General features: G+C 59.1%; 49 protein-coding genes, 3 tRNA genes and 1 riboswitch (2 of these 53 running past the window's edge). Of the genes, 23 read left to right on the top strand and 29 right to left on the bottom strand.

Annotated features, from left to right (window positions below; genetic code table 11):
- Nucleotides 1–153, bottom strand: partial view of a MarR family winged helix-turn-helix transcriptional regulator gene (locus BN3266_RS02225; RefSeq protein ID WP_021657950.1) — the 5' portion only. 357 nt of this gene lie to the left of the window's left edge; only the first 153 of its 510 coding nucleotides appear in the window; the start codon lies at nucleotides 151–153; its stop codon lies beyond the left edge, outside the window.
- Between the two features lie 8 nt (nucleotides 154–161).
- Nucleotides 162–854 carry a YjjG family noncanonical pyrimidine nucleotidase gene (locus tag BN3266_RS02220; RefSeq protein WP_059003434.1) on the bottom strand — a complete coding sequence of 231 codons (693 nt, stop codon included), beginning with the start codon at nucleotides 852–854 and terminating at the stop codon, nucleotides 162–164.
- Between the two features lie 290 nt (nucleotides 855–1144).
- Here BN3266_RS02220 and BN3266_RS02215 point away from each other — a divergent pair, with 290 nt between their 5' ends.
- Nucleotides 1145–2737 carry a ClC family H(+)/Cl(-) exchange transporter gene (locus BN3266_RS02215; protein ID WP_059003432.1) on the top strand — a complete coding sequence of 531 codons (1593 nt, stop codon included), beginning with the start codon at nucleotides 1145–1147 and terminating at the stop codon, nucleotides 2735–2737.
- Between the two features lie 168 nt (nucleotides 2738–2905).
- Here the strand turns inward: BN3266_RS02215 and BN3266_RS02210 are convergent, their stop codons facing one another.
- The 3 genes from BN3266_RS02210 to BN3266_RS02200 form a co-directional block, all read right to left on the bottom strand.
- Nucleotides 2906–6295, bottom strand: coding sequence for a YDG domain-containing protein (locus tag BN3266_RS02210; protein WP_082671589.1), 3390 nt, complete (start codon nucleotides 6293–6295; stop codon nucleotides 2906–2908).
- Nucleotides 6296–6761: 466 nt separating this feature from the next.
- Nucleotides 6762–7178 carry an NUDIX domain-containing protein gene (locus BN3266_RS02205; protein ID WP_207644002.1) on the bottom strand — a complete coding sequence of 139 codons (417 nt, stop codon included), beginning with the start codon at nucleotides 7176–7178 and terminating at the stop codon, nucleotides 6762–6764.
- 612 nt (nucleotides 7179–7790) lie between these two features.
- The gene (locus tag BN3266_RS02200) at nucleotides 7791–8750 is read right to left on the bottom strand and encodes a nucleoside hydrolase (RefSeq protein WP_195891594.1); all 960 of its coding nucleotides are present in this window, start codon (nucleotides 8748–8750) and stop codon (nucleotides 7791–7793) included.
- Nucleotides 8751–8928: 178 nt separating this feature from the next.
- Here BN3266_RS02200 and metG point away from each other — a divergent pair, with 178 nt between their 5' ends.
- Nucleotides 8929–10884 carry a methionine--tRNA ligase gene (metG, locus tag BN3266_RS02195; RefSeq protein ID WP_059003424.1) on the top strand — a complete coding sequence of 652 codons (1956 nt, stop codon included), beginning with the start codon at nucleotides 8929–8931 and terminating at the stop codon, nucleotides 10882–10884.
- A gap of 77 nt (nucleotides 10885–10961) precedes the next feature.
- Nucleotides 10962–11735, top strand: coding sequence for a TatD family hydrolase (locus BN3266_RS02190; protein WP_059003423.1), 774 nt, complete (start codon nucleotides 10962–10964; stop codon nucleotides 11733–11735).
- A gap of 95 nt (nucleotides 11736–11830) precedes the next feature.
- Here BN3266_RS02190 and BN3266_RS02185 read toward each other — a convergent pair whose 3' ends face one another.
- The 4 genes from BN3266_RS02185 to BN3266_RS02170 all read right to left on the bottom strand — a co-directional run bounded on the left by BN3266_RS02185 (nucleotide 11831) and on the right by BN3266_RS02170 (nucleotide 15771).
- Nucleotides 11831–12655 (bottom strand): hypothetical protein, encoded by an 825-nt coding sequence (locus tag BN3266_RS02185; RefSeq protein ID WP_059003422.1) that lies wholly within the window; start codon nucleotides 12653–12655, stop codon nucleotides 11831–11833.
- An 11-nt stretch (nucleotides 12656–12666) separates the two neighbouring features.
- The gene (locus tag BN3266_RS02180) at nucleotides 12667–13917 is read right to left on the bottom strand and encodes a glutamate-5-semialdehyde dehydrogenase (RefSeq protein ID WP_059003421.1); all 1251 of its coding nucleotides are present in this window, start codon (nucleotides 13915–13917) and stop codon (nucleotides 12667–12669) included.
- Nucleotides 13914–14705: a glutamate 5-kinase gene (proB, locus tag BN3266_RS02175; protein ID WP_059003420.1), complete on the bottom strand. Its 792-nt coding sequence runs from the start codon at nucleotides 14703–14705 to the stop codon at nucleotides 13914–13916. The genes BN3266_RS02180 and proB overlap by 4 nt, the downstream gene beginning before the upstream one ends.
- Nucleotides 14706–15694: 989 nt before the next feature.
- Nucleotides 15695–15771: transfer RNA gene (locus BN3266_RS02170), tRNA-Arg, on the bottom strand.
- 279 nt (nucleotides 15772–16050) lie between these two features.
- On the opposite strand from BN3266_RS02170, the gene BN3266_RS02165 reads away from it, so the two are divergent.
- Nucleotides 16051–17430 carry a TrkH family potassium uptake protein gene (locus BN3266_RS02165; protein ID WP_059003417.1) on the top strand — a complete coding sequence of 460 codons (1380 nt, stop codon included), beginning with the start codon at nucleotides 16051–16053 and terminating at the stop codon, nucleotides 17428–17430.
- A 57-nt stretch (nucleotides 17431–17487) separates the two neighbouring features.
- Here the strand turns inward: BN3266_RS02165 and BN3266_RS02160 are convergent, their stop codons facing one another.
- Complete coding sequence (locus BN3266_RS02160) at nucleotides 17488–17916, bottom strand: RNHCP domain-containing protein (protein ID WP_059003415.1); 429 nt, start codon at nucleotides 17914–17916, stop codon at nucleotides 17488–17490.
- A 324-nt stretch (nucleotides 17917–18240) separates the two neighbouring features.
- Between BN3266_RS02160 and BN3266_RS02155 the strand changes: the two genes are divergently transcribed.
- A complete protein-coding gene (locus BN3266_RS02155) occupies nucleotides 18241–18867 on the top strand; it encodes a hypothetical protein (RefSeq protein WP_059003413.1) in 627 nt (208 codons plus the stop codon).
- 78 nt (nucleotides 18868–18945) lie between these two features.
- On the top strand, nucleotides 18946–19098 hold the full coding sequence (locus tag BN3266_RS13695) for a hypothetical protein (RefSeq protein ID WP_154668936.1): 153 nt from the start codon (nucleotides 18946–18948) through the stop codon (nucleotides 19096–19098).
- A 450-nt stretch (nucleotides 19099–19548) separates the two neighbouring features.
- Here BN3266_RS13695 and BN3266_RS02150 read toward each other — a convergent pair whose 3' ends face one another.
- The 5 genes from BN3266_RS02150 to BN3266_RS02130 form a co-directional block, all read right to left on the bottom strand.
- Nucleotides 19549–20124: a flavodoxin family protein gene (locus BN3266_RS02150; protein WP_059003411.1), complete on the bottom strand. Its 576-nt coding sequence runs from the start codon at nucleotides 20122–20124 to the stop codon at nucleotides 19549–19551.
- 32 nt (nucleotides 20125–20156) lie between these two features.
- Nucleotides 20157–21491 carry an amidohydrolase gene (locus BN3266_RS02145; RefSeq protein WP_021657926.1) on the bottom strand — a complete coding sequence of 445 codons (1335 nt, stop codon included), beginning with the start codon at nucleotides 21489–21491 and terminating at the stop codon, nucleotides 20157–20159.
- Between the two features lie 169 nt (nucleotides 21492–21660).
- Nucleotides 21661–22926: a glycoside hydrolase family 10-like protein gene (locus BN3266_RS02140; RefSeq protein ID WP_195891593.1), complete on the bottom strand. Its 1266-nt coding sequence runs from the start codon at nucleotides 22924–22926 to the stop codon at nucleotides 21661–21663.
- Nucleotides 22927–23071: 145 nt separating this feature from the next.
- The gene (trxB, locus tag BN3266_RS02135; RefSeq protein WP_059003409.1) at nucleotides 23072–23995 is read right to left on the bottom strand and encodes a thioredoxin-disulfide reductase; all 924 of its coding nucleotides are present in this window, start codon (nucleotides 23993–23995) and stop codon (nucleotides 23072–23074) included.
- Between the two features lie 199 nt (nucleotides 23996–24194).
- Complete coding sequence (locus BN3266_RS02130) at nucleotides 24195–24917, bottom strand: Crp/Fnr family transcriptional regulator (protein WP_059003408.1); 723 nt, start codon at nucleotides 24915–24917, stop codon at nucleotides 24195–24197.
- A gap of 141 nt (nucleotides 24918–25058) precedes the next feature.
- Here BN3266_RS02130 and BN3266_RS02125 point away from each other — a divergent pair, with 141 nt between their 5' ends.
- From BN3266_RS02125 to BN3266_RS02110, 4 genes are all read left to right on the top strand, one after another.
- Entirely contained in the window at nucleotides 25059–26591 is a 1533-nt protein-coding gene (locus BN3266_RS02125; protein WP_154668934.1) for a YjjI family glycine radical enzyme, read from the top strand.
- Nucleotides 26585–27430, top strand: a complete 846-nt coding sequence (locus BN3266_RS02120) for a YjjW family glycine radical enzyme activase (RefSeq protein WP_154668933.1) — start codon at nucleotides 26585–26587, stop codon at nucleotides 27428–27430. Before BN3266_RS02125 ends, BN3266_RS02120 begins: the two co-directional genes overlap by 7 nt.
- A 154-nt stretch (nucleotides 27431–27584) precedes the next feature.
- Nucleotides 27585–28490 carry a D-2-hydroxyacid dehydrogenase gene (locus BN3266_RS02115; protein WP_154668932.1) on the top strand — a complete coding sequence of 302 codons (906 nt, stop codon included), beginning with the start codon at nucleotides 27585–27587 and terminating at the stop codon, nucleotides 28488–28490.
- A gap of 131 nt (nucleotides 28491–28621) precedes the next feature.
- Nucleotides 28622–28710, top strand: a tRNA-Ser gene (locus BN3266_RS02110).
- Nucleotides 28711–28801: 91 nt separating this feature from the next.
- On the opposite strand, the gene wecB is transcribed toward BN3266_RS02110, so the two are convergent.
- The 10 genes from wecB to BN3266_RS13090 are packed head-to-tail and all read right to left on the bottom strand — an operon-like array spanning nucleotide 28802 to nucleotide 40599.
- A complete protein-coding gene (wecB, locus tag BN3266_RS02105) occupies nucleotides 28802–29908 on the bottom strand; it encodes a non-hydrolyzing UDP-N-acetylglucosamine 2-epimerase (protein WP_059003405.1) in 1107 nt (368 codons plus the stop codon).
- The gene (locus BN3266_RS13120) at nucleotides 29908–31116 is read right to left on the bottom strand and encodes a Coenzyme F420 hydrogenase/dehydrogenase, beta subunit C-terminal domain (RefSeq protein WP_075109647.1); all 1209 of its coding nucleotides are present in this window, start codon (nucleotides 31114–31116) and stop codon (nucleotides 29908–29910) included. Before BN3266_RS13120 ends, wecB begins: the two co-directional genes overlap by 1 nt.
- A 2-nt stretch (nucleotides 31117–31118) precedes the next feature.
- Nucleotides 31119–32546: an oligosaccharide flippase family protein gene (locus BN3266_RS13115; protein ID WP_075109646.1), complete on the bottom strand. Its 1428-nt coding sequence runs from the start codon at nucleotides 32544–32546 to the stop codon at nucleotides 31119–31121.
- 32 nt (nucleotides 32547–32578) lie between these two features.
- Nucleotides 32579–33808, bottom strand: coding sequence for a polysaccharide pyruvyl transferase family protein (locus tag BN3266_RS13110; protein ID WP_075109645.1), 1230 nt, complete (start codon nucleotides 33806–33808; stop codon nucleotides 32579–32581).
- Between the two features lie 18 nt (nucleotides 33809–33826).
- Complete coding sequence (locus BN3266_RS13690; protein ID WP_154668931.1) at nucleotides 33827–35065, bottom strand: glycosyltransferase family protein; 1239 nt, start codon at nucleotides 35063–35065, stop codon at nucleotides 33827–33829.
- Between the two features lie 15 nt (nucleotides 35066–35080).
- On the bottom strand, nucleotides 35081–36274 hold the full coding sequence (locus tag BN3266_RS02100) for an EpsG family protein (RefSeq protein ID WP_075109644.1): 1194 nt from the start codon (nucleotides 36272–36274) through the stop codon (nucleotides 35081–35083).
- The gene (locus BN3266_RS13105; protein ID WP_075109643.1) at nucleotides 36271–37395 is read right to left on the bottom strand and encodes a glycosyltransferase family 1 protein; all 1125 of its coding nucleotides are present in this window, start codon (nucleotides 37393–37395) and stop codon (nucleotides 36271–36273) included. Before BN3266_RS13105 ends, BN3266_RS02100 begins: the two co-directional genes overlap by 4 nt.
- A 2-nt stretch (nucleotides 37396–37397) precedes the next feature.
- The gene (locus BN3266_RS13100; protein WP_195891592.1) at nucleotides 37398–38279 is read right to left on the bottom strand and encodes a glycosyltransferase family 2 protein; all 882 of its coding nucleotides are present in this window, start codon (nucleotides 38277–38279) and stop codon (nucleotides 37398–37400) included.
- Between the two features lie 16 nt (nucleotides 38280–38295).
- A complete protein-coding gene (locus BN3266_RS13095; RefSeq protein ID WP_195891591.1) occupies nucleotides 38296–39429 on the bottom strand; it encodes a glycosyltransferase family 1 protein in 1134 nt (377 codons plus the stop codon).
- 54 nt (nucleotides 39430–39483) lie between these two features.
- On the bottom strand, nucleotides 39484–40599 hold the full coding sequence (locus tag BN3266_RS13090; RefSeq protein WP_082671585.1) for a glycosyltransferase family 4 protein: 1116 nt from the start codon (nucleotides 40597–40599) through the stop codon (nucleotides 39484–39486).
- A 119-nt stretch (nucleotides 40600–40718) separates the two neighbouring features.
- On the opposite strand from BN3266_RS13090, the gene thiW reads away from it, so the two are divergent.
- Together thiW and BN3266_RS02090 are read left to right on the top strand one after the other, a co-directional pair.
- Complete coding sequence (thiW, locus tag BN3266_RS02095; protein WP_059003401.1) at nucleotides 40719–41228, top strand: energy coupling factor transporter S component ThiW; 510 nt, start codon at nucleotides 40719–40721, stop codon at nucleotides 41226–41228.
- Nucleotides 41229–41436: 208 nt separating this feature from the next.
- The gene (locus BN3266_RS02090; RefSeq protein ID WP_059003400.1) at nucleotides 41437–42852 is read left to right on the top strand and encodes a LysM peptidoglycan-binding domain-containing protein; all 1416 of its coding nucleotides are present in this window, start codon (nucleotides 41437–41439) and stop codon (nucleotides 42850–42852) included.
- A gap of 148 nt (nucleotides 42853–43000) precedes the next feature.
- Here BN3266_RS02090 and BN3266_RS14400 read toward each other — a convergent pair whose 3' ends face one another.
- Nucleotides 43001–43129 carry a hypothetical protein gene (locus BN3266_RS14400; protein ID WP_021657876.1) on the bottom strand — a complete coding sequence of 43 codons (129 nt, stop codon included), beginning with the start codon at nucleotides 43127–43129 and terminating at the stop codon, nucleotides 43001–43003.
- Nucleotides 43130–43274: 145 nt separating this feature from the next.
- Here BN3266_RS14400 and BN3266_RS02085 point away from each other — a divergent pair, with 145 nt between their 5' ends.
- The 3 genes from BN3266_RS02085 to BN3266_RS02075 all read left to right on the top strand — a co-directional run bounded on the left by BN3266_RS02085 (nucleotide 43275) and on the right by BN3266_RS02075 (nucleotide 46517).
- Complete coding sequence (locus BN3266_RS02085) at nucleotides 43275–44480, top strand: amidohydrolase (RefSeq protein ID WP_059003398.1); 1206 nt, start codon at nucleotides 43275–43277, stop codon at nucleotides 44478–44480.
- The gene (eno, locus tag BN3266_RS02080) at nucleotides 44473–45759 is read left to right on the top strand and encodes a phosphopyruvate hydratase (RefSeq protein ID WP_059003396.1); all 1287 of its coding nucleotides are present in this window, start codon (nucleotides 44473–44475) and stop codon (nucleotides 45757–45759) included. Before BN3266_RS02085 ends, eno begins: the two co-directional genes overlap by 8 nt.
- Before the next feature lie 92 nt (nucleotides 45760–45851).
- Entirely contained in the window at nucleotides 45852–46517 is a 666-nt protein-coding gene (locus BN3266_RS02075) for a manganese catalase family protein (RefSeq protein WP_021657873.1), read from the top strand.
- A gap of 707 nt (nucleotides 46518–47224) precedes the next feature.
- Here the strand turns inward: BN3266_RS02075 and BN3266_RS02070 are convergent.
- The gene (locus BN3266_RS02070; RefSeq protein ID WP_021657870.1) at nucleotides 47225–47665 is read right to left on the bottom strand and encodes an EamA family transporter; all 441 of its coding nucleotides are present in this window, start codon (nucleotides 47663–47665) and stop codon (nucleotides 47225–47227) included.
- A 184-nt stretch (nucleotides 47666–47849) separates the two neighbouring features.
- On the opposite strand from BN3266_RS02070, the gene BN3266_RS02065 reads away from it, so the two are divergent.
- A tRNA-Gly gene (locus BN3266_RS02065) sits at nucleotides 47850–47923 on the top strand.
- A gap of 203 nt (nucleotides 47924–48126) precedes the next feature.
- Here BN3266_RS02065 and BN3266_RS02060 read toward each other — a convergent pair.
- A complete protein-coding gene (locus BN3266_RS02060; RefSeq protein WP_059003394.1) occupies nucleotides 48127–48498 on the bottom strand; it encodes an iron chaperone in 372 nt (123 codons plus the stop codon).
- 174 nt (nucleotides 48499–48672) lie between these two features.
- A riboswitch (cobalamin riboswitch) is annotated at nucleotides 48673–48874 on the top strand.
- Between the two features lie 144 nt (nucleotides 48875–49018).
- On the opposite strand from BN3266_RS02060, the gene BN3266_RS02055 reads away from it, so the two are divergent.
- Genes BN3266_RS02055 through BN3266_RS02030 form a run of 6 tightly spaced genes read left to right on the top strand, consistent with a single transcriptional unit; the run spans nucleotide 49019 to nucleotide 56666 of the window.
- Nucleotides 49019–51547 (top strand): hypothetical protein, encoded by a 2529-nt coding sequence (locus BN3266_RS02055; protein WP_059003392.1) that lies wholly within the window; start codon nucleotides 49019–49021, stop codon nucleotides 51545–51547.
- On the top strand, nucleotides 51544–52890 hold the full coding sequence (locus BN3266_RS02050) for a DUF4430 domain-containing protein (protein ID WP_059003391.1): 1347 nt from the start codon (nucleotides 51544–51546) through the stop codon (nucleotides 52888–52890). Before BN3266_RS02055 ends, BN3266_RS02050 begins: the two co-directional genes overlap by 4 nt.
- The gene (locus tag BN3266_RS02045) at nucleotides 52887–53786 is read left to right on the top strand and encodes an energy-coupling factor transporter transmembrane component T (RefSeq protein ID WP_059003389.1); all 900 of its coding nucleotides are present in this window, start codon (nucleotides 52887–52889) and stop codon (nucleotides 53784–53786) included. The genes BN3266_RS02050 and BN3266_RS02045 overlap by 4 nt, the downstream gene beginning before the upstream one ends.
- Nucleotides 53759–55465, top strand: a complete 1707-nt coding sequence (locus BN3266_RS02040) for an ABC transporter ATP-binding protein (protein WP_059003387.1) — start codon at nucleotides 53759–53761, stop codon at nucleotides 55463–55465. The genes BN3266_RS02045 and BN3266_RS02040 overlap by 28 nt, the downstream gene beginning before the upstream one ends.
- A complete protein-coding gene (locus BN3266_RS02035; RefSeq protein WP_059003385.1) occupies nucleotides 55384–56133 on the top strand; it encodes an ECF transporter S component in 750 nt (249 codons plus the stop codon). The genes BN3266_RS02040 and BN3266_RS02035 overlap by 82 nt, the downstream gene beginning before the upstream one ends.
- Nucleotides 56130–56666 carry a hypothetical protein gene (locus BN3266_RS02030; RefSeq protein WP_059003384.1) on the top strand — a complete coding sequence of 179 codons (537 nt, stop codon included), beginning with the start codon at nucleotides 56130–56132 and terminating at the stop codon, nucleotides 56664–56666. The genes BN3266_RS02035 and BN3266_RS02030 overlap by 4 nt, the downstream gene beginning before the upstream one ends.
- Nucleotides 56667–56726: 60 nt before the next feature.
- Here BN3266_RS02030 and BN3266_RS02025 read toward each other — a convergent pair whose 3' ends face one another.
- The gene (locus tag BN3266_RS02025; protein WP_044993217.1) at nucleotides 56727–56987 is read right to left on the bottom strand and encodes a zinc ribbon domain-containing protein; all 261 of its coding nucleotides are present in this window, start codon (nucleotides 56985–56987) and stop codon (nucleotides 56727–56729) included.
- A gap of 365 nt (nucleotides 56988–57352) precedes the next feature.
- Between BN3266_RS02025 and BN3266_RS02020 the strand changes: the two genes are divergently transcribed.
- Nucleotides 57353–57671 carry the 5' portion of a TFIIB-type zinc ribbon-containing protein gene (locus BN3266_RS02020; RefSeq protein ID WP_059003382.1) on the top strand. Its footprint extends 143 nt past the window's final position, so 319 of the gene's 462 nt are visible here — the first part of the coding sequence; it begins with the start codon at nucleotides 57353–57355; its stop codon lies off the right edge, out of view.

Raw genomic sequence — 57671 nt, 5'->3', positions numbered from 1 at the left:
GGCGATGGTGTGGCTCTCGGCCTGGTAGAGGGTCTCGCCGCCGTAGCGGTGGGGCATGGCGTCGTACACCTCCATCAGCCGGCAGCCCTCGTCCAGGGCGTCCAGAAGCTGCAAGAACAGGGCGTAGCGCCCCTCTTCGATCGGCGTCTCCATCCCGCTGCTCACGCCCCGGCCACAAGGGCGGGCAGCTCCTCGAGGCGGGCGATCTCGTAGGTGATGGGCACCCCCAGGGCGTTGGGCTTGCCCCCGGGGTTGTACCAGCAGGTGTCGATGCCGGCGTTCTGCCCCCCCATCATGTCGGAGGTGAGGGAGTCCCCCACCAGCAGGGCCGCCGCCCGGTCAAAGCCGGGGATGTGGGCGGCCACATAGTCAAAGTACTCCCTCTGGGGCTTTTGGTAGCCGGTGTCCTCGGAGACAAAGACGTCGGCGATGTAGGGGGTGATGTCGCTGCCCTGCAACCGGCGGTGCTGGGTGCGGCTGACCCCGTTGGTCACCAGGTAGAGGGGGCAGAGCTGGGCCAGCCGGCGGCAGACGTCGGCCGCCCCGGGGATCGAGCAGCCCTGTTCCCCCAGGGCGTCCATATAGGTGCGGTTGAAGTCCGCCCCCGAGTGGGACAGCCCCAGCTCGGCGAAGAGCTCGTCGAAGCGCTGGGACTGGAGTTTTTCCTTGCTGACCTCCCCCCGCTCAAATTGCTCCCACAGCCGGCTGTTGATGACCTGATAGCGCGCCCGAACGGCCTCTGTCAAGGGCACCTCCCACCGCGCAAAGGCGGTCTGCAGGGCGATCTCCTCGGCCCGGTCGAAATCCAGCAGGGTGTTGTCGGCATCCAGCAGGACAAAGCGGTATTTTGACAATGTCGGTCCCTCCCTCTTCCCCGCGCGCGGGGCGTCCTTTTTCTCGCTCCCATTATACGGGATTTTCCCGCCCCACACAAGCGCGGCGGGGGGCGGCGGGGAAACTGCCCGAGAATGGGTCCAGATCCTGTCCATATTTCGTCGTTTTGACCGCCTCTTTCCCTTTTCTTTGGCGCGGCGGCGCAGTATACTAAAAAGCGGAAATCGTCCGGCCGCGAGCCGGTGGGGAGGCCCCCCGCCGGGGAACGCGGCCTTTTTGCGGCAAAAGAAGAACAGAGGGGGAAACTGCAATGTCAGAACAAGGGGAAAGCGCCGTCGCCAAGACGGTCAAACGGGTGCGGGGGTACCGGTACTCCCTGGTGCTGGAGGGGATCGCCGTGGGCGCCATTGCCGGGCTGGTGGCCGTCCTCTTCCGGCTGGCCATCCAGGGGGCCGACGGCCTGCGGGGCCAGGCCATCGCCTTTTGCAGAGAGCGGGGTGGCTGGGCGGTGGCCCTCTGGTTTTTGGCCCTGGCCGGAGCGGCGGGGCTGGTGACCCTCCTGCTGCGGTGGGAACCCTACATCTCCGGCTCGGGCATCCCCCAGGTGGAGGGGGAGATGGTGGGCCAGGTGCACCAGCGCTGGTGGCGGGTACTGCTGTGCAAGTTTGCCGGCGGACTCCTCAGCCTGGGGGCCGGCCTCTCCCTGGGGCGGGAAGGGCCCTCCATCCAGCTGGGGGCCATGGCGGGCAAAGGCTTTTCCCGGCTGACCGCCCGCATCCGCACCGAGGAGAAGCTGCTGATGACCTGCGGCGCTTCGGCCGGGCTGGCCGCGGCCTTCAACGCCCCCTTCGCCGGGGTCCTCTTCTCCCTGGAGGAGGTGCACAAGAACTTCTCGCTGGACGTGCTGCTGCCGGCCATGTCCGCCTCCATCACCGCCGACTTCCTGTCCAAAAACATCTTCGGCCTGAAGCCGGTCTTCGACCTGTCGGTGCGGCAGATGCTCCCCATCCGCCACTACTGGGCGGTGGCCCTGCTGGGCGTCGCCCTGGGGCTGCTGGGGGTGCTCTACAACCGCTGCACCTCCCTGGCGCAGGACCTCTATGCCCACGTCCGCCCGGCCTATCTGCGCACCCTGATCCCCTTTTTGCTGGCCGGGGTGCTGGCCTTTGTGGCCCCTCAACTGCTGGGGGGCGGCCACGCCCTGGTGGAGGGGATCGACCCCACCGCCACCCTGGGGGCGGTGGCCCTCCTCTTCGGCTGCAAATTCCTCTTCTCCATGGCCAGCTTCGGCGCAGGGGTGCCGGGGGGCATCTTCCTGCCGCTGCTGGTGTTGGGCTCTCTGGTGGGGGCGGGCTTCTTCGCCGGGTTGGCCCCCTCGCTGGGGCTGGCCCCCGAGATGGTGGACAACTTCGTCATCCTGGGGATGGCCGGGTACTTTGCCGCCATCGTCCGCGCGCCGGTGACCGGCATCCTCCTCATCAGCGAGATGACCGGCAGCTTCACCCACATGCTCACCCTCTCCCTGGTCTCCCTGGTGGCCTACGCCACCGCCGACCTGCTGGGGTGCAAGCCGGTCTACGACGAGCTGTTGGAGCGGCTGCTCAAAAGCCGTGGCCGCCCCCTGGAGCCCACCGGCGAAAAGGTGCTGGTGGCGGCCCCGGTCTGCATGGGCTCCCCCGCCTGCGGCCGCACCCTCAGCCAGATCGACTGGCCTGCCGGCAGCCTAGTGGTCTCGGTCCGCCGGGGGGAGCGGGAGCTGGTGCCCGGCGGGGCCACCCTCCTCTTGCAGGGGGACCAGCTCTCCCTCCTCTGCGACGAGTCGGACATCCCCGCCGTGCGGGAGGCCATGGCCCGCTGGTGCGAGACCGCCGTCCGGGAGCACCGCTCCCCCGCCCGGCAGTAGACAGCTTGTGGGAGCAGGCGCCTTTCCAGCGCCCTCCCGCACCCCCGGGAAAAACGCCGCCCCCATCCCCAGGGAAGGGATAGAGAGAGGGGGCCCGGCCAAATCGGCCGGGCCCCCTCTCTCTATTTATCTGCTCATCCGCAAAGCGCCCTCTTCAGACCCTTTGCCCTACCCCTCGCGGCGGCGCTTGCCCGCAGCCGTCAGCACCAGGGCGCCCAGGGCCGCCAGCAGTCCCCACCCCAGGGGGGCAGTGGCGTCGCCGGTGTACACCGACAGGGCCTCCACCCTCTCCCGCAGGGCCGGGTCCATCATCTCCTTTTGGCGCTCGCTGAGTTGGCTGTACCGGTCCAGGATGTCCCGCTGCTCCTCTGCGGTGGCGTCGTGCAGGTCCTCCGGCAGCCGGCGGAGGTCCTCCTCCAGCCGCTCCACCTCTTCCACCTGGTCGATGGCGTCTTCCAGTTGGTCTCTCAGGTCCTCCAGGTCCTTTCGCTCCTCCTCGGTCAGGTGGCTGTCCTCCCCGTCCAGCAGGTCCTCGATCTTGTCCACCACCTGCTGGGCGTCGTCCTTGTTGTCCTTGTCCACCGCGCCGGGGTCCAGGGGCTCGCTGCCCCCGTCCGGCTTCTTGACCTCCTCGATCTTCTCCTTCACCTCGTCCAGCTTGTCCAGCAGTTCGTCGCAGCGGTCGATGATCTCCTGCAACTCCTCCTTCTGCTCCTCGCTGGCGTCGGGGTCGTTTTTCACCTCTTCGGCCTTCTCCTTGACCGACTCGATGTCCTCCCGGTCGTCCCCGGTGACGGTGTCGGGGGTCACGTCCTCGATGGGGGCGGGGATCTCGCCGATGGGGCGGGTGGACACCTTGTACTCGGTCACATGTCCGGCTTTGTCGTAGGCCAAAACGGTGTAGTTCGCCGGCTCCCCGCCGCTGGGCAGGGTCAGGTCGACCCGCTCCTGGCCCTGGCCGGCCGTCGCCTGGTGGACGATTACCCCGTCCTGGATGACGATGACCTGCTGCAAGTTGAAATCGCTCACCTGCAGGTCCTTTTTCACGTAGTAGATGCCGCCGTCCTGCGCGCCAGAAACTGCCGGCGGGGTCAGGTCGACGAGCAGCGGGCAGGCCACGACCGTCTCATTCCCGGCCACATCCACCGCCTTCAGGTAGACGATCCCCCGAAAGTCGCTGGTAAAGGGGATGGCGATCTTTCCATCTCCGTCAGGGGTCAGGTCGCTGCGCCACTCCTGCGCGGCGGGGGTGTAGACCTCCGCCGGGTCGGCGGTGGGATGCAGCGCGTACTGGATGGAGGCCAGCCCGCTGGTGGCGTCGGCGGCGCGCACCGATAAATCGATGGGGGTGTTGTACACCCGCTCAAATCCGCCCATGGGGGGCAGGGCCGGGTGGTCCTTCCCATCCCGGTAGACGGCCGAGATGTCCCGCTCCCCGTCCAGCACGGGGGCGGTGGCGTCGATCTTCACCACCTCGTCGGCCGGTTCGGTCACCGCGCCGGTGTCCTCCTTTTTCAGCTGCAACTGCAGCCGGTGGACACCGTCTCCCGTGACGACCCGCTCGCTCCCCCAAGCGGCGGGGCTCTCCGCCAGCAGGTCGGCGATCTGCCGGTAGTCGCTCTCGTCGGTGGGGGCGGCGGTGGCCGGGCCGGTGAACCAGCCGCTGTTGTTCTTGCGCTCGCCGGTGATTTGGTATCCGCCCTGGTCCTGGGTGACCACCACGGTGGCCGGGTTGACCAGGTGCACCCGGTAGTTGGGGTTTTGCCAGACGGCGTTCCCGTCGGTGAATCCCACCACGCAGAGATAGTAGGTGCCGGCCGGGCTGGTCTCGCTCAACTCCACCCCGGCGCTGTTCTGGCAGGTAAAGGAAGGGGTGCCCAGGTCGCTCACCGGGCGGGCAAAGGGGTCTGCCGCGGCGGCGCGGGTGCTCGGCCTTTGCAGCCACTGCACCCCGTAGCGGGGGATGGCCTCCCCCACCTTTTTCTCGCTCGGGTCGGCGGTGGGGCCCACCCACACCTCCCGCGGGGTGATGGAGCCGGCCACCTCCAGGCGGTCGGGCTCCAGGGTGTAGTTGCCCGCGTCCGCTCCGGCCAGGGTCAGGCCGGTGAGGGTGATGGTGTCGGCGTCCGCCACCTCGGGCGAGTTGTAGCCCGAACTGCCGTCAAACTGGATGGACAGCTCATCCCCCGCCACAGTGGAGGAGATGCTCACCGACCCCAAAAACTGGTTGGTGCCGTCATAGGGCTTGACGGTGGGGGAGATGCCCAAATCAGCGGCGGTGATCGCCTTGGGGTAGATGGTGAAGGTCTTGCTGGAGCCGGTGTAGGTGGCGTCGTCCGGCTTGGTCACCTCCACCTTGTAGGTGCCGGCGTCGCTGGGCGTCCCTTCGACCTTGACGAAGCTGCCGTCCGGCTGCTTTTTATAATAGGTGTAATGTACCTCTTCCTCAAAGGGCTTGCCGTTGACGTTGGTGCTGGGGACGACCGCGCTGCCGTAGGTGACGTCGGAACAGTTGACCCCTAGGGTCTTGCCGGTCATATCCAGGGCCATATCGGTGGTGCTGGAGGTGTCGGTAACCCCCTCGCTGTCCCCCTCCAGCCCGCCGAACTCCACCACATAGGCGCAGTTGGTGTTTTGAGAGAAGTCGTTCCACTGCCCCTGTACGGTGGAGTAAAAGTGCATGCACTGTTCGCCACTGGAAGAGTTGTTGGGCTCGCCGGTGGACCAGTTGGTGTACATCTTCGAGCTCTCCGGGTTGTTGGGGGTCGTCTGCTTATACGCACCCGACCACATCAACTGCCCAGCCTCCGGCCCGGTGACCCAGTAGTAGTCTGCCTTGGCAGACCCGTAGCTGCCCGGGTGGCCGGTGTAGTCGTCCAGGCAGGTGGCGCCGGTCCAACAGTTGGTGCCGATCAGGGAGTAGACAAAGTCGTGCTCGGCCTGGGAGGTGATGGTCACCAGATACCCCTGCCGCCCCAGGTAGCTCTGCTGGGAGGCCAGCTGATAGGCGGTGGGCCAGTTGACAGCGGTGGGCACGGCCAGGTAGTAGTGGCCGTTGTCCTCGTTGTAGTGGTAGACGCTGTCGAGCTGCTCCACACTCACCGAAAAGCGAAGGCTGCGCACCACGTTGGAGGTATTGGTCAAGCGCACCTGCAGGTTCTGGCGCAGGTAATCCTGCCACTGCTGGGCGCTCAGCCCGCTGGCGCTGGTGAGAACGCAGTTGGTCACCCAGCCCCCGGCGCTCACCGAGGTAATCCCCGCCACCGCGGGGTTTATCGCCTGGATGGCGTCCCCGGACTGGATGGCCCGCGAGAACTGCACCACCACGCTCTTGATGGGCTGGTTGCCCGGCTGGGTCACCTCCAACTGGGGGAAGGTGTAGGTGTGGTAGCCGTTTTGATACCCGCTCTCGCTCTGCTGTACCTCGTTTGCATAGCCCGGCTCGATGCCGATGGTGGAGGTGACCGACGGCTCCCCCTCCGCCAGGGCGGCAGGCAGGTTGCCCACCGCCAAAACCAGAGCCAGCGCGATGCAGAGCAACCGCTTATGCATCTTCATGGCAGATTCAACTCCTCAATTTAAATTTTCAGTCTGAAAGGTGTGCTTTTTCGTTCATTTATTTTTTTAAATTTTGTGCACAAAAAAAGCAGGTCTGTCTTAGACAGACCTGCCAAAAAACCGTGCGCTTTTCTCGATTTCATCTGCGAATGAAAAGCTACGCCTTAATTTGTTAATAGTATAACGCTCTCTGTAAAGAATTGCAACAAATATATTCCAATTTACCCAATCTTTTACTTCTTTTGCTCTATTTTTCCGCCACCTCCGTGGGGGACAGGGCGATTTGACCCCCGCCCGGCCATCAAAAAAGGGGCAAGGGGACAGGTCGCCCTGCCCTTTGCCCTTTGCCCCCTTATCGCCGTGAGAGATGCAGTGTGTACGTTCCCCCTCCAGCCTTTCCAAAAACCGCAAAATAGCATGCAAAATGAAATCCCGCGTCCCTTGCGCTTTTATCCCTTCTCACAATTCAGGCCAGCCCCAGCCGGTCCCAGACGTCCCAGCGCTCCAGATCGGCCAAGATGGAGGTGGGCAGCAACTCCCCCATCTCCTCCCGGGTGGCCCAGCGGGCCTCCTGGTGCTCCTCCGACAGGGTCACCTCGCCCCCCGCCCAGTAGCAGGCGTAGCTGAGCAGCACGATCTGCCGGTGAGGGGCCGGGTGGAAGGTGGTGGCGTAGAGCAACTCTCCCGGCTCGACAGCCAGGCCGCTCTCCTCCTCGATCTCCCGCAGGAGGGCCTCCTCCAGCTCCTCCCCAAAGCGGATCTTGCCGCCGGGGAACTCCCAGCTCCCTGGCCCGATCTCATCGCTGTCCGAGCGGCGGAGGACGAGTATCCTCTCCCCCCGGCGCACGATCCCCTTCAGTGCAGTGTGGATCTCCCATTCCACGGCCAAATTCCTCCCTCTATCCATTTGTCGCGGCACCCGGCCGCCGTCGGGCCCAGTTCATCTGCAGTGGAGCGGGGAACGCCCCGCCCAGCCGGTGCCCTTTTCGGCGCACGGCAATTTGCCATTTGCCCCCTATGGCAGGGCCGGCCTGTAACGAAAGGGGGCAAAAACGCCCTTTGACAGCCGTTCTTCCCCACTTTACTCCAAGCAATCGGGCAGCTCGGCGCCCTCCTCCGCCTGCCATCCTCTCAAAGCCCGCGGCCCTCTTCCAACCGCCGGAGGAGGGCCAGCCCCCCGCCGCCCGGCCACCGGCAACCCTTCACAAGCCCGAGACCAGCCGTTCCAGCCGCCCCCGACAGTCCCGCTCGGCCCCTTTCACCCGATGGACTCCAACAGCCGCCGCTTCATGGCGGGGATGTGGATGGCGCGCACCACCGCGGCGTTGGCAGTCCAGTCGAACACCGGCCAGCCCCTGTCCAACCCCTCGCCGGTATTGACATGGGAAAAACGGAGCGGCCATTTTCCCGGCACCCACCCGCCTATCGCAGGCAACCCTTCACAGTCCCGAGACCGACCGTTCCAGCCGTCCCCGGCCGTCCCGCCCGGCCCCTTTCACCCGATGGCCTCCAACAGCCGCTGCTTCATGGCGGGGATGTGGATGGCGCGCACCACCGCGGCGTTGGCGGGGCGCCCGGCAGCGCCGGTCCAGTCGAACACCAGTTGGCCCCTGTCCAGCCCCTCGCCGGTGTTGACATAGGAAAAACAGGGCAGACTCTCCTTGACGAGTTCCGGCCAGAGAGCCACCGCCATGGCCACCGGGTCGGCCATGTCCAAACAGGGGGAGCCAAAGCGGCGGGTGTTGAGCTCCATCAGGCAGCGGTTGCAGCGGATGCACAGCTGGGCGCAGGGGCTGCCCTCCACCAGCACCCCCTCGATCTCCCCCTCGGTGAGGACGGCCTCGCCGCAGCAGAGGTCCCACCCGGCGTAGAGCTGGGGGATGCCCGCGCGCAGCACCACGGCACAGGCCTCGGGGTCGGCCCAGATGTTGAACTCGGCCGTGGGGGTGACGTTGCCCGGGCCGAAGCCGGCCGATCCCATCACCGTCAACTGTTTGACCCAGCCGGCCACCCGCGGCTCCCGCAGCAGGGCCAGAGCCAGGTTGGTCAGCGGCCCCAGGGCCACGATCTCCAATTCCCCGGCAAAGCGCCGGGCCAGCTCGATGATGACGTCGGCCCCGTGACCGGCGGCCAGGGGCATCTGCGGGTCGGGGATGCCGATGTCCCCCATCCCGTCGCGGCCGTGGGTCTCGTAGGCGTAGGTCAGCTCCCGCAGCATCGGCCCGCCGCAGCCCAGGTAGACCGGCGGCCGGGCCGGACCCGCCCACTCCACGGCGATGCGGGCGTTGCGCCCGGCCTGTTCCAGCGGGACGTTGCCCGCCACGGCGGTGATCGCCTCGACCCGGACCCCCGGGCAGTGCAGGGCCATGACGATGGCCACCGCGTCATCGGAGCCGGTGTCGGTGTCAATGAGGATGTGCCGCACGGCATTCCCCTCCTCGCTCGTTTTTTCCATCATATCACCCCCGGGGAGATCCTGCAATCTGCCCGCCCAAAAGGAGGGCAGATCCGCCCCCATTTGCAAATTGCCGCGCTTTTTCTGCCCGATACACCTTTCTTGCCCGCCCAAATTCTGCTATAATAACAAATTAGACACACATCAAATCCATTACACATCTAAAGGAGGATATAAAATGAGTCAGAAGAACACATTTTATATTACAACACCCATCTACTACCCGTCCGACAAACTGCATATCGGACACAGCTATTGCACCGTCGCCACCGATGTCATGGCGCGGTACAAGCGAATGCAGGGGTTTGATGTGATGTTTTTGACCGGCACCGACGAGCACGGCCTGAAAATCGAGCAGAAGGCCAAGGCCGCCGGGGTCACCCCCCAGCAGTATGTGGACGAGATCGTCGCCGGGATCCAGGACCTGTGGAAGCTGATGAACATCTCCAACGACCGCTTCATCCGCACCACCGACGACTACCACGTGGAGTCGGTGCAGAAGATCTTCCGCAAGCTCTACGAGCAGGGCGACATCTATAAGTCGGTCTACAAGGGCAAGTACTGCACCCCCTGCGAGTCCTTCTGGACCGAGAGCCAGCTGGTGGACGGCAAGTGCCCCGACTGCGGCCGGGAGGTGGTGGACGCCGAGGAGGAGGCCTACTTCTTCAAGCTGTCCAAATACGCCGACCGGCTGGTGAAATACTACGAGGAACACCCCGACTTCATCTCCCCCGAGTCCCGCCTCAACGAGATGGTCAACAACTTTATAAAGCCCGGGCTGGAGGACACCTGTGTCTCCCGCACCACCTTCAGCTGGGGCGTCCCGGTGGACTTCGACCCCAAACACGTGGTCTACGTCTGGATCGACGCCCTCTCCAACTACATCACCGCCCTGGGCTACGGCAACGACAGATACCACGACTTTGACAAGTACTGGCCCGCCGACGTGCAGTTTGTGGGCAAGGAGATCACCCGCTTTCACACCATCATCTGGCCGGCCATGCTGATGGCGCTGGACCTGCCCCTGCCCAAAAAGGTGTACGGCCACGGCTGGCTGCTCATCGACGGCGGGAAGATGAGCAAGTCCTTCGGCAACGTGGTGGACCCGGAGATCCTCTGCAACCGCTACGGGGTCGACGCCCTGCGCTACTTCCTGATGCGGGAATTCCCCTTCGGCTCGGACGGCAACTTCACCAACGAGCTGCTCATCAGCCGCATCAACGCCGATTTGGCCAACGACCTGGGCAACCTGGTCAGCCGCACCGTGGCCATGGTCGAGAAGTACTTCGGCGGCAAGCTGCCCGCCGGGCGGCAGGCCGACCCGCTGGACGACGAGCTCATCTCCCTGGCCACCGGCCTGAAGGCCGTCTACGAGGAGCAGATGGAGCAGTACGCCTTCCAGTCGGCCCTGATCGAGGTCTTCAAGGTGGTCAGCCGTACCAACAAATACATCGACGAGACCGCTCCCTGGGTCCTCTGCAAGGACGAGGCCAACCGGGACCGGCTGGCCACCGTCATGTACAACCTCCTGGAGTGCATCCGCATCTGCGCCCAGCTGCTGACCCCCTTCATGCCCCAGACGGTGGAGAAAATCTTCGCCCAGATCGGCGCGGGTGAGGCCGAGACCGGATACGACAAGGCCGGCGTCTTTGGGGCCCTGCCCGCCGAAGTGCAGGTGCACAAGGGCGAGACCCTCTTCCCCCGCATCGACGCCAAAAAAGAACTGGCCGCCCTCGAGGCCGAGCAGAAGGCCAAACAGGCCGCCGCCCCGGCGGAGAAGCCCGCCGCGGAAAAAGGGGAAAAGGTCCCCGGCGTCATCACCATCGATGACTTCGGCAAGGTGCAGCTGCTGCCCTGTAAGGTACTGGACTGCCAGCCGGTGAAGGGGAGCGACAAGCTGCTGAAATTCCAGCTGGACGACGGCGGCAAGGGCCGCCAGGTGGTCTCCGGGATTGCCAAGTGGTACCGGCCCGAGGAGCTCGTCGGCAAGACGGTGCTGGTGGTTGCCAACCTCAAACCGGTCAAGCTGCGGGGCGAGATCAGCGAGGGGATGATCCTCTCGGCGGAGAAGGGCGACTCGATCCAGGTGCTCCTGCTGGGCGACAACATTGCCCCCGGCAGCAGCGTCTGCTAGCAACGAACACACCCGGGAAGGGGGCGGGCGAACAGGCCCGCCCCCTTCTCTTGCAACAACTGTCTGGAGGATCGACTGTGCAACCGATTTTTGACTCACACGCCCACTACGACGACGAGCGCTTTGACCCCGATCGGGAGGAGCTCATTGCCTCCCTGCCCGACAGCGGGGTGGAGCTGGTCCTCAACGCCGCCTGCGACCTGCCCTCCTGCGAGAGCTCCCTCGCCCTGACCCGCCGCTGGCCCTTTTTCTACTGCAGCGTGGGGGTGCACCCCCACGCTGCGCAGGAGGTGGCAGAGAGCGACTACCTGCGCTACCTGGAGCGCGCCGCCCGGGAAAACGAAAAGGCGGTGGCCATCGGGGAGATCGGGCTGGACTACCACTACGACTTCTCCCCCCGGGCGGTGCAGAAGGCCGTCTTTGAGGAGCAGATGGCCCTGGCCGAGGCGCTGGACCTGCCGGTGATCATCCACAGCCGGGAGGCGTCGGCCGACACCCTGGAAATCGTCCGCCACCACCGCTGCCGCGGGGTGGTCCACTGCTTCTCCGGCTCGGCCGAGACCGCCCGGGAGTACCTGAAGCTGGGCTACCACATCGGCTTCACCGGCTCGGTGACCTTCAAAAACGCCAAAAAGCCGGTGGAGGCGGCGGCCCAGGTGCCCCTGGAGCGGCTCCTCATCGAGACCGACTGCCCCTACATGGCCCCGGTGCCCCTGCGGGGCAAGCGCTGCGATTCCCGGATGATCCCCCACACCGCCGCCCGGCTGGCCGAAATCAAGGGGGTGGAGGTGGAGGAGATCCTGCGGGTCACCAACGAAAATGCCCGCCGCCTCTTCGCCATCCCCGATTAAAAGTATAAATTCTGCACTTTACTACAATTTGTAATATTTGATTGTCAAAAAGAGCAGGGCCCACCGGATCGGGGCCCTGCTCTTCTATTCTTCTGTCAGGCAGCGGCAGGGGCTGCCGCCTCCCCGCTGGTGGTGTCCTCCTGGGGGCTGTTCTCGGTGCCGGGGGCGGGGGTGGTGCCCTCCCCTGCGGCGGGGGCGCTGGAAGAGGCGCTGCTGCTCCCCTTCTTCTGCTCATTCTTGACCGCCTCATCCTCGGCAGCCTCGGCGATGGAGTGGATGACATAGTTGCCGTCGCTGGTCTTGGAGAGGGTGTAGATCATGGTCTTGTCGACCTCGGGCTGGTAGATGTTGCCGTCGGCGTCGCCGGTCCAACTGCTGCCCGCGGCCACATAGCCCACCGTCAAGCGGATGATCTTCCCCCGCTTCTCCATCTTGGAGACCAGGGGGGTGTAGTAGCCCATCAGGCCGGTGGCGGGCAGCCGGTAGCACTGGGTGGCGGTGTCGTACTGAAATTTCATGGTGTCGTCGCCAAAGCTCTTGTGCTCCAGCTTGATGTCGCTGCCGTAGAGCTTGGCGCCGTAGAGGTCGACGTCGGCCGCCGGCAGCAGCACAGCGCCGGTCTGGTCGGTGGCGTAGCGGCTGGTGTCCTCGTTTTTCAGCACCGCCCAGACCGCCGACTGCAGCAAAAAGTCGGGGTTTGCTTGGTCGGGGGAGTCAAAGGGCACTGGGTCGAGCATGACCACCGGCTCGATGAACTTCTGGTACTCCAGCCGCTTGTCGCTGTCATCTAAGAGGAACTGCACCCCTTTGGTGCCCAAAAACACCAAAAAGGCAACCCCCAAGACCGCCAGGCCGAGGATGGTGTATCCCGCCAGGCGGGCCTTTCCCTTCTTGGAAAGCTTGTGTTTGCGTGCAGACAAAAGATCAGCTCCTATCGAATTTGGCCGTCACCCTGCAGGATGTACTTGTGGGTGGTCAGTTGTTCCAGCCCCATGGGCCCACGGGCGTGCAGCTTCTGGGTGGAGATGCCGATCTCCGCCCCCATGCCGAACTCCCCGCCGTCGGTAAAGCGGGTCGAGGCGTTGACATAGACCGCCGCCGCGTCGATCCGGCGGCAGAAGGCCCGGCTCTTCTCGTAGTCCCGGGTGACGATGCACTCGCTGTGGCCGGTGGTGTATCGCTGAATGTGGGAGACAGCCTCTTCAAAGCCGTCCACCACCTTGATTGCGACGACGTAGTCCAAAAATTCGCTCTCCCAGTCGCTCTCGACGGCGGGAACGGCCCGCCCGCCCAGGATGGCGCAGGTCTCGGGACAGCCGCGGATCTCCACCCGGGGGGAGGCGGCCATCCGCCCGGCAATCACGGGCAGCCACTGGGCGGCCACCGACCGGTCCACCAAAAAGGTCTCGGCCGCATTGCAGACCGAGGGGCGGGAGACCTTGGCGTTGTAGGCAATGTCGGCGGCCATCTCCAGGTCGGCCGTGCCCTCCACGTAGATGTGGCAGTTGCCGGTGCCGGTCTCGATGACCGGGACGGTGGCGTTTTCCACCACCGCCCGGATCAGCCCCGCGCCGCCGCGGGGGATCAGCACGTCCAGGTAGCCGTTTAGCTTCATAAAGGCGCTGGTGGTCTCGCGGGCGCTGTCCTCGATGAGCTGGACGAAGTCGGGGTTTTGCCCCGCGGCGGCCAGGGCCGCCCGCACCGAGGCGACGACGGCCCGGTTGGAGCGAAGGGCCTCTTTGCCGCCCTTGAGGATGACCGCGTTGGAGGACTTGAGGCAGAGGGCCGCCGCGTCCAGGGTGACGTTGGGGCGGGCCTCGTAGATGATGCCGCAGACCCCCAGGGGGGTGGAGACCTTGGTCATCTCCAGCCCGCTGGGCAGCCGCTGGCCCCCCAGCACCCGGCCCACCGGGTCGGGCAGCGCCGCGACCTGTTCGGCCGCGTCGGCCATGGCCAGTACCCGCTGCTCGTTGAGGAGCAGCCGGTCGATGAGGGATTCGCTGATCCCCGCCTCCCGGGCGGCGGCCACGTCTTCCCCGTTTGCCTGCAGGATGGCGGCGCAGTCGTCGCGCACCTGCTGGGCCACGGCGGCCAACAGCCGGTTTTTCTCCCCGCTGTCCAGCAGGGCCAATTCGCGGGCAGCCGCCTTGGCGCGGCCGCCGAGCACTGTCAAATCGGTCATTTCTCTCCCTCCTGTCCCACAAAGGTGGTGCCCACCGGCTTGCCGTCAAAGACGTCGTAGAGGAGCCGGGGGTTGTCGCCGTTGATGATGACCATGTCGCCGCCGGTGGCGGTGAAGATCTCGGCGGCGTGGATCTTGGTGATCATGCCGCCGGTGCCCCGGCGGCTGCCAGCCCCGCCGGCCATGGCCCGCACCTGCTCGTCGATCCTCTCGACCCGGCGGATGATCCGGGCGGTGGGGTCCTGGCGGGGGTCCTTGTCAAACAGCCCGTCGATGTCGGACATGATGATCAGCTTGTCGGCGCCCACCAGCTCCCCCACCATGGCCGAGAGGGCGTCGTTGTCGCCGAACTTGATCTCGTCGGTGGAGATGGTGTCGTTTTCGTTGATGATGGGGATGACGTCCAGTTCCAACAGCCGGTTCAGGGTGTTGCGGGCGTTGTGCCGGCGCTCGTCCTGGTCGATGATGTCCCGGGTCAAAAGCACCTGGGAGACCACGTGGTTGTAGACAGAAAAGCGCTTGTCGTACATGTACATCAACTCGCACTGCCCCACCGCGGCCGCCGCCTGCTTGGAGGGGATGTCGGTGGGCCGGTCGCGCATCTGCAGCTTGCTCATCCCCACGCCGATGGCGCCGGAGGAGACCAAGATCACCTGCTTGCCCGAATTTTTGATGTCGGAAATGGCCTCTACCAGGGCCTCGATGCGGCGGATGTTCAGGTGGCCGGTGCTGTATGTAAGGGTGGAAGTCCCCACCTTGATGACCACGCGGTCGGGAATGCGCTGCACGAAAACTCCTCCTTTTAAAAGAGAGCGGTGTTGGAATGGGGCGGACCCGCCCCCCGCCTTCCCCGGCAAACGGGCGCTGGGGCGGCGGGCCCTGCCAATAAATTGCCATCATTATAGCATACCCCCTGCCAAAAAGCAAAGCGCCGCCGTCCGGCGCAGGGCGGCGCAAGGCCGTTTTCAGGGGCGGCGGGCGGGCGCGCGGCCCCTAAAAAAGGCCCCGGGCGCTGGGTTTGCCCCGGGCCTTTAAAAACCTTTCGGCAGGGGCCAAAAAAGCCCCCCACAGCGGGCGGTGTAGGGCTTGAAAACGGCGACTGGCCGCTGGGCTTGCGCCGCCCAAAAGCCCCCCAGCCGTAAACGCGGGCGAACAGGCAAAATAAAAAGCTGGGCCCAGAAGGCGAGTTGCCCCAAACCCAGAACGATGGGGTTTGCGCCGCAAAAAAACGCGCTCCGCGCGGGCACCTCCTTCAAAAAAGTCTAGAGCGCGAATTGGCTCCAGGCCCCGCCTGGGGGAGAGCGCCCACAAAAAGACGTCCGCTTCAGTGCAGGTGCAAAAGAAAACACACCCCACTGGGTGGGGTGTGCAACTCGGGTGCGGCAGCCTGCCGCTGGGAAGTGTTGACAAAAAAGATGCCCACTTCCGGTGCAGGCGCAAAAGAAAACACGCCCCACAAAGTGAGGTGTGTGGCTTGGGTGCGACAGCCTGCCGCTGGCGCGCCCGGAGGGATTTGAAGGTGATACTATTTTCTCCGGCGTTCCGCCGGTCCCTCCGTTTTTCTTCCCGCTTCTTTTTCTCCGCTGCTGTCTCCCCGCCTGCGCCCGGGGCTTCTCCTCCTTGCGCACCTATCAAAAGCAAAAGAGCCCCCGCTTACGCAAGGATTCTTTTGCTTTTGGGAAACGTTTACAAAATGGATGCCCGCTTCCAGCGCAGGCGCAAAAGAAAACACACCCCACTGGGTGGGGTGTGCGACTTGGGTGCGGCAGCCTGCCGCTGGCGCGCTTGAAGGGATTCGAACCCCCGGCTTCATCCTTAGGAGGGATGCACTCTATCCAGCTGAGTTACAAGCGCCGGTGTGAACGGCCGTCCGTCCCGCGCTGCGAGTCGGTCGGCTGCACATTATTATAGCAGACCCGCCGCCCAAAAGCAATGCCCGCTCTGCCTCGAACAGGGGCATTAAGAAAGCGTTAAGAGAAGAAAAAGAAGCCTAAACTTGTTGTAAAGAAAATGGGGATTTGCTATACTGATAGGCAGTTCGCTCCGGCGGGGGAGGCCCATTTCGCCCCCGCCCCGGGCGCCGTTTCAGTGGTTCGATAGGCAAAAATTTGAAAGAGAAGAGAGATTGCTGTCATGTCGGAACAAACGGTAGAAAAAAAGGTCAAGAAACCGCTCTCCCCCACCCAGATCATCGTCGCCAGCTTCCTGCTGGTCATCACCGTGGGGGGGCTGCTTCTCTGTCTGCCCCTCTCCTCGCGCAGCGGGGAGTTCACCCCCTTCTTGGACGCCCTGTTCACCGCCACCTCGGCCACCTGCGTCACCGGGCTAATCGTGGTGGACACCTACCTGCACTTCAGCTTTTTCGGGCAGCTGGTCATCCTCTGCCTGATTCAGATCGGCGGGCTGGGGCTCATCACCTTCGTCACCTTTTTCAGCGTGGCGGTGGGCAAGAAGATGCGCTTCAAGAACATGTCCCTGGCGCAGGAGTCCATCAGCGCCTCCTCGGTCAGCGGGCTGCCCCACCTGGTGCGGATGGTGGTCAAGGCCTCGCTGCTCATCGAGGGCTGCGGCACCCTGCTGCTCTGTCTCAGCTTTATCCCCCGCTACGGCTTTTTGCAGGGGCTGTGGACCGCCTTCTTCCTGGCGGTGTCGGCCTTCTGCAACGCGGGCTTTGACATTTTGGGCCACGAGGGGGCTTACAGCAGCCTGATCCACTACACCGGCGACCCCATCGTCATCGGCACCATCAGCGCCCTGATCGTCATCGGCGGCCTGGGCTTCTTGGTCTGGGCCGACCTCTACGGTCTCCGGCACACCAAAAAACTGCGGCTGCACACCAAGATCGTCCTCTTCATCACCGCCCTCCTCATCCTGCTGGGGACCCTCCTCTTCTGTGTGTTGGAGTGGAACAACCCCTCCACCATGGGCCCCCTCTCCGTCCCCGAAAAGCTGGGGGCCGGGCTCTTTCAGTCCATCTCCTGCCGGACGGCGGGCTTTAACTCCATCGACCTCAACGCCATGTCGGGCTTTACCAAACTGGTGGCCAGCATCCTGATGTTCATCGGCGCGGGCCCCGCCTCCACCGGCGGCGGCATCAAGGTCACCACCTTCGCCGTCATCGTCATGACCATCCTCAGCTTCTCCTCCGGGCGGGAGAATACTGTCATCCTCAAGCGGCGCATCGACCACAAGACCGTCTACAAGGCCCTCACCATCTCCGCGCTGGCCCTGGTGGTGGTCTTCATCACCTCCTCGGTGATGTTTTATTCCATCCCCCGCAGCACATTCAACACCCCCATCAACGCCATCTTCGAGGCCTGTTCGGCCTTTGGCACCGTGGGCCTCTCCGACGGGCTCACCGGCGAGGGGAACGCCCTCACCCACATCATCACCATGCTCACCATGTTCATCGGCCGGGTCGGCCCCGCCTCCCTCGCCATCTCCCTGGCCTCCGGCCGGGGCGGGCGCAAAAAGAACCAGGTCATGCCCGAGGGCAAGGTCCTGGTGGGCTGATTTGCCAAGAGACGCCAAAAAGCGGCGAGCGCATGCTCGCCGCTTTTTTTGCAGTTCCTACTCTTTTAAGCTGCCCTCGCCGCCCATCAGGGCGGTGAGCTCCTCCACCCGCTCGAGGGGGAAGGGGGGTAGTGCCAAGGGCTTGAGGGCGATGGACATCAGCTTCATGGGGTTGTCGTCGGCCGCCACCCGGTTGGACGAGAGATGTCCGCAGCGCCGGCAGCGGTGGATGACCGCCCACTCGCCGCCCTTCCGCACCCAGACGCCCACCGGCTCCATGATCCCGCCGCAGCAGGCGGCCCGGTCGCCGGGCCGGTCGTCGACGTGCAGGCTGTGCAGGCAGTTGGGGCAGTGGTTGCGGTGTCCGCTGCCAGCCCCCTCGGGCACCACCTGGCGGCCGCACACCTTGCAGGTAAAGACCTCTTCGCAGCGGTGGGTCCGGTAATACCCTGGATCTTTTTGTTTTCTCTTGTTTTCGCGATTCATGGAAACTCCTCCTAAAAGCAGAGTCGCTCTGTCGGGAGGATCGCGGAGATCAGTTTGCGCAAACCTCCCGGTTTGGCGCAATCTCCGACTGGTTGGAACGCTTCAAAAAACAGCTCTCCTCTTTTTTGTGATGGGGCAGGGGGCAACGCCCTCTGTCCGCCCCCATCATACCACGCTGGGGTCCCAAAAGACAACCGGCTTTTTTGTATCCGCCGCGGCATTCTCCCCCTTTTCGGCGGGAATTGTGCTATACTGTAAGGGTATTTGCGGCGCGGGGAAGGCGCCCCCGCCGCTCCAAAATCGTTCAAAGGGGGACTTTGCCCTGTGAAGATCACCGCCGTTTTGCAGGACTCCATGCCGGCTTTCGACATGCTGCCCGCCGTTTATCCCACCGACTTTCCCCAAGAAAAGGGCTCTTTCAAGCCCTTTATGCACACCCGCCTGGCCGCGGTTGCAGGGGCCGGCCTCTACGTCAACCACGCCGTCTTTGAAAATCCCGACCTGATCCCCATCCAGCGGGACGAAGGGGACATCTTCCAAAACTGCTGCGCCTCCTTCTCCCTCGACCCCTTCCCCCAGGCCAGCCGCTACTACATCAATGTCACCTGCGACATCTACGGCGGGTTCCTCGCCACCCTCTGCGACGGGACCGAGATCGTCGACGACCTGACCCGGGAGATCTGCGCCGACTTCACCCCCCTCACCCAGGGCGGCTACAACGAGATCGGGGTCTATTGGGGGTGTACCTTCCTCCTCTCCGAGCGGCTCTTCGAGCGGCTCTACGGCGCCCACCAGCTGGACGAGACCACGGTGATGAAGGGGAACCTGTACATCTGCTGCCAAAACCCCAAGATGGCCCATTTCGGCACCGTCTCCCCGGTGGAGGAGCGGGAAAGCACCTCGGTCTACCGCACCGACGGCTTCTGCGACATTGAATTTTTGCGCCTCTAGGGTGTATACTGGACCAAACGGCGCGACTCAACCGCCCCGGGCGCTCTGCCGCCCCGGGCCAAAAGGGAGGACATACCTGTGAAAGGCCTGCTGAAACTGCTCATCGTCATCGCCCTGGCGGCTGTCGCCATCGGCCTGATCAACGACCGGGAAAACGACAGCTACCGCGACCTGTACCGCCACTACGTCAAACTGGATCTGGACGGGGAGGACGAGCCCGAAACCGTCTGAACGCCCTCTGCAAACAGGCAACCGGCCCCCGCTCTCTCGTGAGCGGGGGCTTTTCTGTCTGTCGGAAACCGGCTGTTTTTTCTCCGAAAATGACGAAGTGATGAAGTTTGTTTTGCGCCCCTCTAACGATTGCCCTCCCCCCCTTGTCGGCCGCCCCCGGCCCGGGTATGATAGGGGTGAACAGAAGACTTCGCCCATGTTTGGGCCAGCGCCGTAGAGGAGGGATTTTTATGGTACTTGCCGCCCGCTCTGTCTCCGCCCTGTCGGTCCTGGGCTTTATCGGCCTGGCGGCTGTTCTCATCGCCCTGTTGAGTGTGATCTCCTTTCTCTTCTACCGAAAGAGAAAATAGCCGCCGGTCAGATCCGTCAAAAAAGGGAGCGCTTCCAAAGCGCTCCCCTTTCTATTTTTTCGGCCTTTTCCCTTTTCCCTTTGCCCTTCGCCCTCCCCGGTCAGAGCGACCTGCCAAAGGCATAGGCCTCTTCCAGGTGGCCGGTCTGCGCGATCTGCGGCGCCCCTTCGGTGGGGCCGCACCCGCCCGCCAGCACCATCCCCCGGTCGCGAAAGCCGATGTAGTTGACCAGGGCAAAGCGGTAGTAGGACACCGCCTGCTCAAAGGTCCAGAAAAGGTCATCCGCCGCCGTCATCAGCAGGGCGCACTCCTTGTCCGGGTACCGCTCGTACCGGCCCAGGGGCGGGTTTTCGTCGGCCTGCGCAAGGGAGTAAAACCGCTCGATCAAGGCCTTGATGCGGGAGGAGAGGGTCCAAAAATAGAGGGGCGAGGCAAAGACGATCAGGTCGGCCCCCTCTATTTTGGGGACCAGGTCGGCAAACCCGTCCCGCATCACGCAGGGGCGGCCGCGGCGGCAGGCGTTGCAGCCGAGGCAGCCCTTCACCTCGGTTTGCAGCAGGGAGACCCGCTCCACCTGGCACCCGGCCTCCCGGGCCCCCCGCACGAAGGCGTCCACCAGCTGGGCGGTGTTCCCGCCGGGCCGGCCACCGCCGACGACGACCAAAACTCGTTTCATCTTCTCTTCCCCCTCTTTCCCCGTCAACGCCGTCATCCCTCTGCCAGCGCCCGGTCCAGCTCTGCCGCCGTCTGCCGGATCTGCTCCTGGTAGGCCAGCAGCCGGGCCTTGACGGCGCCAAAGTCCATGCTGCGCAGTTGGCGGCGGTGCATCACCAGCTCGCCGTCGACGATGGTGCTCTCCACATTGCCCGGGTTGGCGCTGTAAACAATGACCGAGTAGGGGTCGTAGAGCGGGCTCATGTTGACGCTGTCGGTCTCGAAGATGGCGATGTCCGCCTTCTTCCCCACCTCGAGGGAGCCGATCTCCCCCTCCATCCCCAGGGCGCGGGCCCCGCCGATGGTGGCCAGCTGCAAGATCTCCCGCGCGGGGAAGAGGGTGCGGTCGCCGTTAAAGAGCTTTTGGATCTTCCCCACCAGGGAGAGCTGGGTCACAATGTCGATGGTGTTGCCGCTCATGGCCCCGTCGGTCCCCAGGGAGACGGGGATGCCCCGGTCCAGCATCTGCCGGATCTTGGCCACCCCCTTGGCGGATTTGGCGTTGGAGCCGGCGTTGTAGGAGACCTTGACCCCCCGGCGCTGGTAGATATCCAGGTCGGCCTCGTCCATCAGGATGGAGTGGGCGGCCAGGAAGTGCTCGTCTAGGATGCCGATGGAATCCAGGTAGGCCACCGGGCTCAGGCCGTAGCGCTCGACACAGCCGGTGTGCTCGTAGGCCATCTCCGCCACGTGCATGCTCATCAGCAGCCCCTCCCGCCGGGCCAGGTCGTGGGCGGCCACCAGGTGCTCGGTGTCGTTGGAATAGGGGGCGTGGCAGTTGACCGAAGGGGTGATGCGGGGGTGGCCCTTCCACTTCTCCACAAACCACTTGGTGTACGCCCACTCGCCATAGGGCTCCTTGGCGCTGGGGCTGGGCCCCTCTAAAATGGTCTCGGCCAGCACCGCGCGGATGCCGCAGGCCTCGGCCGCCTGGGCCACCTCGTCCTCAAAGTAGTAGGCGTCGTAGCAGGTGGTCACCCCGCCGAAGAGCAGTTCGGCAAAGGCGTAGTCGGCCCCGGCGCGGACCATGGGGGCGTCCAGCGACTCGTTTTCCAGCGGGAAGAGGTAGCGCTTGAGCCGGTCGGCCACGTCGTCGCCCAGGCTGCGAAAGAGGATCATGGGCAGGTGGTTGTGGGTGTTGATCATCCCCGGGATGACGATCTTTCCGCTGCAGTCCAGCACCTGATACCCCTCTTCGGAAAAGGGCGGTTCCCCCTCGCCCAGGGCGGCGATGCGGTCGCCGCGGATCTGCAGGTATCCCCTCTGCACCGTCGTCAGCGCCTGGTCCATGGTGAGGATCAGGGCGTTTTTCAGCAGTAGATTGGCCACGACAAATTCCCCCGTTTTTTGCAGACTCGCCCGGCAAAAGCACCTGCTGCCGGGCTGTTTTTTCCAGTATAGCACGGCCGGGCCCCGTTGCCTACCGCCCCCGGCGGAAAAGCTTCCCCTTTCCGCCCCATAAAAAAGGCGGGGGCCCCGTCCCCGCCAAAAGCGCCCTCTATTTTTTCAACAGGGCCTTCAGGTTGCCCACCTCTTTTTGCGCGACTTCACCGCCGTCCGTCAGGTTTTGATAGCGAAAGAGGATGAACCCCCGATAGGCCGATTTTTTGCGGGCGTCGGCCACCATCCGCACCATGTCGTCGCCGTTTTGGGAGAAGCCGGTGGCCTCGTCGCCCATTCGGTAGGCCGCCAGCCCGATGTAGAGTTTGACCGACGGCTCTTTGCAGTAGCTGTTCCACTCGCTGATTTTCACATCATAGCGGGCCGATGCCTGGGGGTGGCTGTACCCCCAGTAGATCTGGGGGGCTATGTAGTCCACATACCCCGGCTGCGAGGCCCACTTCTTCACGTCGGCATACATGGAGCGGTAGCAGTTGTCCACGTTTCCCTGGGGGCTGATGCCGAAGACCAGGGCAGGGTTTTTGGCCTTCACCGCCCGATAGACCCGCTGCACCAGCGCGTCCACATTGGCACGGCGAAAATCGCCCAGGGAGAGCTGGCCGCCCCCGTCCTGGTAGCGCCGGTAGGCCGCCGCGTCAAAGCTGTCGTCGGCGCCGGAGGGGTAGAAGTAGTCGTCAAAGTGGATGCCGTCAACGGCGTAGTTCTGCAAGATCTCCTCCACGCCGGAGACGATCAGGTCCTGCACCTGGGGGATGGCCGGGTTGTAGTAGAGCCCCTCGCCCACCTGCACCACCCAGTCGCCCTTGGTGGCGCTGTCGGCAAACCACTTGGCGCCGGGGTTCTCGGCGCAGGGGGCCGAGTCGGCCGCCGAACTGATGCGGTAGGGGTTGATCCAGGCCTCGATCTTCAGCCCCTTCTGGTGGGCCGCCTCCACCATGATCTTGAGCGGGTCAAACCCCGGATCCTGCCCCTGCTTCCCCGCCGCGTACTTGGAATAGGGGAACAGCTTGGAGGGGTAGAGTGCGTCGCTGTAGGGCCGCACCTGGACAATGACGGTGTTGAGCCCCATCTCCGTACAGTTTTGAAACTCGTCATTTATACTTTTAGTAAATTCCGTTTCGCCCTTTCCGGTGAGGATGTCTGCCAGGTCCAGGTAGGAAAACCAGACGGCCCGGTACTCGCCGTCCGGAGCCTCGCTGCCCTCCAGGGCGCTCAAGCCGCCGCTGCCGCCGGAGACAGAGGGGGCGGCAGAGGACGGTCCCCCCTCCCCCCTGCCCGAGAGGCGAGGCAGCAGCCAAAAGGCGCCCGTCATCAGGGCAGCGGCCAGCAACACCGCCAAAAAGCGGGTGCCGCCACCACCCACCTTTCTGCTCCGGCCATCCCGGTACGGCCGGCGATAAGGAGGTCTCACCACCGCTTGCCACCCCTTTCTCTCTGCGGAATAGAAAGGGGCCGCCCAGTCCCCAGGGGACCGGGCAGCCCGCTTGTCCCAGTATTGATTCTATGAGCTAGAGAGAGAAGATATAACTGCCGGCCATGACAGCCGCCACCGCGCCGTCGGCCGCCGCTGTCACCAGCTGCCGCACCAGCTTCTGGCGGGTGTCCCCCGCGGCAAAGACGCCGGGGATGTTGGTCTTGGTGTCCTCGCCGGCGGCGACAAAGCCGCTCTCGTCCATCTCGACCGCCCCGCGAAAGAGCTCGTTTTGCGGGATCTGGCCCACCGCCACAAAGACCCCGTCCACCGCCAGTTCGCTCTCTTCGCCCGTCTTTTTGTTCTGCACCTTGAGGCCGGTGACCTGCTGGTCGCCGAGCACCTCCAGGGGGACGGTGTCGTAAAGGATGCGGATGTTCTCCCGCGCCAGCACCGCCTTGACGTTGTGGGCGTCGCCCCGGAACTCATCCCGCCGGTGGATGAGGGTCACCTCCTCGCAGAGGTTGGCCAGGAAGAGGGCATCTTCCAGCGCGGTGTTCCCCCCGCCAACCACTGCCGTCTTTTTGCCGCGGAAGAAGCCACCGTCACAGGTGGCGCAGTAGGATACGCCCCGGCCCTGGAACCTCTCCTCCCCGGGCACCCCGAGCTTGCGCTTGACCACCCCGTTGGCCAGGATGACCGCCTTGCACTCGTAGCGGCCCTCGTCGGTCTCCACCACCTTCACCGGGCCGGAAAAATCAAAGCCGGTGACCTTTTCGTAGCGGATGTCCGCCCCGTGGGAGGTGGCCTGCTCGTAGAGGTTGCCGGCAAACTCCACCCCGGAGATGCTGAGGATGGCGGGGTAGTTCTCCACCTCGCCGGTGTTGACGATCTGCCCGCCGTGGACATTCTGTTCCAGCACAATGGCGCTGTTGCCTCCCCGCGCGGCGTAGACGGCGGCGGTCATCCCCGCAGCGCCGGCGCCAATGATGACAATATCGGTCTTGGTGGTCTCACTCATGCCCTCGCCCTCCTATAACAATTCGTATATTATATAATCAGAAATACTATATGTTTTTTCTCGACGGCGCCCGCATCGCATCCCTGCCGGCGCTCTATTTCAGTGTATCCAAATTTCTGGAAGAATGCAAGGGAAAAGGGCATTTCATCAGGTAAGCCGCCAGCATCCGAAAAAACAACCTGCTCCCTCCGCCGCTACATTACAGCAATCTAGACGCCGCTTCCTCCAGCCGCCTGCTCTCCCGCTCCCCGATCCATATCTTTCCCCCCACCCGCTGGATGAGTCCTTCCCCCTCTATCGCGTCGAGCTGCCGGTAGAGGGTGCGCAGGTTCATTGCCAACTCCTCCGCCAAAGCCCGTTTGCTCTTTTGAAACACAAAGGGGAGGGGTTGTCCCCGGCTGTACCGGTAGAGGCAGAGCAGCACATTCTCCCGGTTGGTGTACTGGGCCAGTTCGTTGACCCGATCGATGCTGCCCCCGGCGAAGGAGGCCAAAAAGCGAAGGATCTTCAGCGTCAGCTCCCGGTCAGACAGCACCGCCTCCAAAAACAGCTCCCCCGGAAAGGTGAGGTACCAGCATTCGTCCAATGCCGATACGGTGGCCAGCACCGCCGGCTGTCCCCCCAGGTACTCCAACAACCCCAGCAGGATGGCCTCTTCATGGACTGCGTAGGAGATGTTGTCCCCCTCCGCGCTGTACCGGCTGACTGCACACTGCCCGCAGAGAAAGAGCACCACCCGGTCTGCCGGGTCGCCATTCAGCAGCAGCACCTCCCCCTTCCTGGCCCGCCTCAAAAAGGCGGTCTGTTCGCAGAGCGGCGACAGCTCCCGCCGGACCGACCCGTCTGTGTGCTGGAGCCCCATCCCCCCCGCTACAATGGCGGCGACCTTCCTCTTCTCCCCTTCGCTGTACCCCAGGGTCATCTCTGCAAAACCTCCCCCAAACAGTGACAACTGTCATTGTTTTTAGTATACACCCGGCGCTACAATAAGGCCATAGACAAACTGCGAAGGGGCGCCTTTCCCGCCGGATCGGGCCGCCCCCGCCATAAGGAGGATATCGCCGTGGAAGAAAACGCCAAGTACAGACAGTTTCAAGAGGCCGTTCTGCGGGTGGTCAGCGACCCCCACCTGACCCATGAGCAGGCCATGATGCAGCTCTCCCGCCTGGCCGAGAGCTACACCGAGGGCTTTCCCATGCCGGAGGGCTTTTTGGAGCTGCAGGACGAACTGAACGAGATGAGCGCCATGGGGGAGGGCTTTGTCCCCTACGTCCCCCGCTACATCCTCCCCGACTACGACAAGCTGATGAGAGAGGGCTGTCAGTTCCTCCGCCTCGATCCCCCTACCAACCTGCGGGAGGCCATCAACACCCTGGAGATCTTCTATCACCACGTTCCCTCCACCACCCACTTCCCCGTCTTCATCGGCAAGCTGGACCGCCTGCTGGACCCCTTCATCGAGGATGAGGCGGAGGCCAAGGTCCTGATCAAGGACTTCATGCGCTTTATCGACCGCACCATCTCCGACTCCTTCTGCCACGGCGACCTGGGCCCCGAGGCCACCACCGCCGGCCGGCTCATTCTGGAGGCGGAGCGGGAGCTGCAGGACTCCACCCCCAACATCACCCTCCTCTACGACCCCGACAAAACGCCGGACGACTTTGCCTGCCTCTGTGTGCAGGCGGCGCTGGACTGCGCCAAGCCCTCCTTTGCCAACCACAGGATGTTCTCCGCCGACCTGGGCGAAAACGAGTACGGCATCGCCAGCTGCTACAACGGGCTGCTGCTGGGCGGCGGCTCCTACACCCTGGCCCGGCTGCTGCTCAACAACATCGCCTTCCACTCCGAGGGCAAGGAGGACTTCTTCCAGAACCGCCTGCCCCGGGCCATCGATGTGCAGTGCGCCATCATGGACGCCAAAATCGACTTTTTGGTCAATAAATCCGCCTTCTTCCGCTCCAACTTCCTGGTCACCGAGGGGTTTGTCCACCCCGACCGCTTTACCGGAATGTTCGGGATGGTGGGGATGTGCGAGTGCGTCAACGACCTGCTGAAAAAAGAGGGCGTGGCCGGGCGCTACGGCCACGACGAGGTGGCCAACGCCCTGGGCGATGAGATCATGGCCTTCATCGACCAGCGGGTCAAGGCCCACCACAACCCCTACTGCCCCCAGACCGGCGGCCGCTTCCTCCTGCACGCCCAGGTGGGGGTGGACAGCGACAGCCAGTGCTCCCCCGGCGTGCGCATCGCCATCGGCGACGAGCCCGAACTCTACGACCACCTGCGCCACTGCGGCCGCTACGAGAAGTACTTTGTCTCCGGCGCCGGCGACATCTTCCCCTTTGAGTCTACCGCGGCCCGCAACCCCGAGAGCGTGCTGGACGTCATCAAGGGCGGCTTTGCCGCGGGGATGCGCTACTTCTCCACCTACTCCAGCGACAGCGACGTCATCCGCATCACTGGCTACCTGGTCAAGCGGAGCGACATGGAAAAATACGACAGCGGCAAGGCCGTCCAGCACGACACGGTGGCCCTGGGCGCCAATTCCATGCGGCTGCGCCACTTTGACGACCGAAAGCTGAGGAGCTTATGCTGAGAGCGCCCGTCAACAAAATCATCCCCCAGAGCAGCGTGGACGGCCCCGGCAACCGGACGGCCATCTTCTTTCAGGGGTGCAATTTCAGCTGTCACTACTGCCACAACCCGGAGACCATCCACCTCTGCCAAAACTGCGGGACCTGCGTGGCGGACTGCCCGGTGGGCGCCCTGCGAAGGGATGAAGCGGGGACCGTCTGCTGGGACCCCGCCCGGTGCGTCGGCTGTGACACCTGCATCAAAGTCTGCCCCCACCTCTCCTCCCCCAAGGTGCGGCTGCTCGCGGTGGAGGAGGTGCTGGCCGAAGTCGAGAAGGGGATGCCCTTTATTCGGGGGATCACCGTCTCCGGCGGGGAGTGCACCCTCTATCGCGACTTCGTCGTCTCCCTCTTCGAGCGGGTCCATCCCTTGGGGCTGACCGCCCTTCTGGACTCCAACGGGAGCCGGGACTTCTCCGCCGATGCCGAACTGCTGGACACCTGTGACGGGGTGATGCTGGACATCAAGTGCTTTGACAGCGCCATTCACCAAAAGCTCACCGGCCAACCCAGCGAGCGGGTGCGGGAAAACGCCGTTTTTCTGGCAAAAAAGGGGAAACTCACCGAGATCCGCACGGTGGTCATCCCCGATTATCTCCCCAATGAGGAGACGGTACGGGGCTACTGTGAATTGCTGGCCCCCTATCTCTCCGCAGGGCCCATCCGCTACAAGCTGATCCGCTTTCGCCCCTTCGGGGTGCGGGAGCCATATAACCGGCTGGAAACCCCGTCGGAAGAGTATATGGAGCAGTTGGCGGAGATTGCAAGAGGATATGGGTTTGCGGATGTCATCAGTGTTTGATTATAAAAAGGGGGCCGCAAAGGGGCCCTCTTTTCTTGCGCCGCTCTCCTCTGCTGTGTTACAATTGCCTTACACCTGCACCATTTGAAAGGAAGTGCTCACCGTGTTTCAAACTGCTGTTATCCCTTCTTTTGGTCCCTTCAGCTCCGCTCAAATGGAGCGGCTGAAGACAGCCCATCCCCGCCAGGAGGTCCACTTCTTTGATCACCTGCCCACCCCGGCCGAACTCGCCGGGTTTGACTGCATCATCGGCAATCCTCCAGTTTCGCTCATAAAAGAGCTCCCCGACCTCAAGCTGCTGCAGCTCTGTTCGGCCGGCGTAGACGTCTACGTCAACGACCCCGACTACCCCCGTCAGGTCATTCTGGCCAATGCCAGCGGCGCCTACGGCGAGATCATCGCCGAGTTCACCATTGGCATGCACCTCTACCTGCTCAAGCAGCTCGGCCAGTATCGAGACGCCATGGCGGAGGGCAGATGGGAGATGCTCGGCCAGGTGAGCCAGCTGGCCGGAAGCACAGTGGTCTGCCTGGGCACCGGCGATTTGGGAGCTAGCTACGCCAAAAAAGCCCAGTTGCTGGGTGCCCATACCATTGGTGTCAAGCGCACTCCCGCCGCCAATCTGCCCGGTTTTGACCGGGTGGCGACGATGGACCAGTTGGAAGAGATCCTGCCCCAGGCCGATGCTCTGGTCCTCTCCCTTCCCGACACCCCCGAAACCCGCCAGATTCTCAATGCCCACACCCTCTCCTGCTGCAAGGATGGCGTCTTGGTCATCAACATCGGGCGGGGGACCGCTGTCGACACCGAGGCCCTCTGCCAGGCGCTGGACGCCGAAAAAGTCGGCGCTGCCGGGCTGGATGTCACCGACCCGGAACCCCTTCCCAGAGAACACCGCCTTTGGAAATATCCCAATGTGCTGATCACCCCCCATGTCACCGGAGGCTCCTGCAACGCCGTCAGCAGGGAGCGTATTGTAGAGATTGCCAACCACAACATCTCCTCCTTTATCGAGACTGGGGTTGTCCCTCGCGCAATCGATATCGAGCGAAAATACTAGCGCTGTTTTCCCCGTGGGAAGAGATGAAAAAAGTAGACCATAAAGGCAATTTTGTGCAGGCTCTTGCCTTTTGTAGAGTGATTTGTTATAATAATTGGGCTGTAACAGGTAGTCACAGCCCAATTGAATAGGGAGCGGTATCGAAGTGGTCATAACGGGACTGACTCGAAATCAGTTGAGCCGCAAGGCTCCGTGGGTTCGAATCCCACCCGCTCCGCCAAGAAGAAAGACGAGGTGTTTATACCTCGTCTTTTTGTCTTTCAAAAATGCAAAACAAACAACTTTGGCTAAAGAGACACTACAAATACAAACTAATTGTCTAGACCTACTTCAAGAATATCTGCAATCCTTTTAGACGCTAACCCATCACCATATGGATTAGTAGCATGGCTCATTCTTTGATACTCTATAGAATCAGTTAAAAGCAACTTACATTCTTGATAAATTTTATCTTCCTCTGTACCCACAAGCTTCAACGTTCCCGCTTCAATTCCTTCTGGCCGTTCCGTTGTATCTCGCATTACCAAAACTGGCTTTCCAAGGGAAGGCGCTTCTTCCTGTATACCGCCACTATCCGTCAAGATTAAAAAACTATTTGCCAGGAAATTATGAAAATCCAAAACATCTAAAGGCTCAATAATTCGAATTCGATCACAGTTTCCTAGCTCTCGTTGTGCAGCCTCCCGAACCACTGGATTCATATGGATAGGGTAAATTGCTTTAACATCGGAAATCTCTTCAACAATACGGCGAATTGCACGGAACATATGAACCATAGGCTCCCCTATATTTTCACGGCGGTGAGCGGTAATCATAATAAGACGCGAATCATTAGCCCAATCTAACTGCGGATGTTTATATCCCGAAATTACAGTTGTTTTTAAGGCATCAATTGCTGTATTCCCTGTGACGTAAATCGTCTTTGATTCTTTTCCTTCTCGAATAAGATTATTTTTAGCCTTTATTGTCGGAGCAAAATGAAACTGTGCCAAAAGGCCAACTGCCTGACGGTTAAATTCTTCTGGAAAGGGAGAGTAAATCTGATAAGTACGCAAACCAGCCTCTACATGTCCTACAGGAATATGCAAATAATAGCATGCTAGAGCCGTTACAAATGTAGTAGAGGTATCCCCATGTACCAAAACTACATTTGGGCGCACTTCCTCCAAAACTGCCCTCAAACGTGTTAAAATATTAACTGTAATATCGAATAACGTCTGTTTTTCTTTCATAATGGACAGATCATAATCTGGTTCTACATGAAAAGTGCTAAGAACTTGATCAAGCATTTGTCGATGTTGACCGGTTACACAAACAACTGTTCTTGCAAATTTTCTGGTCTTTAGTTCATTCACAAGTGGACACATCTTAATGGCTTCTGGACGAGTGCCAAAAACCAGCATTATCGTTTTATCCATTATCTTGTCTTCCTCATAATTCGTTTTACGATGTCAAGGACATGTATTTTTCGCAAAAACACTGCAAAGTTCTTTTTTGCCTTTATCTTCCATGAATCCTGTCCATACATCTTCATTGCTGCTAAAAAGCCTTGCTCATAGTACACATTCCAAAATTGTTCTCTTTGCGGATTAATAGCAGTAGGCTGTTGAAGATTCGGTTGTAAGCACTCTTGTATATTACTCTGATAGATATCATTGTCTTCCTTTATATAGTTAAATACACTGGCTCCTTTTTCACTATTGACCAGCAAGAGCGACACCCCTAAAGAATCAGCAAAACCGCTATTTGCCTTTTCTATCCCCCAGAAATCTGCGATTGTGATATCTGAAGGCCTGCTAAAATTAGTAAAAGGGCATTCATGACAGCATGGACGCAAAATATAATGATCAAAGAAGAGGCGGTAAAACGGATCACTATCTGACTGCTTTTTATAGACTTTTTCTGTTGTCCTAATTTGCATTACAAGAGGAGTCCATCCACCGTGGCTATTTTTTTCTCGAAAACAAACAGATTGTATCATTCCACCCAGCTGTGCTCTTTGATATTCAATGTACTCTTTCCAAATTAAAGGGCTAGGTACACCATGACATATTATATCGCAACATAAAAGAGTTTTATTGGAAATTTTCTTTTGTTCAATATATTTAGAAAGTCCAGCTACTTGACAAGCCGTTCCTGTAAATAAAACATATTTTTCTTCTTCTAAATCAGCTTGAACTTGTAAGAATATATCATCGAGTCGACTTTGTACATATTTTGACTTACGGATCCTTTCGAGGGCCTGGCAAGTTGTAATTCGGATGTGTACTGCTTCATACTTATCATTAAAAGCACAGCCGTAGACGACTCCCTTTTTCTCCAATACCATATTGGCAATAGCCGTAAAAGCGCCTCCAGAAGAGCTTAATATACGCACTTCATTCGATTTGTGTTTAAAACCGTATACTCCAAGTGGAATTTTCTCTTTGTTGTCTTTATGCTGCCCAAATGGACATACTTGATTGCATAGCCCACATTCCACACATATCTGATTGTCCACATGAGGGTACAAAAAACCTTCATTGTCTGGAGACATCTTAATCGCATGTGTTGGACAAACTTTTTCACAGGCTGTACACCCACAACACTTTCTCCGCTCGTCTGTTTCCAAATACATACATTTCATCGCTAAACTTTTCCCCCCTTGCATTTAAGGAATCGATATCCTCCCTTTACTGCCGATACTATTTCTTCCCAGTACAGAAGCACTATCGCAGCAAAAATAACAATCATTAGCAGATAATAATAAGGACATTCAAAAGTAAGTACACAACTCTGCACAATAAGAAGGCCGTAGCTTAATAAATACTTAGGATGTCCCAATTGTACACTTTCAAAGCCACTGGAAATGGTAAATGTTCGCACTGCCCAAATAACTATAAAACTTATAAGAGAAGCTAATCCAGCCCCAACTCCTTGTAAAAAAGGAATTAAAAGAACACTTAAAAGCAAGTTAATTGCTGCTCCCATAACAGTTGTATGAAAAATAGTACGAGTATTTTTGCATGCAGTATAAAGCGATCCAATAAAACCACTAAATGCCGAGAATGTCGCAGATACCATTAGAAAGGGGGCAATCCGCCAACCCTCATAGAACTCTGCTGAAAATAAAATCTTTGCAATAACTTGAATTCCTAAAATAATCGCAGAACAACCTAAAACAATGACAGCATTATAGTAACGGTATACTCGTCTGTAAAAGCTATTCCTATCTTCCGCATTAAACTCACTAACTGCAGATAATTGCCATGCACGAATAAAAACATCTGACAGTGAAGTGATGATGGTTGGTAGTCTATTGGCTACAGCATATATTCCATTGGCAGAAGCTCCTACCAAAAAGGTCAACAAATACCGAGATGACGACAAATTTATCCACCACGCGATACTGTTCGGAATTAGTGGAACTGAATATTTAAGCATCTCTTTCTGCGTTTCTTTGGGTAACTTTTTATTTAAATAAATATATTTCTTGATCCCGACAGCTACACAAACGTAGATAATACATACAGTATTTGAAAGGATGGTTGAAAGCAAGTACCCTGCTAACCCCCATTTCAATCCGACTAGAAATAATATATTAAAACCAATCGTAGTCGCTGTTGCCAAAAAACCAGAAATAGCGAAGACCTTTGTCTCTCCAATACCACGAGAAAATTGATTGAGCATATTGGTAAACACTACTGTTATATAAGTGAAAAGAAACATGCTAACAAGTAACGGAGGAATTCCTATTACCAATAATATTGGGGTAGCAATTACCAGTAAAGCGGTCCCCGCCAAAACAATGCGCAGCCCTATAGTAAAAATAGCTTTTTTGTCTGAATCCTTATCTAAACAGAAACGAAGAACCCCATCACAAATTCCCATAGTAAGAACTGGGAATATAAGACTTACAGTCGTTGTTATCATATCTGCAGTTCCATAATCACTGGCAGTCAGTATGTTCGTGTAAAATGGTAGCATAAAAATGGACAACAACTTCGAGGCAAAAGTACTAACAGTAAACAGCGCCGTGTCAGTTGCCAGTTTTTTATATCGGTTGATGATATCCACCTTCTCTTAGTATATTTAAAAACCACAGTAAACTAGGCAAAGATATCTTTCAAATCAGCAATCACTTTAGCGGAATACTTTTTACTATATTGCTCCATCTTTTGATGTATCTCATTTTTGTGTTTTTCAAGATCATCAAATTGTTGAAAAAACCAAGTGGATGTAAAATCACAATCTGCAATTGCGTATTTATCCAGTTCGTATAAAGCCATAAAATCCGCCGTTTTGGGATGATAGCAAATTGCAATAAGCGGTGTAGCAGTTGCCAATGAGATAATAACTGAATGTGTTTTGTGCCCGACAAACATCTCACAATCACTTACAGCTAATATGTGCTTCTTAGTAGATATATTGGTATTAAAAACATCAATTCTGTCTGAATGTACGGCTTTATTTCGAATCTGGTTGATCAACTGCAGTTCTTGGTCCTCTGTTTCCATCGGAAAAAATCGCACACTATAGCCTTTCTGAATAATATAATTGCATACTTCTGCCATAGTGTCTAAATACGCTTGAAGTTGGCGGTCATCTTTCAGGTTGGCATAAAAAATAGAGATCCCAACAATACCGCTATCTCTTCTTTTAGAGTGAAGTGGATACATTTCATGAACTCCAAAGACCGAGTCATAAGTTTTCTTTAAATTCTGCCCTTGATATCCAAGCTGTTGTAAAATTACACTAGAATTCTCATCCCGAATAAAAACCGAATCTGCCCCTTCTAAAAGTTTAAGGACATACTGCTTATTGCGCTCTTCATGAAACTCAAGCGGCCCAATAGTCTGTGCCCAAAGAGAGTACGGTTTTTTAGAAAGCCACATAAGCCCTAATTCATATGTAATTGAATGGAGACTATCGTATTCTCTTAACGAAGTGATATGATGCCCCCCCGTTAATAATACAAAATCGCAATCTTGTATAGCAGAAAAAAACTTTGAACAGCAAAAGCTTTTTGAGAGTCTACGCTCACCACAATTGACTCTTTTAATCAGTTGGGGAAACATGACGCGAAAGTAATACCACTGTTTTATCTTTCGTCTTAACTTACTGAAAAAGTCATTTCCTTCAACGAAGGCATCACAACCAAATGGAATATATTCAACATTATCCAAAGGTTCCATATATTTTTTAAGATATTCAGGCAAAGTCGCCGAAACATATACTTTTTCAATTTGAGGAATTGATTTTAATTGTTGAACTAAAAAGCTGGATATCGCTCTGTCTCCCTTATTCGTAGCCCAGTTGCCTACAATTAGTATCTTCACGGAGTATCCTTTCCTTTTCTAATCATTTCTACAACAGCAGTCAATAATTTCTTTCGCTATATTTGCAGGGCTAAAATCCTCAACAACTCGATTGATTATCCTTGTATCATCTTGCTTATGATCAATCATTTTGGTGATTGCTTCCTGAATAGCCTCTTCTGTATTTTCGCAAAAGACATATCTATCAAAAACTCTAAAATATTTTTTTAAGGCTTCTTTTTCTGCTTCCGTACCATCAAGGATAAACAATATTGGTTTCGAAGTTGCAGAATATTGATATATCTTTCCTGGAATTTGCCCTCCCTTTAAGTTACAGAGAAACACCAATATATCTGTCTCTTTTTCTGCCAAACTTAACGTCTGCAAACTTACTCTTGGAGACACATGTATTTTTTCAGTTGACTGAAAAAGGCCAGCTGGATTTCCAAAAATATTAGCTTGCAAATTCAAATCTCTTACTGCTCTATAAAATGGTTCCAAATTTCTTATTTTCGGGTCATAGTCCCCATAGTAACCCAAAAGCGGATTGCGTTTTATCCCTATTCCCTCTCTCTTTTCTCCCTCTTCCTTATAATAATACGGGAGAGGAACCCAATCCATTTTACCTGCACTTTCCGGGTATAGCTTTTTTTGATACTCTAAAGTTAGCGGACTAACATATAACACCTTATCTGCACAAGCTACTATTTTTCGCTCCGCCACTCTTTTTTTAGAAAGCTTTTTATCCACATACAGCTCCGATGCCCAAGGATCTTCCCATATTTGGCACCAATATTTTGTTTTTATTCTACCTGCGTGAATAAGTTGCCTTATCAAAAGATGACTTGCAGGTGGGGTAGCAAGAGAGATAACTAAATCATATACTTCATTAGAAGAAAATCGCCTTGCATTTCTTACCCATCCTTTTTCTAATCCATATACACCATATAAAGACACGACTTTATCTTTTAATACTTTAATCAGCCTTGACTTCATACTCGGTTTGGCAATATCAACCGACTTATTCGTTGGGGAATCGCTCACTCGATGCTTTGAAGATAAGCTTGCTAAGTGCGAATAAACTGCCCCATTATAATAATACCAATTTCTTGCATGAGGGAGTGAAATTGATTTATCAATTTGACAATCTCGATCAGATAGCGATATTACATCAACTGTATGCCCATTTTCAATACAGCCTCTAATATACGCCGAATGGCATAAATTTGCAGAACTATTCTGTCTAAGACATCCTCCAACTGAAAATAGAATTTTCATTGTGCCTCTCCAAAATTAAAAAGAAAAAATAGACTTATACGGTAATATTCCATAGTAATTATTGCTCCAAACATAAAAACTATACGCTACTGCAAATAGCGCTATACTTACTGCCATAACTCTTTGTAAAAATTGATCACTCACCTTGCTGACCAACTTAATGTAGATCATATTTGCCTTTTTATCTGGAAACATCTTATAAATTATATCTTTTAAAAACGCCTGATCAAAACACTCAATCAGCAACGGAAAACTAAAAGCAATATAAATATTTAAAAAATATGGAAATCGATCCATAACATTGATTTTGGTCTGATACAGTGTTATCAGCAATGACAAAAACGACAAATGCAAGTACACTGAATTTTTTTTATCAATCAAAACCATTCTCTTATGGAAAAGAAGCATAACCAGGAAGATGAATATAGCAATAATCGTTGATTTCCAGGACATCCCCTTTACATACATTTGTAAGCTTTCGCCGTATCCATAATGTGCATATTTCGGTATAATTTTTGTAAATAAAACAAAAATTTGTTTGGCAAAGAGAAGCGGCGTTAGGAAAACGACAGATAATATAACTATAGATTTCTTATTATACTTAACACGATGGAACAGGTATGCAAGGAACATAATTGCTGCCGTATAATGAAACATCATTGCTATAAATATTACAATAATATATTTCCAAAATTCTTTGTCTTTTAAGTAATTAAAACCTATTAAGGTTATTGCAATAGCGATAGATTGACGAATACCACTTAGTGAAAAATAAAACAAGAAAGATGTGACCAGCAAAAATGACAGCGCTGGATATTTACTGTATTTGTAAATAGCTCCTCCGATTAGTGACCAAATGACCAATGACGTTAAGACCACTACCCATTGGAAATTTTGTGTAAACATACACAGAACAGCATTTAAAAGCGCATATCCTTTTTCAATATTATACTGCAAAAAATCTTTGATTTGTAAAGAAGAAATCTCCAAAAAAATATTGCGATAACTTCCATAGTCCAGCCCCATTCCTACTCGAACGGCAGAAATTAAAAAAAGTTGACTGCTAAACAATATACATAAAAACTTTCTTTTTTTCTCGTAGTTTAAAGAGCACAAATGACCTGAGCAGTAGGAATTCGTCGGACACAGCCCACCAAATAATGCACCAAAGCATACCATCGAAAGGATATTTAAGCTATAAATAATCATCTGTCTATTGGCTCTCCTTTCCGAAGGTAAAAACGCTCTAGCTTTTTTGCCTCTACTTTAATATCATACCCTTTATCAGCTAATATTCTAGTTACGCTTATTCTGTCCTTTTGAAAAGCAGACAGCACCTGCTCTACCCAATTGTCTATAGAATCCGTCAAAGATAAGAAACTGCTCGTCTCTGTAACATCAATATTTCGATCAACATTAGTAGAAAAAATGCAGGGCAACCCGGCCGCCTGTGCTTCAATACCAACAAAAGGTATCCCTTCAAAACGAGAGGGAAGAACAAACACATCTATTGCTTGTAAAAGTCTGTGTACATCATCCCTCACTCCCAGAAAAAGAACCTTTTCTTTTAGTCCATACTCATCCACTTTTTTTTGTATGGCCTCATAGTTTTCCCCTGTTCCAATTAACAACAGCAAAGAATCAGTGTCAACCTTATTGACCTCGGAAAAAAGCCGTATTAAAAAATCATGATTCTTTGCATAATCAAAACGCCCTATATGCCCAATAACATGCTTACCCTCAATGTGAAGAGCTTGTCTCATTTCTCTACGAGTTTCAAAATTGAACGAGAATCTTTGTATGTCTATTGCATTTTTCATTAAATAGTAAGCTTTACTATCAATAATCTTAGTGTCAAACATTTGTTTTGCAGCATCATCTGAGCACGCAAAGTAGTTGGTCGCCATTTTACATATATGAGGGATTGCATAATGATGATAAAACCAACGTAACTTTGTACGATATCGGATATCAATGCCATGACTATGGACAATCCTAATCGGCACTTTATGTTTATATGCAGAGTTAAGCGGTTTAAAATAGGTTATCCCCTGATGAATATGGACAATAGAATATTCAAGATGTCTAGAAAAAAAGCGATCAATTTCCCAATAGTTCTTAATGGGGTTGGTTCTGCGCGGTGTTAAACGATAAATTGTTGATCCAAGAGACTCAACCTCTTCATCATAATGAGATGGTCCAGAAAACACCAAAAAGTCTATCTGCACTGATGTATGATCAATCTGGCGAAGATAGTTCATAATCAAAGTTTCCATTCCACCTGCATGGAGCCCTTCTAAAACTTGAAGAACATATACTTTCTCTTTCATTTTTACCTCTTTAACATCTTTGCTAATACACCCATTATCCATAAAGTAAAGGCCGAAACTCCAATTTTTGATGAGAGATTCTTGTACGTCAATCCTTTTTTTCTTCCCCTTAAGGCATACATACCAATGGTCTTTAGTTTTTCTTTTAAACATGTTTGAGGATAATATACTAGTTCTCTAGCATATTCTGTATATCCATTAAAATTGCGAATCAATAATTCATCTATATGATGAGTTAATCCATCTTCTAGATAGTCGCATAAGTAAATTGCCTCATTAACCCATCTCATTTTAAGACCCTGCGCCGCTATTCTATTCCACACTAATGCTTCTGTTACAAAATTTTCTCCTCTATAAACAGGAAACGGGAACTCTTTTAAAACTTTAGTATAGTATATCTCCGCCTTATCTCCATATACTCCGTTCTTCATTCGCTCAAGAGAAGTAAAGTCTCTTTGCATCCCTTCAAAAGTAGTTCCAATGATTTTTAAGCCATCTAGAGAAGCTCTTAAAAACGCTAAACCCGCAAATGAGTCCTGTTCAGAAATTGTACTAGAATACTTATATATCTTTTCAATTGCATCTGCGGTTAGAACATCATCTGAATCAACAATAAAGAATAGATCTCCTTTTGCAAGAGAAACTCCACGATTAATTGCAGTGTGCTTTCCGCCGTTCTCTTGTCGGACATGGCGATAAGAAAAATTGTGTTCATCAGATTCTATTCTCTCTAAGACTTCCTCAGTGTTATCAGTCGAACCATCATCAACTACAATCCACTCAAAATCGTTTATCGTTTGACATTTCAATGAATGATACAGCTTTTCAACGATATATGCGCGATTATACACTGGTGTGAAAATAGTCACAAGTGGAATACCCAACTTCTCCCACTCCCCTCTATTTACTTGCCAATTTATTTAAATAGTATGTCTGCAGCCATTGTGCATTTCTCTTAATTTCAAAACCCGAAGATACAATTTCTTTTGACATATCTTTGCGATCTTTGCGTTCTACATACATGTTTTCTACTGCCTCAGCCCACCGAGCTGCCCCATCTTTTAACGGAAGATAATGTATCAACTCCGTTACTCTCGTTTCCTCGGAGACGACTCCTTGACTTGTTAAACAGGAAAGCCCCGCAGCTTGCGCTTCAATCAGAACAATTCCCAACCCCTCAAATAGAGACGGCAAAACAAAAACATCCATTGCCTGCATTAACTCATTTACATTATTTTGAGACTTCATAAAAAGGAGCTTTCCTTCAATGTGAAGTTCCTTGGCTCTCTTTTCTACTTTTTCCTGCAGTTGTCCTTCACCAATTAAGATCAAAATGCTATTAGGCCTTCTTTTCAAAAGCTGGGAAAAAACCTCCAAAAGAAACATATGGTTTTTTTGAGCAGAAAAACGCCCTACATGTCCTACAACAAACTCATCTGTAAGCTTTAGTTGTTCTCTAACAGTGTTTCTCGTAGAAGAGTTAAATACAAATTTACTCGTATCTATCGCATTCTTCAAAACAACACCTTGTTCCCCATATTTCCCAAACATAAATTGCAACGCTTCTGGTGAACAACCCATATAATCAGTAGCATATCTATGAATAGATTTCTTTAAAATCATCCGCATAGGAAATTTTAAATCAACAGCAAAATTATTGTTGTGTCCATGTGCTATTCTAACAGGAACACCTACAGACTGAGCAGCCCGAAGCGGTAAAGAAGAAAGTGCATCCAGATGGGAATGCACAATTTTATAGTAAGGATGCTGTTTAAAAAATGCAACCGCTAAATCTTGATAGGAAGACAACGTCGTTAAAGTAATTGGAGGAAGTTGATAAATTTTCCCTCCCAAAGCCCGAATTTCATCATCATAGGCACCAGCTTCTTTGCGGTGAACTAAAAAATCGAATTGGACTTTTGATCGATCTATCGTCCTATAATAGTTCATTAGCATAGTTTCAAGACCAGCCCGATTCATTATTGTCACGACCTGCAGAACCCTAATTGGCCCAGTTGAACTATAAAGCGGCATCTGACTCACTCCCATTTTTCGTCCATTAAAAATCCAGGACAAATAATCTAAACACTATTTTTCTAATACTTGAGTGTAAATGTCTGCCATCGATTCGATCGCATCTGCGACTGAATATAATTGTGCATCTTCTCGGCAAGCTTTTCCTATATTTAATAGGCTATTTCTATTCTCATACAATTTCAAAACCGCCGCGCAAAACTGATCCACATTATCTGTATCATATAAATATCCGTTCCTCTGATCTGTTACCACATCGATTTGTCCTCTGATCCTTGCACAGATAACAGGCAATCCACTCGCCATCTCTTCTACAATATTGATAGGAAGGCCTTCTCGTAAACTTGCCGAAATACCCACATCGGCTATGTTGTACCATTTTTCTATATCTTTGCGGTATCCCACAAACTCCACAAAATTTTCAAGGCCTAAAGACATTACAAGGGCACGGCATTCTTGGAGATATTCACCACACCCAGCAAAGACTATTTTTAAAGAAGGTATCTTGCAAACCAACTTTTCTGCAGCCTGAATAATCAACTGTTGATTTTTATTTTTTGTAAACTCTGCAACACAAATCAGGATAAAATCATCGTTATTGTAGTTTCGCTCCCTCCGAAAAGTTCGTTTTGTTTGTTCATCAACAGGGGTAAACCGGCTGAGATCAACGCCTACACCGTTTATTTTCTTTACCAGCTTTGAGTGGAACTTTGACGAAGCCAGTTCATAATCTTCCTGATTAATAGTAACAATACAGTCTGTATATTTTGACAAAAATTTCTCTATTGGATAAAAAAGAAGCCAATTTATTTTAGGTGCCCCTCTAAAAAAATGAAAACCATGCGCTGTATAAACAATTTTTGTTCCTTTTTCTCTTTCTGTTCTCGCCGCTAAACGTGCTACTACACTCCCAACCGGTGTATGGCAATGAACTAGTAAATAGTTTTCTGCTTGAATAATCTTTCTCAAACTATAAATTGCCTTTAAATTCCGAATAGAAAATGGCGATCTTTCAAAAGGAATTGTAAAATGCTTGTCACAGTCAAGCACCCTTTCTTCTCCAGCCGATGCATAGTGAACCTCAAATCCTTGCTCATGAAACCACCTCATAAATGGTCTATTAAACTTAGAAAAATTGGCGGTATGTGACACAAACAAAACCTTTTTCAAAATTTTCCCTCCACTAGGGCATGCTTTATATTTTAATAATTATATGATACCTTTTATAAAAAAGCAATTAATTCATATCCAGCATATTTTAAAACAATATCAGAAAGGAAGTCTTTTTCTTGAACTCATCCCGTATCCGCAAGCTGGCCTTGGCCGGGCTGTTGGTGGCTGTCGCCGTCGTCTGTTCCCCCCTCTCCATCCCAGTGGGGGCCTCCAAGTGCTTTCCCGTACAGCACCTGGTCAACATCCTCGCCGGTGTCTTTCTCGGGCCCTGGTACGGGGTCGGCATGGCCTTTTGCACCAGCCTGGTGCGGGTGATGCTGGGCACCGGCAGCCTGCTCGCCTTCCCCGGCAGCATGTGCGGCGCCCTGCTCTGCGGGCTGCTCTACCAATTCGGCAAAAAGCTCCCCCTGGCCTATCTGGGCGAACTGGTCGGCACCGGTCTCTTGGGGGCGCTGGCCGCCTACCCGCTGGCCACCCTCGTCATGGCCAAGGAGACGGCCCTGTTCGCTTACGTCCTCCCCTTTGGCATCTCCAGCCTGGGCGGGACCGCCATTGCCGTTTTGCTCATGGGCGCCCTGCAGCGCGCGCAGGTGCTCACCCGGCTGCAAAAGGCTGTGGAAGGCTAAACGCCCCACAGATCCGCCCTTCACTCTTTCCCTGCGCCGACTGTAAAAGCGGAGGGCCGGATGGACTTTTCCACCCGGCCCTCCGCTTTTTGCCCCCAAAGAGGTTTGCTCTGCCGTCCCCAAAACACCCGCCCCTCCCCCCGCTCATAAACTGGTGGTGTGCGCCGAGCGCGCACCTCAAATCTACACCAAACGGGAGGGATCGATCGTGTTTGACCGCCCTTTACGCAAATGGGCTGTCGCCCTGCTCGCCGCGCTGCTCTGTCTGGGCTGCGCGCTGCCCGCCTTTGCCCTGGACCCGGCCCCCGGCCGGGAATACCGCGGCATTGACGTGAGCGAATGGCAAGGCGACATCGACTTTTCCGCCGTCCGCGCCTCCGGCGTCGAGATGGTCTATATCCGCGCCGGGGTGGGGGGCGACTACCAAGACCCCCTCTACCGGCAAAACTACCGCCGCGCCAAGGACGCCGGGCTGCTGGTGGGCCTCTACCACTATGTGACCGCCCGCACCCCCGACCAGGCCCGACAGGAGGCCCGCTACTTCGCCTCGCTGGCCGGGGGCACCCAGCCGGACTGCCTGCTGGCCATGGACTTTGAGGCCTTTGGCTCCCTGAGCCGGGAGGAGATCGGCGCCGTCGGTCTGGCCTTCCTGGAGGAGCTGGAAGCGGTCACCGGCAAGCCATGCGCCATCTATGCCGACGCCTCCAACGCCCGGGACGTCTTCGACAGCCGCTTTGCCTCCTACCCGCTGTGGGTCGCCGAGTACGGGGTCGACCAGCCCAATGCCGGGAACGTCTGGACCTACTGGGCCGGCTGGCAGTACGCCGACGACGGCCAGGTGCCCGGCATCTCCGGCCGGGTGGACCTAGACCGCTTCACCCAGGCCCTGCTGCGCAGCGACAGCGCCCCCCTGCCCACCGTCACCGCCCCCACACCGGTGTCCGACGGCGGCAGCTACACCGTGCGGCGGGGGGACACCCTCTGGGCCATTGCCCGCCGCTTCGGCACCACCGTGGGGAGACTGGTCTCCCTCAACGGCATTCAAAACCCCAACCTCATCTATCCCGGGCAGGTGCTGCGCCTGCCCGGCCACGCCGGCAGTGGCACCGTCGGCGCCTCCGGCGGGCCCATCACCTACACTGTGCGCCGGGGGGACACCCTCTGGGCCATCGCCCGTCGCTTCGGCACCACCGTCTCGGCCATTGCCAGCGAAAATGGCATCCAAAACCCCAGCCGCATCTACCCCGGGCAGGTGCTGCGGGTCGGGGCCGCCTCTTCCGGCGCGGCGGTCGACCGCTCCTCCGTGTCCGCCGCCACCTACACCGTGCGCCGGGGGGACACCCTCTGGGCCATCGCCCGTCGCTTTGACACCACCGTCTCGGCCATTGCCAGCGAAAACGGCATCCAAAACCCCAACCGCATCTACCCCGGGCAGGTGCTGCGGATCTCCGCGGGCCAGGCGAGCGCCACCAGCGGCGGGGCCATCACCTACACCGTACAGCGGGGGGACACCCTTTGGGCCATTGCCACCCGCCTTGGCACCACCGTCAACCGCCTCGCCGGGATCAACGAGCTGCAAAATCCCCGTCTCATCTACCCCGGACAGGTGCTCAAGCTCAACTGAGGCGCGGCAGAACAGGTGATAGGGGGGCGAAACGCCGCCCCCCTACATACCCCTTTTCTTTTTTAAAAGGAGGGAAAAATAGTCAGAGCCCTGAGCCGCCCTCACAAAAAAAGCGGTTCAAGGCTCCGGCCCTCAAATCGTCAGGCAACTAGTCGTTGTTGTTCTGACGCTGGTTCTGCTGATTCTGCTGCTGCTTTTTCTGCTGCTGATTCTGCTGGTTCTGCTGCTGTTTTTTCTGCTGCTGGCTCTGCTGGTTCTGCTGATTCTGCTCGTACATGAATTGACCCCCCTTTCCACTCAAAAGTACGCTGTTAGTATCCGCCCTTCGCCGCCTTTTTATGCAGCCTCCACCGCATAAAAGAGGGGGAAAAAGCCATGCTAATACTGCCAAAACAAGGAATCACTCGAAGGGCGGCGAGAGCGTGCTGATCATTGAAAATGGGCGGGTCTTCCCCATGTGCGAAGACCCCATTGAAAACGGCTGTGTCCTTATTGAGGAGGGCAAAATTTTGCGGGTGGACACCCACTGCACCGCCAAAGAGCGGGCGGAGGCCACCGTGCTGGACGCCGGCGGCGGCTGGGTCCTGCCGGGCATCATCGAGGCCCACTGCCACCTGGGCATCAGCGAGGAGAAGACCGGGCTGCAGGGGGACGACTGCAACGAGACCACCGACCCCATCACCCCCTACCTGCGGGCCGTCGACGCCATCAACCCCATGGATGCGGCCTTTCACAACGCCGTGCGGGCGGGCATCACCGGCGCCATGATCGGCCCGGGCAGCTCCAATGTGGTGGGGGGACAGTTCGCCTTTTTAAAGACCGACGGCCGCAGTGTGGACGAGATGGTGGTGCTGGCCCCGGCGGCCATGAAAGTCGCCTTCGGCGAGAACCCCAAAACCAACTACAGCGGCCAGAGCAAGATGCCCGCCACCCGCATGAGCATTGCCGGGATGCTGCGGGAAGAGCTCACCGCCGCCCAGGCCTACCTGGCCAAAAAGGAGGCCGCCCAAAAAAGCGGCGACGGGTTTGAGGAGGATTTTCGCAAGGAGTGCTGGCTGCCGGTGCTCCGCCGGGAGATCCCCCTCAAGGCCCACGCGCACCGGGCCGACGACATCCTCACCGCCATCCGCATCGCGCGGGAGTTCGGCCTCCGCCTCACCCTGGACCACTGCACCGAGGGCCACCTGATCGCCCGGCAGGTCAAAGAGTCGGGCTTCCCCGCCATCGTCGGGCCCTCCATCGCCTCGCGCAACAAGGTGGAGGTGCAGTACGCCGATTTCAAGACCGCGGGGCTCCTGGCCGACGAGGGGGTGACGGTGGCCATCACCACCGACCACCCGGTCTCCCTTCTCCAGTACCTGCCCATCTATGCGGGGATCGCCGCCCGGGAGGGGCTGGGCGTCATGCGGGCCCTGCGGGCCATCACCTGCGACGCCGCCGCCATCTGCGGGGTGGACGACCGGCTGGGCACCCTGGAGCCGGGGAAGGACGCCGACATCGCCGTCTTCTCCGGCAACCCCATGGAGGTGTTCACCGAGACCCTCTACACCCTCATCGGGGGCGAAGTGCTCTACGACCACCGGCAGGAGCGCCAGGACACGACACAAGGAGGACGAAAAAATGGATGAAAAAGCGTGTTTTCCCACCGCCATCTGCAGGGTGAGCGGCCGGCAGGTCTTTGACTCCCGGGCCAACCCCACCGTCGCCGCCCGGGTGCGGCTGCGCTGCGGCGCGACAGGGGAGGCGATGGTGCCCTCCGGCGCCTCCACCGGGGCCTTTGAGGCGCGGGAGCTGCGGGACGGCGGAGAGCCCTTTGACGGCAAAGGGGTGACCCGGGCCGTCTCCCATGTCAAGGGGGCGCTGGCCCAGGCCCTCACCGGCCTGGACGCCGACGACCAGTTGGCGGTGGACCGGGCCATGCTCGACGCCGACGGCACCGAGTCAAAGTCCCGCCTGGGGGCCAACGCCATTTTGGCCCTCTCCCTGGCCAGCGCCAAAGCCGCCGCTGCCGCGCGGGAGCTGCCCCTCTACCGCTGGCTGGGCGGGGCGGCCGCCTGCACCCTGCCGCTGCCGATGATGAACATCCTAAACGGCGGCGCCCACGCCGGCAACAACCTGGACGTACAGGAATTCATGATCGTGCCGGTGGGGGCAAAGCGGTTTTCCCAGGCCATGGAGATGGGCGTCGCGGTCTACCACAGCCTGGGCCGCCTACTGCGGGAGCGGGGCCTCTCCACCGCCGTGGGGGACGAGGGGGGCTTTGCCCCCGACCTGCCGGGGGACGAGGAGGCCCTCGCCCTGCTCTGCCAGGCCATCGAGGCCGCCGGCTACCGCCCGGGGCAGGACCTGTCCATCGCCCTGGACGCGGCGGCCAGCGAGTGGAGCCAGGGCGAGGGGTACCGGCTGCCCAAGCGGGGCCAGCCCTTCACCCCCGGAGAGCTGGCCGAGTACTGGTGCGGCCTCTGCGGGCGCTGGCCCATCGTCTCCCTGGAGGACCCGCTGGGGGAGAACGACTTCGCCGGTTTCGCCGCCCTCACCGCCCGCCTGGGCGGCCGGGTGCAGATCGTGGGGGACGACCTCTTTGTCACCAACCCCGCCCGACTGCGCCAGGGCATCGAGGTGGGGGCCGCCAACGCGGTGCTGGTCAAGCCCAACCAGATCGGCACCCTCAGCGAGACGGCGGAGACGGTGTCCCTGGCCCGCCAAAACGGCTACCGGGCCATCCTCTCCCACCGCAGCGGCGAGACCGAGGACACCTCGATCGCCGACCTCGCCGTGGGGCTCTCGGCCGAGCAGATCAAGACCGGCGCCCCCGCCCGCAGCGAGCGGGTCTGCAAGTACAACCGCCTGCTCGCCATTGAAGAGGAGCTGGGCCGCCGGGCGACCCTTGGCCGCCTGGGCCGGTAAGCGCCCCCTCTCTATACCGGCGGGGGGCCGGCAGAGCGGACCGTCCCCCCATAAAAAAAGCTGCGCCCCTGGCGCCAAAGGAGGAAGAAACGTTGTTCAAACACGACAAAAAGTTGCTTCACGAAGTAAAGGTGGACAGGCCCAACCCCAACTACGCCGCCATGCTGCAGGAGCAGTTGGGCGGGCCCCAGGGCGAGCTGAAGGCCGCCCTGCAGTACCTGTCCCAGAGCATGCGCATCAAGGACCCGGAGATCAAGGACCTGTTTTTGGACGTGGCCGCCGAGGAGCTCTGCCACATGGAGATGGTGGCCACCGCGGTCAACCTGCTCAACGGCCATGACCTGGACGCCGCCCACGCCACCGTGGGGAACGTGGAGGCCCACGTCCTCACCGGGTTGACCCCCATGCTGGCCAACGCCTCCGGCTATCTCTGGACGGCCGCCTACGTCAACGAGACCGGCGACCTGGCAGCCGACATCCTCTCGGACATCGCCGCCGAGCAGCGGGCCAAGGTGGTCTACCAGTACCTCTACCGCCAAATCGACGACAAGGGGGTGCGGGACACCATCGACTTCCTCCTCAACCGGGAGGAGGCCCACAACACCATGTTCCGCGAGGCCTTCAACCGCATTCAGGACACCGGCAGCCAGAAGGAGTGGGGCACCACAGTGGACTCCCGCATCTACTTTGACCTGTCCTATCCCGGCGGTCAGTCCTTTGACCCGGCCAAAAAGCAGCCGCCCAGCTTCAACATCTAGTCCCCGCAAAGGGGGGCGAGGGCAGCCCACAGGAAAATCTCCCCCCTGTCGGAAAGCGGCATCGCTTTGGCGGTGCCGTTTTCCCTTTTCCCGCCGCCCGGCAGCCGCCTCTCCAACAGCGCGTGGGGGCACAAAGCGGGGCAAACGGGCAGATGGTCAGAAGGTGTTTTCCCTTTCTCCCCGCATTTTCCCCCGCTCCGTCCCATCCTGTGGGGATAGGGGGGACAAAAAAGCGAAAAATGGGCGGAGATGCCCCAAACGCGGTCCGCAAAACACTGTCCGCGTCCCAGACGGGCCGGACCGCCATGCCGGCGGCAACAGCCCCTATGCCCCGACACCAGCCCCCCATGGGGAAGGCCCCCGTCACAGGCCGTACCTGCCGCGACCGCGTCTGCGCGGAAAACGGGGGGAGACCGAGGGGAGCTCGAAAGGATCCGGTCCGCCTTTGGCCAACGGCAAGCCCCTTGTGGGCGGCGGTTTTCCGCCTTCAGGAAAGGCCGACAACACTGCTTGCCGGCAAAAAGGCAATCGCACCGTGCGCCCGCCTTGCAAAAGGGGGGCGTTTTCCCCCCTCCCCGGCCGCGGCGCGCCGCCCCCGCGCGCCCGCAGGGCACAGAAAAAGGCGGGAGGGAGCCGTGTCGCTCCTCTCCCGCCTTTTGCCCGCCTTTGTCAGGGGCGGCCCGACCGCTCTCCCGGCCGAGGCCGGGTCACAAAATCATGACAAAGGTCCCCGCGGTGATCAGCACCCCGCCCAGGGCGGTCTTCAGGGTGATCTTCTCGTGCAAAAAGACGAAGGCCAGCACCATGGTGATGACCACGCTGAACTTGTCGATGGGCACCACCCGGGAGACCTCCCCCATCTGGATGGCCTTGTAGTAAAACAGCCAGGAGGCCCCGGTGGCCAGCCCCGACAGCACCAAAAAGACCATGCTGCGCCCGCCGATCTGCCGCAGCCCCGCCTGGGCGCCGGTGAGAAAGACGATCCCCCAGGCCATCACCAACACCACCGCCGTGCGGATGGCGGTGGCCAGGTTGGAATCGATCTTCTCAATGCCCACCTTGGCCAAAATCGAGGTGAGGGCGGCAAACACCGCCGACAACACCGCATACAAAATCCACACCCGCTTCTCCCCCTTTGCCTCTTTCATCGCTCGATCCCCCTCTTTCTCCCCTCTAAAATAGCACCTTTTCCGCCCGCGCACAACGCCCTTTTTCCCACAGCTGCCCCCCGCCCTGTCGAAGGGGCGGGAAAGGGGAATTTTTTTGCAATTTCTCGCCCGGGGCTTGACGTTTGGGGGCAAGCCGTACTATAATAGTAAAGCACTTACAGGTGCAGGCGTAGTTTAGTGGTAAAACATCAGCTTCCCAAGCTGAGGTTGTGGGTTCGATTCCCATCGCCTGCTCCACCAGTCTGAGCCTGGGCGCATTCGCGCTCGGGCTCATTTTTTCGTTTTGCCGTTTCTCGCAGGTTTGCGGCGGGCACCTTTTCACGGTATAGACCCCAGACGGGAACGCCCGGCGCGATCTGCGCCGGGTTTTTTTCTTTTTCCCTGTGCAGGCCCCCGCCTCTCTGCCCCGGCAGGGAAATCGATCGGCGCGGCGAGCGGTTTTACCCCCGCCAAAACGCGGTGCAGTCCCGCTTGTCCTCTACGTTGAAGCGGATGATCTCTTCCAGCAGCGCAAAGTCCACCGCCTGTCCCCAGGGGATGCGGATGAGCTCCTTGCTGTGGCGGTACCCCGCCCGTTCGATCGCGCCGGAGAAGCGGAGGATCCCGGCCCTCTCCGGGGCCACCGCCAGATGGGCCTTTGCGGCGCTAAAGCCGATGATAAAGGTGCCGTGGTCGGTGAACATCGGCTGGTTCCAGGCAATTTTAGGGGTCAAATCGGGAAACTTCTCCCCCACCCAGCGCAGGACCTCACCGAGGACCGCCCGCTGCCGCACCGTCTCAAGCCCCTCCAAATAGGCTGTGAATGGGGTCAAACGCGCCCCCTCCTTTCCCTCCCCCTTATTTTTCACAGCCGCCCCGCCGTTATCCAGCCGGCGGCAAGGTGGCCCGTCCAGCCGGGAACAAAACTTTCCAGGCGCGCATCTCCGGCAAAGTCCCCCTTCAAATTGACTTGCGGGCCAGGGCCGTGGTATAGTGGTCTCATCAAAAACAGAATGGTTCGTTGTGGTCGCCCCTCGGGGGCGAGCAAGAGGGAACACGGTGAAAATCCGTGACAGTCGCCGCTACTGTGAGGATGGCGAAATCCAACGGCAGCTTTGCTGCCGCCACTGGGCATCTGGGCCTGGGAAGGCGGGTTGGAAAGTAGGGAGACATCCGAGTCAGGAGACCTGCCGCAACAGGGTGTATGAGTAGTTCCGGCCGAGGACAAAAGTGCCAAAACAGGCTGGGCCGCCCTGCGCCCGCCCTTTTTGCACGAAAGGCCGTCGGACGACGGTCTTTTTTTGTCGTCCTCCCCCAGCTGTCATCCCCGCGACCATCGAGAGGAAGAAGAAAATGGGAAACATCTCTGTAAAAAAGCGGGCGGCAGCGGCACTGCTGGCGCTCTGCCTCTGCGCCTCCGGCAGCCTGTCCGCCCTGGCGGCAGAGCCGTCGACAGAACTGGGCTGGCCCCAGTTTTTAGGGACCGACGGGCTCAAGGGCGTCTCCGACGCCAAAACCCCCACCACCGCCGGCGAGATCGAGCTCAAGTGGGAGAAGCAAGTCGGCCCGTCCACCGGATGGACCGACTCGTCGGGCACCCCGGTCATCCTGGGGAACTACGTCTACAACTACAGTTTCCAGCGCCTGCGCAAGTACGAGCTGGACAGCGGCAAAGAGGTGGCCAGCGCCCCGGTCTTCGGCGCAGCCCACAACCAGTACACCATGATCCTGGGCGCGGGGGACGGCAAAATCTTCGTCCCCTGCGAGATCAACAACCTGGATGCCGACGCCACCGGGGTGCAGAAAAACTTCCTGCGCGTCTTTGACGCCGAGACCCTCGAGCAGCTCTACGTCACCCAGGAGCTGCCGGGTTCGGCCATGCAGAGCCCGGTCATCTGCCACGACGGGCGGGTGTTCACCGGCTCCTACCGCACCGGCGGGGTCTACGCCTGCTTTGACACCGCCGACGAAAACCCCGCCAGCACCACCGAGGTCAAAGCCGCAAACTGGACCGTCGCCTCCCCCTCCGACGCCGGTTTCAACACAAACGGCGTGGCCTTTGCCGGGGACTACGCCGTCTTCACCGACGCCAACTATACCGGCTCCAGCACCGTCTGGTCGGTCAACTACAAGACCGGCGCGGTGGCCGACACCTTCTCGCTGCCCAGCGGCTACAACGCCCGCTCCACCCCCTTTTACTATGAAAAGGACGGCCGCGTCTACCTCTCCTCCGGCCACCCCACGGCGGGGGCGGCGGTGCGCAGCTACAAACTGCGCGCCGACGGCAAGCTGGACCAGGCCAGCCTGCGGGAGTGGACGGCTGGCATCTCGGGGGGCGACACCCAGTCCTCCCCGGTCATCTACAACGACCGGCTCTACCTGGCCGGCCAGGGGTTTGGCGCGCAGATGCCGGTCTTTGTCGTCGACGTCAACACCATGACCACCCTCTACCAGACCGGCACCGTCAACAGCGCCGGCTCCGCCGCCCTGACCACCGCCTACGCCAGCGCCGAAAACGGCAACCAGGTCTATCTCTACTTTGTGGCCAACGAGAATTCCGACAACCTCTTCATCTTAAAGGACAGGGAGGGCCAGACCGCTCCCCAGGTCGAGGTGGTCCCGGGCATCGGCCGCCGCCAGTACTGCACCCAGAGCATCGCCATCGCCCCCAACGGCTCGCTGGTCTGGTACAACGACGCCAGCTACCTCTACTGCTACGGCAACAAGGGGGACACCGCCATCACCGCCGCCGATGTGCAGCGCCAGATCGAGCGGCTGCCCGACGCCGCCTCCTACCGCTATATCAACCTGGCGGAGGCCCGGCGGGTGGAGAGCCGCTACCGCGCCCTCCCCGCCGCCGAACAGGCCAAAGTGACAAACCACGGCAAGTTGGAAGAGATCTTGTCCCTCTCCACCGCCGACCCCATCGCCCGCATCAACCAGGGCATCGCCTCTCTCGACCTCTCGTCCCTCACCCTGAAAGACGCGGACAAGGTGAGCGCCCTGCTCTCGGCCTACGAGGCCCTCTCCGCCCAGGAGCGCTCGCAGATCACCGGCGCCGACACCCTGCAAAAGGCGGCCGCCGCCATCGAGACCCTGCGCCAGGAGGCGATCGTCCAGAAGCTGGACGAGGACATCGCCGCCCTGCCCGCCCTTTCCGCCCTCACCTCCGGCGACCGCGCCGCGGTGGACAGCCTGCAATCGCGCTATGAAGCCCTCGCCGACGCCCAGCGGGAGAAACTGGCCAACCGGCAGCGGCTGGCCGACAGCCGCGCCCGGGTGGCCGTCATCGAGGAGCAGATGGCCGCTGCCGCCCAGTTGATTGCCGACAAACTCGGCGGGGCGGAGATCACCCTGGAGAGCCGCCCCCTCATCCAGGAGCTGGACCGGGCGCTGGAGGGACTGCTCCCCGCCGACCTGGCCAAAATTTCCGAGATCGAGCAGTACCTGAGCCCGGCCAAGGTGGACCTGGTCAACCTGATGACCGCCCAGTTGTTGATGAAGGACGGGCAGCCCATCCCCGTCACCGCCGAAAACGCCGCCCAGCTGCTGGCGATCGCCCGGGAGATCCAGGGGTACCGCGACGGCATCCTGGAAGGGGACTTGAAGTACCTGCAAAACGGTCGGCTGGCCGACGAGGTGGCCCAGCAGGCCGCCGCCCTGCTGGATGGACCCAGCTCTGAGACGGACAGCGGCGACGCCAGCGCCAACACCGCCGACCCTGCTGGCCGCCGCGCTGGCCGCCCTTTCGCTGGCCCTCGCCTGCAAGCGCCGCCGGGCCTGACCGTCTACTGTTCGCACCCACCCGCTGAAAAGGGCGACCGGCCCCGTCGCCGGTCGCCCTTTGCGCGCACCGACCAACCAAGAGGGAGATGCCGATGAGCACCTGGAAAAAAAGGGCCCGCCTGTGGGCCGTTGTGGGCATTTTTGCCCTCCTCGCCGCGGCGGGGATCTTCAAACTGACCACCATCGAACCGGCCGAACGCGGCGGGGAACTGGGGGCGCAGATCGAGGCCGCCCAGGCCCTTCTCGACGGCGCCCAGGAGGGGAACGCCGCCGGCGAATACTCCTGGAACGCCCTGGGCGCCCTGCGCCGCGCGCTGAATAGCGCCCAGACCCTGGCCCAGAGCGACAGCGCCACCGAGGAGGAGCGGGCGGCCGCCGCCCAGGCCCTGGCGGAGGAGGGGGCCCGCTTTGCCGAGGGCGCCAACCAAAACTGCCTGACCCCGCAGGAGCTGCAGGCCGCCGCCGAGAGCGGCGCGCCCCTGACCCGCACCCTCTCTGTCGAGGGAGTGGGGGAACTGACCTGGTCCCTCCCCTGCGACCAGCTGGGGGAGGCGGCTTCCATCAACCTGCAGGTGGTCGCCGGCGGGTCGGAGGGCGATGAGATCGTCCAACTGCTGGCAGCGCAGGGGAAAGAGGACCCCGCCTTTGCCCTCACCCTCGCCTTTTGCCACAACGGGGCCCTGCCGGTGCAGGCCGACCTCTCCCTGAAAACAGGGGGGGAGACGGCCTACGCCGCCCTCTACCGCTACACCGGCGGCGCGCTGGAATACGCCGGCCCGGTGCAGGCGGAGGAGGGGGCCCTCTCCTTCTCCCTGGGGGAGGGGGGGAGCTGGGTCCTCCTCCCCGCGGCGGGGGAGGAAGCTCCCGACCAGCCCAGCGGGGAGGAGGAGCAGCCCGAAGCCCCCTCCACCCCCTCGACCACCCCCGCGGGCGGCAGCTCCTCTGCCCCCGCCAGCCCGTCGGGCCCCAGCAGCGCCGGCAGTTCCGCCAGCTCGTCGCAGGGCGCTCCGTCCGGGGGGAACAGCGCCAGCACCCCCCAGACCTCCACGGTCACCGTCTCCATCGTCTGCACCACCCTGCTGGACAAACTCGACCAGGTGGACGACAACCTCCGCCCTTACATCCCCCAAAACGGGGTCATCCTCCCCCCCACCAAGGTAGAGATCCAGGAGGGGGAGAGCGCCTTTGAGGTGCTCAAGCGGGTGACCCGCAGCCACCGCATCCAGATGGAATTTCAGAGCCAGTCGGGCTACGGCAGCGCCTATATCGAGGGGATCGGCCACCTCTACGAAAAACAGGTGGGCAGCGGCAGCGGGTGGATGTACAAGGTGAACGGCACCTTCCCCAACTACGGGTGCAGCCAGTACCCGCTCAAGGATGGGGACACCCTGGTCTGGTGCTACACCTGCGACTTCGGCAAGGACGTGGGGGGCAGATGAGGGCCCCCCCGCGGGAGGGCGGCTTTGCCCGCTGCCACCCCCTGGTCACCTTTGCCTACTTTGCCGCCCTGGTGGTCACCTCGGTCTTCTCCCTCCACCCGCTGCTGTTGGGGCTGACCTTCTGCTCGGCCCTCCTCTACGCCCTCTTGCAGCGGGGGGCGGCCGCCCTGCGGCTGGCCCTCCTCTTCCTCCTGCCGGCGGTGGTGCTGACGGCGCTGATCAACCCCCTCTTCAACCACCGGGGGGCCACCGTCCTCTTCTACCTGGCCGACAACCCCATGACCGCCGAGGCCTTTCTCTACGGGCTGGCCACCGGCGTGTTGATGGGGGGCATCCTCCTCTGGTTTTCTTGCATGGGGCCCCTCTTTCGCTCCGACAAGGTGGTCTACCTCTTCGGCCGGGTCTCCCCCGCCCTCTCCCTCACCCTCTCCATCTGTCTCCGCTTTGTCCCCCTGCTCAAAGCCCGGTTTGGGGAGGTGTCCATGGGGCAGCGCTGCCTGGGCAGGGGGGGGCAGGGCGGCCCCCTGTCCCGGCTGCGGGTCTTTGGGCGGGAGCTGTCCATCCTCCTCTCCTGGTCGCTGGAGGCGGCCATCGCCACCTCCGACTCGATGGAGGCCCGCGGCTACGGCCTCAAGGGCCGCACCAGCTTTCACACCTTCCGCTTCACCCGGCAAGACGGCGCCCTGCTGGGGCTGATCGGGGGGCTCTTTGCCGCGGCCTGCACCGGCATCTTCAGCGGCGCCTGGGAGGTGGCCTTCTACCCCAAGATCGCCGTTCCCCCCGCAAGCCCCCTCTTTGTCTGTTCTGCCGCCGCCTACGGGGCGCTGCTGTTGCTGCCCCCCCTGATCGACTGGAAAGGAGAGCGCCAATGGAAGAGATCCGCTGTGAGCGATTGAGCTTTTGCTATCCCGACCGGGAGGAGGACGCCCTGCGGGAGGTCAGCTTCTCCCTCTCTGCCGCCTCCTTCACCGTCCTCTGCGGCCGCTCGGGCTGCGGCAAATCCACCCTGCTGCGCCACCTCAAGGCCAGCATGACCCCCTACGGCGACCGCCGGGGGGAGGTCCTCTACCGCGGCACCCCCGTCGACCGGCTCGACCTCCGCACCGCCGCCTGCGCCATCGGCTTTGTACAGCAGGACCCCGACGCCCAGCTGGTGACCGACAAGGTGTGGCACGAGCTGGCCTTCGGGCTGGAAAACCTGGGGCTGCCCACCCCCGAGATCCGCCGCCGGGTGGCGGAGATGGCCAGCTTTTTCGGCATTCAGGACTGGTTTCACCGGGACGTCTACGCCCTCTCCGGCGGGCAAAAGCAGCTGCTGAACCTGGCGGCGGTCATGGCCATGCAGCCCCAGGTGCTGGTGCTCGACGAGCCCACCTCCCAGCTCGACCCCATCGCCGCCTCGGAGTTTCTCGCCACCCTCGCCAAAATCAACCGGGAGCTGGGCACCACCGTCTTCCTCTCCGAGCACCGGCTGGAGGAGGCCTTTCCCCTGGCCGACCGGGTGATGGTGATGGAGGGGGGCCGCATCGCCGCCTTCGACACCCCCCAGGCCGTCAGCGCCCAGTTGAGCCGGGCCGGGCAGGCACACCCCATGTACCTGGGCCTGCCGGCGGCGGTGCGCATCTGCGCCGGGGTGCAGCCCCAGGGCCCCTGCCCCGTCACCGTGCGGGAGGGGCGGCTCTGGCTGGACGGCCTCTTTCCCCAGGGGGTCTCCCGGCCCGCCCTCCCGGAGGGGGACACCGCCCCCCCGCCCCCGGCGGAGCCCGCCCTCACCCTGGAAAACGTCTGGTTTCGCTACCGGCGGGGGGAGGACGAGGTGGTGCGGGGGCTCTCCCTGACGGTGCGCCGTGGGGAGTGGTACTGCCTGCTGGGGGGCAACGGGGCGGGCAAGAGCACCGCCCTCAAACTGATCGCCGGGCTGCTCAAGCCAAACCGCGGCCGGGTAAAGGTGGCCGACGGGCTGGCTCTGGGGGTGCTGCCCCAAAACCCCCAGGCCCTCTTCACCGAGCTCAGCGCCGAGGAGGAGCTCTTCGACGCCCTGGCGGACCTCCCCGGCACCGACCGCGCCCGCCGGGAGGGGGTGGAGGAGATGCTCGCCCTGCTGGAGTTGACCGACCGGCGCGCCGCCCACCCCTACGACCTGAGCGGGGGGGAACAGCAGCGGCTGGCCCTGGGCAAGATCCTCCTGCGCCAGCCCCAGATCCTGCTGCTGGACGAGCCCACCAAGGGCCTCGATCCCTTCTTCAAGGCCTCTCTGGCCAAGCTGCTCAAGTCGCTGCTGGCCCGGGGGCTCACCCTCTTCATGGTCTCCCACGACATCGAGTTCTGCGCCGAATACGGGGACACCTGCGCCCTCTTCTTCGACGGCTGCATCGCCTCGCAGGACCCGCCCCGCCGCTTCTTCGGCGGCAACAGCTTTTACACCACCTCCGCCAACCGGATGTCCCGCCACCTGTTTGCAGAGGCCGTCACCTGTCAGGATGTGATCACACTGTGCGCAATGAATTTGACCGCCAACAGCTCCGGGCCAGAAAGCGGCGCACCCTCCTCTCCGCCGCCATCATCTTTCTGCTGATCCCCCTCACCATCTTCGCGGGGGTGGCGTTGCTGGACGACCAGCGCTATCTCCTGGTCAGCCTGCTGATCGTCTTTTACACCTCTCTGCCCTTCTTCCTCGTCTACGAAAAGCGGCGGCCCAAGGCGCGGGAGATCGTGATGATCGCCATGATGGCGGCCCTGGCCGTCTGCGGCAACCTGCTGGGCTATCTGGCGGGGCCCCTGCAGCCGGGCACCGCCCTGGTCATCATCGCCGGCATCGCCTTCGGGCCCGAGGCGGGGTTTCTCACCGGGGCCCTGGCCCGGCTCTGCGCCAACCTCTTTTCCATGCAGGGGCCCTGGACCCCCTGGCAGATGTTTTGCTGGGGGCTGCTGGGCTTTCTGGCGGGGTTGGTCTTCAACCGCGCCGCCGCCAACCGCACCAACTCCCGCCAATTCCAGCTGGTGCAGGGGCCGGTGGTCTGCACCCTCCTCTCGGTGGCGGCGGCCCTGGCGGTCCACCTGCTGGGCACAGGGGCCCCCGCCGGGGGCCGCCTGGCGCCTGTCTCTTCTACACATCTAGATGTGTATAAGAGACAGGCTCTGCCTGGGCAGGGGGGGGCAGGGCGGCCCCCTGTCCCGGCTGCGGGTCTTTGGGCGGGAGCTGTCCATCCTCCTCTCCTGGTCGCTGGAGGCGGCCCGACATGACGCTTCCTCCTTTTCCCGCTCCCAGCCGCGCCCCGCTGGGCCGCCCCCCCCCCTCGCTTCCCCTCCCCACCCAGCTCCCCCCTCCCCCCTCCCCCCCCCCCCTCCCCTTCCTCGCCGCCCTCCTCTGCCTGGGACTGGCCGTTCCCCTGGCCCTCCTGGCGGACCGCTGGGACGGCGGGGGCGGCTTTCTCGGCTGGCGGCTCTACGCCTTCGGCGCCCTGGGGCTCCTCTGCGGGCTGGTCATCCAGCGCAGGCGGCTGCCGCTGGACGGGCTGACCCTCGCCTCCTTCGGCTTTCTCACCACCTTCATCGTCTACGGGGGGATCATGAACGCCGCCGCCCTGGTGATGGCCAGCGCCCTCCCCGCCTCGGGCATGGGGCTCACCCTCCCCTCCCTGGGGCTCCTCTACCTCTCCGGCGTCCCCTACGACGCCCTCCACGGGGCGGGGACCGCCCTCTTCCTCTTCCTCTTCGGCCCCTCCCTCATCCAAAAGCTCGAGCGCATCAAGGTCAAGTACGGCTTCTACCGCTAAACCGGCCAAAAGGGGGAGCCCCGGGACAGACTGCCTGTCCCAGGGCTCCCCCTTTTTGTCTCAATCCCGCTTCCAGCGCTTCAGCTGGGGGAAGACCGCCTCCATCTGCCTCCTGGCCTGGCCGGCGTCCATCCCCGACTGAGCCATGAGGGGGACGCAGAAGTCGATCATCTCCTCCATGGTGCAGTCGGCCAGAAACCGGCCCTTTTCGTAGCAGTATTTGCAGTAGTCGCGGCTGGGGCTGCCGTCGGCCTCGCTCCCCCGCATCTCCCCGCCTTCGCCCAATGGCATCCCGCAGGATTGGCAGTACGCTTCGCTCATTTGATACGCTCCTCTCTCCAAGGGGGTCTTCCCCTTTGCTGCTCCCATCCTACCGCAAAAAAGCTGACAGCAGTCTGTCCACTATCAAAAGGTCATTCCTTTTTTCGTTTGTCGCCGCTCCCCTCTTTGCCGGGGACGGGGTACTGCCCAGCGGGCGCAAAGGCCGAACTGCCGTCAAGACTGCGCGAGGTGGCCAGGCCCTCCTCCACCCGACCCGCCGCCAGGGGGACTATTGTAGCGCTTCCCCATCCGTGCTATACTCAAATCATGCCAATACGCCCCTCTTTTGGGGGCGTCTGCCGACGCGTGGCCGAACGGACCCCTCTCGGCGGCACCGGCACAGAAAAAAAGGAGGTCTACACCCTATGTCAGAGATCAAATGTCCCCTCTGCGGCTTTGCCGAACAGACGCCGGACGGGGCGGACTGCTGCCCCCGCTGCGGCACCCGCCTCGCGGGCGGCGAAGGGGAGAAAAAGCTGCTGGAAGCGTCGGGCACCTTCACGACCGAGGACAAGCAGTTTTTCGGGAAGATGAGCACAAGCGCGTCCATCTATCTCACCGACCGGCGGCTGCTGGCGATCCCCGAAAAGCTGGAGGGATTCAACCTGAGGACCGGGCTCACCGCCGCCGCTGTCAACAAGATGACCGGCCGGTACGGCGCCATCTCCATCCCGCTGGAGGAGA

The sequence above is a fragment of the Bittarella massiliensis (ex Durand et al. 2017) genome (assembly GCF_001486165.1).
Classification (GTDB): Bacteria; Bacillota; Clostridia; order Oscillospirales; family Ruminococcaceae; genus Bittarella; species Bittarella massiliensis.
This window is presented reverse-complemented; position numbering and strand designations above follow the sequence as displayed.

What these genes read in the sequence shown, in the direction of transcription:
- eno (WP_059003396.1), top strand. Translation starts at nt 44,473, where the DNA reads ATGGATGAAAAAGCGTGTTTTCCCACCGCCATCTGCAGGGTGAGCGGC.
- BN3266_RS02030 (WP_059003384.1), top strand. Translation starts at nt 56,130, where the DNA reads ATGACGCTTCCTCCTTTTCCCGCTCCCAGCCGCGCCCCGCTGGGCCGC.
- BN3266_RS13690 (WP_154668931.1), bottom strand. Translation starts at nt 35,065, where the DNA reads ATGAAAATTCTATTTTCAGTTGGAGGATGTCTTAGACAGAATAGTTCT.
- BN3266_RS02115 (WP_154668932.1), top strand. Translation starts at nt 27,585, where the DNA reads ATGGAGCGGCTGAAGACAGCCCATCCCCGCCAGGAGGTCCACTTCTTT.
- BN3266_RS02050 (WP_059003391.1), top strand. Translation starts at nt 51,544, where the DNA reads ATGAGCACCTGGAAAAAAAGGGCCCGCCTGTGGGCCGTTGTGGGCATT.
- metG (WP_059003424.1), top strand. Translation starts at nt 8,929, where the DNA reads ATGAGTCAGAAGAACACATTTTATATTACAACACCCATCTACTACCCG.
- BN3266_RS02120 (WP_154668933.1), top strand. Translation starts at nt 26,585, where the DNA reads ATGCTGAGAGCGCCCGTCAACAAAATCATCCCCCAGAGCAGCGTGGAC.
- BN3266_RS13105 (WP_075109643.1), bottom strand. Translation starts at nt 37,395, where the DNA reads ATGAAAGAGAAAGTATATGTTCTTCAAGTTTTAGAAGGGCTCCATGCA.
- BN3266_RS02215 (WP_059003432.1), top strand. Translation starts at nt 1,145, where the DNA reads ATGTCAGAACAAGGGGAAAGCGCCGTCGCCAAGACGGTCAAACGGGTG.
- BN3266_RS02040 (WP_059003387.1), top strand. Translation starts at nt 53,759, where the DNA reads ATGGAAGAGATCCGCTGTGAGCGATTGAGCTTTTGCTATCCCGACCGG.
- BN3266_RS02045 (WP_059003389.1), top strand. Translation starts at nt 52,887, where the DNA reads ATGAGGGCCCCCCCGCGGGAGGGCGGCTTTGCCCGCTGCCACCCCCTG.
- BN3266_RS02160 (WP_059003415.1), bottom strand. Translation starts at nt 17,916, where the DNA reads ATGAATCGCGAAAACAAGAGAAAACAAAAAGATCCAGGGTATTACCGG.
- BN3266_RS02150 (WP_059003411.1), bottom strand. Translation starts at nt 20,124, where the DNA reads ATGAAACGAGTTTTGGTCGTCGTCGGCGGTGGCCGGCCCGGCGGGAAC.
- BN3266_RS02165 (WP_059003417.1), top strand. Translation starts at nt 16,051, where the DNA reads ATGTCGGAACAAACGGTAGAAAAAAAGGTCAAGAAACCGCTCTCCCCC.
- BN3266_RS02055 (WP_059003392.1), top strand. Translation starts at nt 49,019, where the DNA reads ATGGGAAACATCTCTGTAAAAAAGCGGGCGGCAGCGGCACTGCTGGCG.
- wecB (WP_059003405.1), bottom strand. Translation starts at nt 29,908, where the DNA reads ATGGATAAAACGATAATGCTGGTTTTTGGCACTCGTCCAGAAGCCATT.
- BN3266_RS02070 (WP_021657870.1), bottom strand. Translation starts at nt 47,665, where the DNA reads ATGAAAGAGGCAAAGGGGGAGAAGCGGGTGTGGATTTTGTATGCGGTG.
- BN3266_RS02200 (WP_195891594.1), bottom strand. Translation starts at nt 8,750, where the DNA reads ATGGAAAAAACGAGCGAGGAGGGGAATGCCGTGCGGCACATCCTCATT.
- BN3266_RS02210 (WP_082671589.1), bottom strand. Translation starts at nt 6,295, where the DNA reads ATGAAGATGCATAAGCGGTTGCTCTGCATCGCGCTGGCTCTGGTTTTG.
- trxB (WP_059003409.1), bottom strand. Translation starts at nt 23,995, where the DNA reads ATGAGTGAGACCACCAAGACCGATATTGTCATCATTGGCGCCGGCGCT.
- BN3266_RS02180 (WP_059003421.1), bottom strand. Translation starts at nt 13,917, where the DNA reads ATGACCGATTTGACAGTGCTCGGCGGCCGCGCCAAGGCGGCTGCCCGC.
- BN3266_RS13095 (WP_195891591.1), bottom strand. Translation starts at nt 39,429, where the DNA reads ATGCCGCTTTATAGTTCAACTGGGCCAATTAGGGTTCTGCAGGTCGTG.
- BN3266_RS02130 (WP_059003408.1), bottom strand. Translation starts at nt 24,917, where the DNA reads ATGACCCTGGGGTACAGCGAAGGGGAGAAGAGGAAGGTCGCCGCCATT.
- BN3266_RS02100 (WP_075109644.1), bottom strand. Translation starts at nt 36,274, where the DNA reads ATGATTATTTATAGCTTAAATATCCTTTCGATGGTATGCTTTGGTGCA.
- BN3266_RS13120 (WP_075109647.1), bottom strand. Translation starts at nt 31,116, where the DNA reads ATGAAATGTATGTATTTGGAAACAGACGAGCGGAGAAAGTGTTGTGGG.
- BN3266_RS14400 (WP_021657876.1), bottom strand. Translation starts at nt 43,129, where the DNA reads ATGTACGAGCAGAATCAGCAGAACCAGCAGAGCCAGCAGCAGAAAAAA.
- BN3266_RS02025 (WP_044993217.1), bottom strand. Translation starts at nt 56,987, where the DNA reads ATGAGCGAAGCGTACTGCCAATCCTGCGGGATGCCATTGGGCGAAGGC.